Origin of the sequence: Amycolatopsis pigmentata (genome assembly GCF_042684065.1) — a bacterium.
Taxonomy (GTDB): Bacteria; Actinomycetota; Actinomycetes; order Mycobacteriales; family Pseudonocardiaceae; genus Amycolatopsis_E; species Amycolatopsis_E pigmentata.
This window is the reverse complement of the sequence record NZ_JBHUKR010000006.1, coordinates 848926-906596: the sequence shown is the minus strand read 5'-3', so window position 1 is coordinate 906596 and position 57671 is coordinate 848926. Positions and strand designations below refer to the sequence as shown.

Here is a 57671-nt window from a genome sequence, read left to right as displayed (position 1 = left end):
ACTGGTACAGGGTCCCGGTGTTCACCACGGGCTGGGCGTCCCGGTCGCCGACCAGGACCACGAGCAGATTGCTGACCATGGCCGCCTTCCGTTCCTCGTCGAGGTCCACCACTTCGCGTTCGGCGAGCCGGTCCAGCGCCATCTCGACCATGCCGACCGCACCCTCCACGATCCGCTGCCGGGCGGCCACCACCGCACCGGCCTGCTGGCGCCGCAACATCGCCTGCGCGATCTCCGGAGCGTAGGCGAGGTGCGTCAGCCGTGATTCGATCACCTTCACCCCGGCCGCGGCCACCCGCGCGCCGATCTCCTGGGACAGCTTTTCGGTGATCTCGTCGGCGTTGTCCCGTAAGGAAAGTTTCCCGTCCTCGTGCCGGTCGTAGGGGTAGGCGTTGGCGATGTGGCGCACCGCCGTCTCGGTCTGGATCCCGACGAACTCCACGAAATCGTCGACCTCGAACAAGGCCTGCGCGGTGTCGCGGACCTGCCACACCACCACGGCCGCCAGTTCGATGGGGTTGCCGTCGGCGTCGTTGACCTTCGTGACAGCCGTTTCGTGGTTCCGGATCCGGGTGGACACCGGCCGTCGCACGGTGAAGGGGTTGACCCACCGGAGGCCGTCGGTGCGCAACGTGCCGGTGTAACGGCCGAGAAGTTGCACGACCCTGGCCTCACCGGGAGCGACCGGCGTGAGCCCGCGCAGGAGCACCAAGCCCACGATGACCACCAGAATTCCCGCCACAGCGGGAACAGGCCTGCTCGCGTGCGCCTCGATCGCGACAAGCGCGGCGCCACCCAGGACCATCACCACCGAAAGGAGCAACATCAAAAATCCCGGCGCGGCGCGGACGGGTCGTTCGACCACCCGTGGATCCGGCATGTCCGGTGCGTTTTCGGTCATCTTCGCCAACCTCCCCAGCTAGACTTGCTCTCGGGACGAAACGGTAGCATAGTGATATCACATTTTCGGACTGGGGAGGGAACCTTTGACAGACCAACGGCTGGAGATCGACGCGATCTCCAAGCGGTACGGCGATGTGGTGGCCCTGCGTGAGATGAGTTTCGATGTCCGCGCCGGGGAACTGTTCGGCTTCGTCGGCAGCAACGGGGCCGGCAAGACGACGGCGATGCGCATCGCGCTGGGGGTGCTCGCGGCCGATTCCGGCGAGGTTCGCTGGGACGGCAGGCCGATCACGCTGGAGACCCGGCGGCGGATCGGGTACATGCCCGAGGAACGCGGCCTGTATCCGAGGATGAAGGTCGCCGAACAGCTGGTCTATCTGGCCCGTCTGCACGGCATGGGTGCCGCGGAGGCACAGCGGTCGGTGAAGTGGTGGACCGAGCGCCTCGACGTGGCCACACGACGGGACGACGAGGTCCAGAAGCTGAGTCTCGGCAACCAGCAACGGGTCCAGCTCGCGGCCGCGCTGGTGCACGACCCGGACATCCTGGTGCTCGACGAGCCGTTCTCCGGACTCGACCCGGTGGCGGTGGACGTGATGAGCAATGTGTTGCGGGACAAGGCCGCCCACGGTGTCCCGGTGGTCTTCTCCAGTCACCAGCTCGATCTCGTCGAGCGGCTGTGCGACCGGGTCGGCATCGTCCGGAAAGGACAGATGGTGGCCTGCGGCACGGTCGACGAACTGCGGGCGGGCGGAGCACCGAGGCTCGTCGTGGACGCGCCGCGGGCTTCCGCTGACTGGGCCGCCACGCTGCCGGGCGTGAAGGTCCTGGAGCACAAGGGAACCCGCACCGAACTCGAACTCGGCGAAGGAGCCGACGACCAGGAGGTCCTGCGCGCCGCGCTGGCCACCGGGCCCGTCCGCGAGTTCGCCCCACGCCGGCCTTCGCTGACCGAGCTGTTCCGCACGGTCGTCACCCAGGGGGGAGTCCGATGAACGTGAACATGGCGCCGTGGCAAGGAATCCGGCTGGTCGCCGGGCGTGAGATCCGGACCAGGCTGCGCTCGAAGGCGTATCGCATCAGCACGCTCGTGCTCCTGATCGTGATCGTCGCCCTTGCCGTCGTGATGAAATTCATCGGCGGAACCGTCTCGCAGACCACGGTCGGCTACACCCCGTCGAACGCGCAGCTCGCCGCGTCGGTGCAAGCGGGCGCGAAAGCGCTCGGGCAGAACGTGACCACCACACCGGTCCCCGACGAGACGGCCGGGCAGGCCAAGGTCGGCGACGGCTCGCTCGACGCCTTGCTCACCGGTGACGGCAAAGCCGTGCGGGTGGTCGTCAAGAAGGACCTCGATCAGAAGCTCCGCAACGTGCTCACCGTCGCGGCCGGGCAACTCGCGCTGAATCAGCAGATCACCGCGCTGGGCGGCGACCCGGCGCGGGTCGGCGCGGCGGTCGCCGCCGCCGGAGTCGACGTGCGGGCGCTGCAGAAGCCCTACGACTACAACGGCCAGCAACTCGTGCTCGGCATCATCGCGGGCATCCTGATCTACCTCTCGCTGATGATGAACGGCCAGGCCGTCGCTCAGGGTGTGGTGGAGGAGAAGACCAGCCGCGTCGTCGAACTGCTGCTCGCGGCCATCCGGCCCTGGCAGCTGATGACCGGCAAGGTGCTCGGGATCGGCGCGGTCGGGCTGCTCCAGATGGCGGTGATCGGTGTGGTCGGCGTCGCCGCCGGCCTGGCCACCGGAGTGCTGACGATCTCGGCCTCCGCCGCGGTGGGCACGGTGATCTGGCTGATCGTGTGGTACCTGCTGGGATTCCTGATGTACTCGATCGTCTTCGCCGGCCTGGGCGCGCTCGTCTCCCGGCAGGAGGACGTCGGCGGCGCGGTCTCCCCCGCGCTGGTCTTCGTCATCGCCGGCTACGTCATCGGGATCTCGATCCTGCCGTCGAACCCGGGCAGCCCGCTGGCCGAGGTGCTTTCGATCATCCCGGTGTTCGCGCCGACCATGATGCCGATGCGCCTGGCGATGGGCGGCGTGCCGCTGTGGGAGGCCGGTTTGTCGGTCGTGCTGGTCGCCGCGCTCATCCCGGTGCTGATCTGGGCCTCCGCCCGGATCTACCGCAACGCCGTGCTGCGCACGGGCGCCAAGGTCAAGCTCGGCGAAGCCCTCCGAGCCTGAGCGCCCAAGGCCCGGGAGGCGGTGACAACGGACAACGTCACCGCCTCCCGGCCCGGCATCAGAACCGGGTGCCGCACCAGGCGGCGATTTCGGTGCGGAACAACCGATCCGCCCGCGCGGCGGCGCCCGGTTCGACCTCTTCGATCCATCCGGCGGCCGCCAGCGCCGAGGCGGACCAGGTGCCCAGATAGAGCATCGCCAGCGCGCTTACGTCGAGCCTGAGCCCCGCCGGTTCGGTGGTCACGGCGACACGGTCCGGCGAGACGAGATAGCGGCCGGAGTTGGCCTCCAGCACCGGATCGGCCACGTCGAGGACGACCGGCTCGCCGTCGTACTCGCGCGCCGCCAGCGCCGCGGGAACGTCGACGAGGCGCAACCAGAGCCGGCCGGCGAGGGCCTCCGTCGAAACGAACGCACCGGGATCGGTGAACAGTAACTCGGCGGGCTCGTCGAGCGGACGGTCGAAGGCTTCGACGGCGCCGACCAGGTCCACACCGGCGAGAAACCGCCACAGTCCGGCGAAGGCCGCGCTGTTCGCGACGTGCTGCGTCGTCACCTCGAGCGCACTCCTGTCTTCGCGCACGGTGTAGACCACAAAGCCGTCAGGCCCGTCCGGTCCGTGATGAATCGCCGCCAGGCAGGGCTGGGGCGAAGTCCGCGCGGCCCGCTCGAAACCCGGCCACCAGTACTCGGGACGGGTCATCATCCCGGGCCGGGTGTGCGGCAGCTCCGCGAAGATCCCGGGCAGCCGCTCGAACATCTCGTCCACCCCGACCACTTCGATTTCCCCGTTCGCGGGGATTCCGGGCCGCAGCCGCGCGCGCCGCAGGTCCACCGTGTGCTTCTGGACCCGGGTGGCCACGCCATACCCGAAACGGCCGTAAATGCCCGGCTCGCTCGCGTACAACGCGGCCAGCGGGACACCACGCGTGACGAAGTCCTCGAACTGCCTGCGCATCAGGGCCGTGAGCACACCACGCCGGGTCCGGTCCGCCCGCACCCCGACGGCGGTGACCGCCGCGACCGCCGGCCGTTTGCCGCCGGGCACGGTCATTTCCGCGTCGAACGACCGTGCCGTGCCGATCATCTTCGTGTCGTCGAAGGCGCCCAGCACCCGCCCTGGCTGGTACGCACGCTCGGCATACCGCCAGTCGTCTCCCACCGGCGGCACGTGAATGGACGACCGGAACAGGTTGTTGGCGGCTCGGTGCTCGTCGGGTCGCAGTACTCGCAGGCTGTAGTCGCTCACAGGACCCGATCGTGGCGCAGAACCGTCGCACCGGCCAAACCATTTCCGGTGCGGCGGACCCTAGCGCGGCTGGCCGACCTCGTAGTTGCCGTCGGAGTCCTTCACCGTGACGGTGACGGTCTTCTTCTGGCCGTCCACGACCGCCGTGCAGTCGAACGTCGCGCCCGCCTTGACCTCCTGCTTGGCCGGGCAGGACACGCTGCTCACCGGCTGTCCGTATCCCTTGGGCGGTCCGGCGGACAGGACCGTCTTGACCCCGTTCTGCACCGCGTTCTGGTCCAGCACGGTCGTCACGAAGAACCCGGGCTTGAAGAAGCCGAGCACACACACCACGGCGACCACCACGACCACCGCGGCGACCACCATCAGGACGACCTTCCCGCCCTTCTTCGGCTCACCGGTGCCGGGCGGCTGGCCGAAGGACTGGCCACCGTAAGGCTGCTGCGGGAACTGCGGTCCGCCCGGCTGCGCACCGGGCTGTCCGTAAGGATACTGCCCGTACGGCTGCTGCGGTTGCTGTCCGTACTGCGGATACTGCTGCGGGTACGCCTGGCCGTACTGGGGCTGATGATTCCCCGGCTGGTGGGCGTAACTCTGTTCCGGAAACCCCCCCGATGACGGAGAAGGTGTGCCGCCCTGCCCCCACTGCTGCGGGTCGTTGCCCCCAAAGGGCGTGCTCATCGATACTCCAATCCGCGCCTGCCTCGCTGAGCGCGATCCAACCACAGCATCCGCTTCGCCGGAAAGCCTCTCACCAGTCCGTGCTAATGGGCGCGCCGGGTTATGCCGCGCCCGCGGCAACCACGCCCCTGCGCAGCGCCTTCACCGCCTTGGCCGCCGCCTGCCCGACCGGCTCCTCGGTGCCCAGCACCGTGCGGATCTGGTCGAGCAGGTCGATCACCTGGCGGGCCCAGCGGACGAAGTCACCCGCTGAAAGTTCCTGTCCGTTCGCCTCGGCGGAGGTGAGCACCTTCTCCAGCGATTCCCCCCGCGCCCAGCGGTAGACCGGCCACGCGAAGCCGGCTTCGGGCTCGCGCGTCCGGTCCAGCCGGTGCCGGCGCTCGTCCTCGGCCAGTTCCGACCACAGGCGCGCGGTGTCCCGCCAGGCGCGCGGCACGCCGCCGCCCGAGGGCAGACGAGGCTCCCCCGCCGAGTCCCGGCGGGCCTCGAACACCAGCGTCGAAACCACCGCGGCGAGTTCGGCCGGGTCGAGCCCTTCCCACACGCCGTGCCGGATGCATTCGGCCGCGAGCAGGTCCGACTCGCTGTAGAGCCGGGCGAGCTGGGTGCCGTGCCCGGTCACCCGGTCGCCGCCGTCTCCCAGGTAGCCACGCTCACGCAGCAACGCGCAGATCCGGTCGAAAGCGCGAGCCAATGAGTGCGTGGTGGCCGCCACCCGGCGTTCCAGCTGCTCGGTTTCGGCCTCCAGACGCTGGTGGCGCTCGATCCAGCGCATGTTCGCCTCGCGCTCGGCCAGCCCGTGGCACGGGTGCGCGCGCAAGGCACGGCGCAACGCCAGCAGTTCACCGTCGTCGGCCGCCCCGGACCGGCGTTTGTGCCGCGCAGGCAAGGAAATTCCGGCGTTGCGCAGGGTGGCCGCGATGTCCCGCCGGGTCTTGGGCGAGCGCAGCTCGACGTGCTTGGGCAGCCGGATGTGCCCCAGCGGTTCCACCGGTGCGGAGAAGTCGGACAGCGACAACGGGCCCGACCAGCGGTCCTCGGTGACCACCACCGGACGCGGTTCCCGGATCGGATCCAGGCCCGGGTCCACCACCACGGCCAGTCCCGCGCGGCGCCCGGCGGGCACCGCGATCACATCGCCCTTGCGCAGCCGCTCCAGCGACTCCGCCGTGCTGGCCCTTCGGGCCGTGGTGTTCTGCTTGGCCAGCAGCTTCTCCCGGTCGGAGATCTTCTTGCGGAGCGAGACGTAGTCGAGCATCTCCTTGAAGTCGCCGGTGATCGCCTCGGCGTAGCCGCTCAGCGCCTCCCGGTTCCGCTCGATCCGGCGCGCGAGTCCGACCACCGACCGGTCGGCCTGGAACTGCGCGAAGGAAAGCTCCAGGATCTCCCGCGCTTCCTCACGCCCGAGCTGGCTGACGAGGTTGATCGCCATGTTGTAGCCGGGGCGAAAGGACGAGCGCAGCGGGTAGGTCCGGGTGGAGGCCAGCCCGGCCACCTGCTTGGGATCGACGCCCGGCTGCCAGATCACCACGCCGTGGCCCTCCACGTCGATGCCACGCCGCCCGGCACGCCCGGTGAGCTGCGTGTACTCCCCCGGTGTCAGGTCCACGTGCGCTTCGCCGTTGTACTTGACCAGCCGTTCCAGGACCACGGTGCGGGCAGGCATGTTGATGCCCAGCGCCAGGGTCTCGGTCGCGAACACCACCTTCACCAGACCGCGGACGAACAGCTCCTCGACGGTCTCCTTGAAGGCCGGGAGCAGCCCGGCGTGATGCGCCGCGACGCCGTTTTCCAGCGCTTCGCGCCACTCCCAGTAGCCGAGCACCGCGAGATCGCCCTCAGGCAGGTCGCCGGTGCGCTGCGCGATCACCCGGCGGACCTCCGCGCTTTCTTCCGGGGTGTTCAGCCGCGTCCCGGCCCGCACGACCTGACCGACCGCGGCGTCACATCCGGCGCGGGAGAAGATGAACACGATGGCCGGGAGCAGGCCGGCGTGGTCGAGGCGGTTGACGACGTCGACCCGCGACGGCGGCCGGAACCGCGGCCCGCGGTGGCGCTGCTGCCGTCCGCCCCGGGCACGTGGCCCGCGCAGCGCGGGCGCGTGCATGCGGCCGACTTCCTCCACCCGCCGCACCAGCCCCGGGTTGATCCGCGCCTCGCCTGCGGGGCCCTCCCCGGCGAACAGGTCGAGCAGCCGGTTGGACACCAGCATGTGCTGCCACAACGGCACCGGCCGGTGCTCCTCGACCACCACCGTGGTGTTCCCGCGCACGGTGACCAGCCATTCGCCGAACTCCTCGGCGTTGCTCACCGTGGCCGACAGCCCGGCCAGCCGGACGTGCTCGGGCAGGTGCAGGATGACCTCTTCCCAGACCGCGCCGCGGAACCGGTCGGCGAGGTAGTGGATCTCGTCCATCACCACGTAGGACAGCTCGTCCAGCGTGGAGGAGCCCGCGTAGAGCATGTTCCGCAGCACTTCGGTGGTCATCACGACGACCTGCGCGTTGCCGTTGATCGCGGAGTCACCGGTGAGCAGCCCGACCGCGCGGTTGCCGTAACGCTGCACGAGATCGTTGTACTTCTGGTTGGACAACGCCTTGATCGGCGTGGTGTAGAAGCATTTCCGGCCCTCGGCGAGCGCGAGGTGCACCGCGAACTCTCCGACCACGGTCTTTCCCGCGCCCGTCGGCGCGCACACCAGGACGCCGTGGCCGTCTTCGAGGGCTTCGCAACCGCGAAGCTGGAAATCGTCGAACTCGAACGACGCCTCCGCCTCGAACGCGGTCAGCCGGGGGTATCTTCCGCGTCGCTTCGAAGCCTGATAGGCCTCGGCCGGGGATGGGGAAGGGCGAGGGGCCACGTCACCAGATTGTCATATGGCCACCCCGGCTCGCATACGGGAGCGGTCTCCGCCTAGTGCGTGTCTCACAAGTTCGTGTGAGTGCACGGGGCGAGGTGGTGCGCGCGGGTGCCGAAGGCCTCGGATTTTCTCCAGGCGGGCCGCCCGCCTGGCCAGAGGAGGCCGACAGCGAGAGTCACGGCCTGTCTACGCAAATTCGATCGCGCGCCTTTGAAGCACAGCCTCAGCCGAGCAGGGTCAGCGCCCCGGGAACACAGCGCGCCACGACGGGCAGCGACCCCAGCGGCTCGCCGTCGGCGGCGGCCAGGAAATCCCCGGAGAGCGCGATCTCGCGGGCACGGAAGGTCCGCACCCCAGGCCTGCCGACGTGGGCCCCACCGCGCAGGTGGGGCAGCATCCGGAGCAATTCGGCCCGGCCCACCCGGCCGACCAGGGTGACGTCGAACAGGCCGTCCGCGGCCAGCGCGCCGGGACAGATCGGGATTCCCCCGCCGTAGAACGGCGTGTTGCCTGCGGCGATCATGGTCGCCTCCAACTCGAAGGTCTCCGTCTCGGTGCGGACGCAGAGCGATTTCGCGCGCCACGAGCGCAGTTCGGCGAGAGTGGCCAGGTCGTAGCGGTGCGTGCCGCCCGGCCACGTCATCGTCCGGGCGCGCTCGCTGACACCCGCGTCGAACCCGGCGCAGAGCACGGTGGCGAACCACCTTCCGTCCGCCCGGCCGAGGTCGGCGCGCCGGCGCAAGCCCGTCCGGAGCGCGCTCACCACCGTGTCGAGGGCGCACAGCGGGTCCAGCGACAGCCCCAGCCCGCGCGCGAGGTCGTTGCCGCTGCCCACCGGCACGAGTCCCAGCGCCGTCGATGTGCCCGCGCAGAACTGCACCGCCTCGTGCGCCGTGCCGTCACCGCCCAGGACGATCAGCGCGTCCAGTTCCCCGGCGCGGGCGGACATCGCCTCCCGGAACTCGGCGACTCCCGGCGCCACGACCAGGTCAAGCCGGTCCACGCTGTCACGCAACCGCGTCGCGACGGTCCCGGCGATCCTGGCTCCCGCGCCCCGGCCGGCACCGGCATGCACGACCAGTGCGGCACGCACGGACTCAGGTGATGTCGTCGGTGCCCGCCGAAGACGCGGTGGTGGGCGGCGCGGGTTCGTCGTCCGCGGTGCTCGGGGTGTAGTCGAACGGGGCGGCCTCGTCGTCGCTCAGGCCTTCCCAGCCCTCTTCCTTGCGCCGCAAGGCCTTACGGCGGTCGTGCACGCGGGCGATCTGGACCGCGATTTCGAACAGGACCGTCAACGCGATCGCCAGGCCCAGCATGGAGAACGGGTCCTGGCCGGGCGTCACGAACGCGGCGAAGACCCACAGCACGAAGATGATCCCGCGGCGCCACTTCTTCAGCTTGTCGTAGTGGAGCACGCCCGCGAAGTTGAGCATGACCACCAGCAGGGGCAGTTCGAAACTGACCCCGAAGATCACCAGCAGCGACAACACGAAACTGATGTACTTGTCGGCGGTGAGCCCGGTGACGAAGAACTCGCTGCCGAAGCTCGTGACCAGCGCGAGCGCGCGGGGAATCAGCAGGTAGGCCAGCACGGCGCCGCAGGCGAAGAGCACGCTGGCGAAACCGACGAAGGTGAGCGCGTACTTGCGTTCCTTGGAATACAGGCCAGGCGCGATGAAGGCCCAGACCTGGTAGAGCCACAGTGGCGAAGTCAGCACCGCGCCGGCCGCGAGGCTGATCTTCAGCCGGATCATGACCCCTTCGAAGGGCACCGTCTGCAGCAGGTAGCAGCCCTTGTCACCGTCGAGCCGCTGCCCCTGCGGGATCGCGCAGTACGGGTCGGTCGCCAGGTTGCCCAGCGAAGGGATCGGGCCGATCTTGGTCCCGAACCAGATGAAACCGAAGATCCCGCCGACGACGATGGCCAGGAGTGCCCAGCCCAGCCTGCGGCGGAACTCGTAAATGTGCTCGATGAGCGTCATCGTGCCGTCGGGGTTGTGCCGGCGGCTGCGCTTGCGCCGCCGGGCCCGGCGGCCTTCCGGGTCGGCCACTACACCAGTCCTGTCCGGATCAGCTCACGTGCTTCTGCGGATGGTCTCCCGTGGCCTGCTGCTTCTTCAGCTCGTCCAGCTGCCGCTGCAGGTCGGCGACCTGCGACTCGGTGCCCATCGGCTGCACGGTCGACGAGGAAATCTGCTTGGTCTCCGGCTCGGTCGCGCCGTCGGCGGAGTCGTCCATGGACTTGGTCTCGGCCTTGAAGATCTTCATGGACTTGCCGATCGAGCGGGCCGCGTCCGGAAGACGCTTGGCGCCGAACAACAGCACCACGAGCAGCAGAATGATGATCAGGTGATACGGCTGCAGTCCGTTCAGCATGAGGGGGCTCCCATCTTGTCCACGCCTACTCCGCGCCTCAAAATCCGTGGTGCCACGCGAGGCGCGCTGGGGCCGCCTTTCGAGACACAGCCTAATGCTACTGGTTCGCCTGCCCGCGTCGCCTCTGCCTGAGCGCGACCCGTACCCCGGCGGCCCGCGCCCTGACCAGTCCGGCGCGGTCACCGGTGCTCGTCACCGCCGCGTTCCTGACGGCGGAGAAGCGGCGGAGGGCCCGGAAGGTCCGCGTCACCAGGAAACCCAGGAGCAGCAGCCCGGCAACGGCGAGCACGATCGACGGCAGGTACGGCACGTGATCACCCTAGGCGATCCAGTGTGGAAGCCAGGTGTGCCGCCCGTGCCAGCGCGTCGGAGGCCCGTTGCCGGACGGCGTCGGCGAGCGAGGCGGGCCGCTCGACCCACGCGTCGCCGCCGAGGCCGAGCACCAGGCGGACCATCCACGACTCGTCGCCGTAACGCATCCGCACCCGGAGCCTGCCCCCGTCGAGTTCGGCCAGCTCCTCGCACGGGTAGTACTCGGCCACCCAGCGGGCGTCCGGCTCCAGGACCAGCTCGGCCTCCGGCTGCTCCGGCCGGGCCTGGAAGACACCGCCGGAGATCTCGGTGGGCCGGGCTTCCGGGGGCGGTACCGCGGCCTCGTCGAGCATCACCACGGCGTCGATCCGGTCGAGCCGGAACAGACGTACCCCTTCCGCCCGGCGGCACCAGGCCTCCAGGTAGCCCACGGCCTGCACGATCAGCAGCCGCATCGGGTCGACCGTCCGCTCGGTGATCTCGTCCCGCGAGGCGGTGTAGTAACGGATGCGCAGCGCCTTCCGCTCGTGCAGCGCCTGCTGCACCGCCGCCCGCGTGCGCGCGGTCCGTTCGCCCTCCCGCACGGCGAGACCGACCACCACGCCGGAGGGCTGGGCCTGCCCCGCGGCGGCCTCGATCTTGGCGATGGCCCGCAGCACCGCGTCGGTGTCCGCCACGCCCGGGGTTTCGGCGAGCGCGCGCAGGGCCACCAGGAGCGCGGTCGCCTCGGCGCCGGTGAGCCTCAGCGGCCGGTTCATGCCGGCGTCGAAGGTGACGGTCACGGTGTCGCCCTCGAAAGAGAGGTCGATCAGGTCGCCGGGACCGTAGCCGGGCAGACCGCACATCCACAGCAGTTCGAGATCCCGCCGTAGTTGCCGGGGGGTCACGTCGAAGTCCCGTGCCGCCTCGTCGATGGCGATGCCGGGCCGGGCCAGCAGGTAGGGCACCAGGGCGAGCAGGCGTGGCATGCGGCCCGCGGTGGAGGCGCTCACCGCCCGGCCTCCCGGGACGCGCCGGCAACGCCACGGGCGAGCCCGTGGAGCCGCTCACGCACCGCCTTCGCGAGCACGTCCGGCTCCAGGACCAGCACGTCGGGCCCGTGCCCGGCGATCCAGTTCGCCGCGCTCTCCGGGTGGTAGAGCTCGACCTCGGCCAGATCGCCCTCGACCCCGTCCACGGTCAGCCTCCCGACGAGCTTGGCGTGCCTGCGGATCCGGGCCGCGCGATGCTCGGCGATCCAGAGCCGGGCGGTGGCCACCGGAGCGGGCTCGGGGCGGTCGCTTCCCGCGACGAACTCCAGCAGGTTGACGTTCTCCGGCCGCCGCACCTCGCCCGGTGGGCCTGCTGTGGAGACCTCGCCGAGGATGCGGGAAAGGCGGAAACAGCGAGGCGCCCCGCGGTCGCGATCGTGCCCGACGACGTACCAGCGGGCACGCCACGACACCACGCCCCACGGCTCCAGCGTGCGGGTCATTCGCTCGGCGGAACCGGACCGCCGGTAGCCGAAGCGCACCGCCTGTCGGTTCTGCACCGCCGCCAGCAACGGCGAGAACGCGGACTCGGTCCGCACCCGGGACTCGACCACGCCGGGCGCGGTGTGGTCGACCTCGACGCCGGCCGCGCGCAGCTTCACCAGTGCGCCCTGCGCCTGGCCGGTGAGCTCCGGGGAGTCCCAGAGCCGGACCGCCAGGCCGACCGCGGCCGCCTCGTCGGGCGCGAGCTCGATGTCACCCAGCTCGTAGTCCCGGCGGGCGATCCGGTAGCCGTCGGCCACGTCGAACGCGGAATTCCGCCCGATTTCCAGCGGAATCCCCAGCTCCCTCAGCTCGGTCTTGTCGCGTTCGAACATGCGCGAGAAGGCCTCGTCACCGCTGGCCTCGGCGTATCCGGGCACGATTCCGCGAATCCGGTCAGCGGTAAGGTACTGCCGGGTGGACAGCAGAGCGAGCACCAGATTGACCAGGCGCTCGGCACGCGCGGTGGACACGCGACAACCCTAGCTCCCCCGGCCGTCCCGGGTGGGTAAGACCACCGAGGAACACGCGGCACATTCGAACCCTTGACCGATCGTGTTGCCGATAACGGCGACACGCCCGCATTCCGTCGCCCTCCGGTCACTCACCGCGCACGGTTGGGTCCCCATGAGCCACTCAGGTGGCGCCTTCCGGACCCCCTGCCCGGGGTTCGCGCCTCCTCGTCACGCGGAGGCGCGGCCCACCCGGACGGATTGCGGGAAGCCTCGCGACACCAGTGGTCGTCAGAGGGAACTGATCAGGCGGTCGACCCGCTCGTCGACCGCCCGGAACGGGTCCTTGCACAGCACGGTCCGCTGGGCCTGGTCGTTGAGCTTGAGATGCACCCAGTCCACGGTGAAGTCACGCCCCGCGGCCTGGGCCGCGGCGATGAAGTCACCGCGCAGCTTGGCCCGGGTGGTCTGCGGTGGCGTGTCCTTGGCCAGCTCGATCTCACCGTCGTCGGTGATCCGCCGCACCAGCCCCTTGCGCTGGAGGAGGTCGAAGATGCCGCGGCCCCGCCGGATGTCGTGGTAGGCGAGGTCGAGCTGGGCCACCCGCGGGCTGGACAGGTCCAGGTTGTGTTTGGCGCGGTACCGCTCGACCAGCCGGTGCTTGATCGCCCAGTCGATCTCGGTGTCGATCTTGCCGAAGTCCTGCTGCTCCACCGCGTCCAGCGCGCGGCCCCACAGTTCGATCACACGCTGCGCGGTCGGGCCGGAGTCGTTCGCCCGCACGTGCTGCACCGCCCGCCCGTAGTACTCGCGCTGGATGTCCAGTGCCGACGCTTCACGGCCGCCCGCCAGCCGCACCGGCCGGCGTCCGCTCAGGTCGTGGCTGATCTCGCGGATCGCCCGGATCGGGTTGTCCAGCGTGAAGTCCCGGAACTGCACGCCCTGTTCGATCATCTCCAGCACCAGGTTCGCGGTGCCGATCTTGAGCAACGTGGTCGGCTCGGCCATGTTCGAGTCGCCCACGATGACGTGCAGGCGCCGGTACCGTTCGGCGTCGGCGTGCGGTTCGTCACGGGTGTTGATGATCGGCCGGGACCGCGTCGTCGCGCTCGAGACGCCCTCCCAGATGTGCTCGGCGCGCTGGGACAGGCAGTACACCGCACCACGCGGCGTCTGGAGCACCTTGCCGGCACCGCAGATCAGCTGGCGGGTGACCAGGAACGGCAGCAGCACGTCGGCGATCCGGGAGAACTCGCCCGCCCTGGTGACGAGATAGTTCTCGTGACAGCCGTAGGAGTTGCCCGCCGAGTCGGTGTTGTTCTTGAACAGGAAGATGTCCCCGCCGATGCCCTCGTCGGCAAGCCTGCGCTCGGCGTCGACGAGCAGGTCTTCCAGGATCCGCTCGCCCGCCTTGTCGTGCGTGACGAGCTGGATCAGGTCGTCACACTCCGCGGTCGCGTATTCGGGATGGGACCCGACGTCCAGGTAAAGCCTGGAGCCGTTGGACAGGAACACGTTCGACGACCGTCCCCACGACACCACCCGCCGGAACAGGTACCTCGCCACCTCGTCCGGCGAGAGCCGCCGCTGCCCGTGAAAGGTGCACGTGACGCCGAACTCGGTCTCGATGCCAAAAATCCGCCGCTGCATTACTCAATGCTAGGCGCTTCCGGCCCGGATGAGGTGGGCCGATCGGGCGGCGGGTGAAGGCGGTTCGCACGTCAAGGGTCCTTGGGACTGTCATGACCATGTCTTGGTCGTGTTTGATGGCGTGCCAGGAGGTGTGATGCGAACCCGGACGATGCCCCGATCGGCACAGGTCGTGGCCCCCACGTGCACTCCGCGCGTCCCCGCGCAACCGGCGGTGCGCGGCGGCGTCTCCTCCACTGTGATCGATCCGATGACGGGACTTCCCACCGCCACGCACCGGCCGGACCGAAGAACGGGACGCCGGTGAATCTCAATCTCAGGACCGACCCGGTGATTCCGGACGAGGTGGCCCGGCAGGCACGTGACCTCGGTCCGTTGGAGTCTCCCCTGATCTGGTGGACCTTCGCCGCGTGGACGGTCGTCCTGGTGACGGTCGTGGTGTGTTTCTGGCGGCGCAGGACGGTCCGGCGACGGGCCTCGATCGCCGCTTTGTGCTGTTTCCTGCTCGCCGCGGTCACCGCCGTGAACACCTATGTGGGCTACGTCAGGACCTTCCACGATCTCGGCCGGATGCTCGAACGCAGCAGCAGTCCGCTGAGCGCCGTGGGCACGGTCCTCGACGACGGCCGGAGCGGCACGGGCCGGTCGAGGTCGTCCGGCGAACCGTCACTGGCCGCCGGCCCCGCGCCCAAGATCGGCGACCCCGGCACGCACGTCGAGCAGATCGACATCGCCGATCCGGCCAACGGTGTGCCCGCCAGCAAGAGCTATGTGATCCTGCCGCCCGGCTACTCGGATCCCGGCAACGCCGCCGAACGTTACCCCGTCGTGTACCTGATCCACGGGTATCCCTACGGCGGCGCCGAGGACTGGCTCACCTCCGGTGACGCCCAGCACACGCTGCAGCTGATGTTCGACGCCAAGGCGATTTCCCCGGCGATCGTGGTCAGCGTGGACATGACCGCGGGCGAACCGAGCCGTGACTGGGAGGCGGTCAACGTGCCCGGCGGGCCCCAGCTGGAGACGTTTCTCACCAGGACCGTGGTGCCGCGGGTCGACCAGCGCTACCGCACGGTGGCCGACCGGAGCGGCCGCGCGCTCGGCGGGATGTCGGGCGGCGGTTACGGCGCGCTCAACATCGGCCTGCATCACGTCGACGAGTTCGGCAGCCTGCTCGTCGCCCTGCCCTACGACACGCTCGGCGACGACGCGCGCCTGTTCCACGGCGACAGGAACCTCGTCGAGGCGAACACGCCCCGCGACTACCTGCCCACCATGAAGTTCGGCGCGCCGGTCTCGATCATGCTCGCCGTCGGCAGCGGCGCCACCACCGACGTGGCCACCGCCAAGCGCATCGCGGCCGCGTTCACCGCGCGCGGCCAGGAGGCCGTGGTGCACATCGAACACGGCTTCAACCACACCTGGCACACCGCGCGCGCGACGCTGCCCTACCTGCTGGTCTTCGCCGACCAGCATTTCCACATGCGGTCACGGCTGACCGCCGCGACCCATTGACCGGCTCGCCGGTCAATGGGAACCGCTCGCCCGCGTCAGCACGGACGAGCGGTTCCCGGTGTCGCGATGTGGCGCCTCAGCTGTCGCCTTCGGCAGGCTTGCTCTCGTCCTCGGCGGGCTTGTCGCCGTCGCCCTCGGACTTGTCCGGCGACGGCAGGAGCGCATCGAGCGCCGCGCCGGTGATCCGGCGGAAGGCCCGGCGCGGACGCTCCCGGTCCAGCACCGCGACCTCGAGCTTGACCGGCTCGGTCTCCCCGTTGTTGCCCGACGATGTCGCGCGCAACGCCTCGACGGCCACCGTCAGTGCCCGCTGGAGCTCGAAGCCCTCTTCGAAGCTCTCCTTGAGCTTGTTGACCACCGGCTCGGTCTGCCCGCCCATCACCACGAACTGCGGCTCGTCGAAGATCGACCCGTCGTAGGTGAGGCGGAAGAGCTGGTCCTCGGCCGGGCCGGAGCCGACCTCGGCCACGCAGATCTCCACCTCGTAGGGCTTGAGCTGCTCGGTGAAGATGCTGCCCAGCGTGGCGGCGTAGGCGTTGGCCAGCGCCCTCGCGCTGACATCGCGCCGGTCGTACTGGTAGCCCTTGAGATCCGCGTGGCGGATACCGGCCACCCGCAGGTTCTCGTACTCGCTGTAGCGGCCGACGCCGGCGAAGGCGATCCTGTCGTAGATCTCGGAGAACTTGCGCAGCGTGGTGGACGGGTTCTCGGCCACGAACAGCACACCGTTGCGGTACTTCAACCCCACCACACTGCGTCCGCGCGCGATGCCCTTCCGGGCGAGCTCGGAGCGCTCACGCATCAACTGCTCGGGAGAGGCGTACAGCGGCATGGTCACGGCATTACCTCCGCAAGTTTGCGCGCCACAGGGGGTGTCACGGTTTCCTCCGCAAGCTCGCGCGCCACCGCGATCGTGTCGACAGGGCGCTCCTTCCCAGCACACGCCACTTCAAGCGATTGGGCGCCCTGCCGCCCCGCTAGCGGGAAAAAAGGGCGCGCGCTGCGGTCACCTTGGCAGCCGCGCGTTGCCACAGGGGGTGTCACGGTGGTGTGCTCCAAAAATGCTCGGTGGGACAAGGGACTGATCAGCTCCGGCCCTGCGCGACCCGCTCGGCGCGACCGGCGACGACCGCCTCGGCCACGGCCGCGGCCTGATCGGAAGGCAGCGGTTCGGCACCCCGCTCGGCGGTGATCGTCACCACGGTGGGGAAGATCCGCCGGACCACGTCTGGACCGCCGGTGGCGGTGTCGTCGTCCGCGGCGTCGTAGAGCGCCTCGACGGCGGTCCGGACGGCGGCCTCTTCGTCGGCGTCGGGGTCGTAGAGCTTCTTCAACGAGGACTTCGCGAACAGCGAACCCGATCCGATCGCGTGGTATCCGGCCCGCTCCTCGTAGCGGCCGCCCGCGACGTCGAAGGAGACGATGCGCCCGGCCCGTTTCGGGTCGTCGGCTTCGATGTCGTACCCGACGAACAGGGGCAGCACCGCCAGCCCGGCCATCGCCATCTCCAGGTTGCCCTTGACCATGGCGGCGAGCTTGTTCGTCTTGCCGTCCAGCGACAGCGAGACGTGCTCGATCTTTTCGTAGTGCGCGAGCTCGACGCCGTAGAGCCGCACCAGCTCCAGCGCGATGCCCGCGGTGCCGGCGACACCGACCGCCGAATACTCGTCGGTGACGTAGACCTTGTCCATGTCCCGCGTGGCGATCAGGTTGCCCGATGTCGCCCGGCGGTCACCGGCGATCAGCACCCCGCCGGCGAAGTCGACCGCGACGATGGTCGTGCCGTGCGGCGCGTCGAGCTCCCTCGGGGACGCTCCTGGCGCGGTCCGGCGGCCGGGAAGCAGATCCGGCGCCTGAACCCGGAGGAACTCGGCGAAGGACGAGGTCGTGGACGAGAAATAGGCTGCGGGCAGAGAAGAACCCGAAGAGCCCGGCGTGTTTTCCATACGTGCTCGTAGTTCCCATCAACGAAGGCTGGCTTGTCCGGGCGACCCGGCGCGCTTGCGGCCGGGTCGCCCGGGCGTGCCCTAGGTTAACGTCTGCTCGTGCCCCCCGTCGGCGCCCCCGCCACCCATGATCGTCTCATCCGCGGAGAAGGGCACGGGGCGGCTCAGGGACCGTCACACCACTTCGTCACGACCACTACTGGCCGCCCTTTTGCACGTACGCGCGCACGAAGTCCTCGGCGTTTTCTTCCAGTACGTCGTCGATTTCGTCCAGGATGGTGTCGACGTCCTCGCCGAGCTTCTCCCGGCGTTCCTGCCCGGCCGGCGCGGCGCCTTCCAGTTCTTCGTCGGAGTCACCGCCACCGTGCTTCTCGATCTTTTCCTGAGCCATCTCGCCTCCCGGTGAGCCGTTGCTCCTAGCCTACCCAGTAGATACGACATTCGGCGCTACGCTGTTCGTGCCCGGAGCGCTCGTTCTCGTTCATTCTGAACCGGTCAAGGCCTCCACGAGCTCCTCGGCCGTCGCGGCCTCGTCGAGCAGCACACCGACGTGTGCCTTGGTGCCCCGCAGCGGTTCCAGCGTCGGAATCCGCACCAGTGACTCCTTACCCACGTCGAAGATCACCGAATCCCACGAGGCCGCCGCGATCGAGGTGGCGTACTTCTCCAGCGTGCGACCGCGGAAGTAGGCGCGGGTGTCCAGCGGCGGCTGGGTGATGGCGGCCTGCACCTCCTCCTCGCTGACCAGCCGTTTCATCGAGCCGCGCGTCACCAGCCGGTTGTAGAGCCCCTTGTCCAGCCGCACGTCGGAGTACTGCAGGTCGACCAGGTGCAGCCGGGGCGCGGCCCAGGCGAGGTTGTCCCGGGCGCGGTAGCCCTCGAGCAGGCGCAGTTTGGCCGGCCAGTCGAGCCGGTCGGCGCACTCGGCCGGGTCGCGGGCCAGCGCGTCCAGGATCTCGCCCCAGACCCGGAGCACTTCCTTCGACTGGGCGTCGCCGCCCGTCCGCTCCAGGTGCGCGGCCGCCATCTCGTGATAGGCGAACTGGATGTCCAGGCCGGTGTACTTGCGCCCGTTGGACAGCGAAACCTTGGTCTTCAACGTGGGATCGTGGCTGATCTGGTGCACGGCGCGCACCGGCTCGTCGAGCTTGAGGTCGTCGAACCGCTCCCCGGCCTCGATCATGTCCAGCACCAGCGCGGTGCTGCCGAGCTTGAGGTAGGTCGAGTACTCGGCGAGGTTCGCGTCACCGATGATGACGTGCAGCCGCCGGTACTTGTCCGCGTCCGCGTGCGGTTCGTCCCGGGTGTTGATGATGCCGCGCTTGAGCGTGGTCTCCAGGCCGACCTCGACCTCGATGTAGTCCGAGCGCTGGGAAAGCTGGAAACCGGCTTCCTCGCCCTGCGGGCCGATGCCCACCCGGCCGGATCCGGTCATCACCTGCCGCGAGACGAAGAACGGCGTCAGTCCCGCGATCACCGCGGTGAACGGCGTGGACCGGGACATCAGGTAGTTCTCGTGGGTGCCGTAGCTGGCGCCCTTGCCGTCGACGTTGTTCTTGTAGAGCTGCAACGGTGGCTGTCCGGGCACGGTGGCCGCCTTCATCGCGGCCTGCTCCATGACGCGCTCGCCCGCCTTGTCCCAGATCACCGCGTCACGGGCGTTGGTCACCTCGGGCGCCGAGTACTCCGGGTGCGCGTGGTCGACGTACAGCCGCGCGCCGTTGGTGAGGATGACGTTGGCCGCGCCGAGGTCCTCGACATCCGGATCGTGCCCGGGGCCGCCGGGGCCCGCCAGGTCGAACCCGCGCGCGTCGCGCAACGGGGACTCCACCTCGTAGTCCCAGCGCGCCCGGCGCGCCCGCGGGATGTCGGCGGCCGCCGCGTACGCCAGCACCACCTGTGTCGAGGTGAGCACCGGGTTCGCGGTCGCGTCCCCCGGCACCGCGATGCCGTATTCGACCTCGGTTCCCATGATCCTCCGCATATCCCAAGCCTACGGGTCTTCGGGCCTCACGGTGATCCGGCCACGGGTTGCGACCGGGTAAACCCCCGGATGTGGCGCGCGACCGGGTCACGGCGGCCCACCCGCCCCTAGGGTGGTGGCCATGGCCGCTGACGAACTGGTCGCCGTGTACGACGCCGGCGGGGCCGTGGCGGGGCGAGCGACGCGAGGCGAGGTCCGGGCGAAGGGGCTCTGGCACGCGGCCGGCGTGGTTCTGGTCCGGTCACCGGACGGGGAAAGCGCTTACGTCCACCGGCGATCACCGGACAAGGACGTCTTCCCGGGCAGCTACGACTGCTGGGCGGGCGGCATCGTCGCGGCGGGCGAAACACCGTACGAATGCGCGGTCCGGGAACTGGCCGAGGAACTCGGCATCCGGGGCGTGCCGCTCGAGCCCCTGTTCACCCACGTGTTCCACGAACCACCGCTTCGGTGCCACAACTTCGCCTACGAAGTCCGCTGGGACGGCCCGATCATCCACCAGCCCGAAGAGATCGTCGAGGGCGGCTGGATGCCGCTGCGGGAGTTGGCGGTCTGGGCTGCCGACGAGGCAGGCCCGCTGATCCCCGACGGGCGCCTCGGCATCCTCGAATGGTTCCGCCGCTACGGATTCCCCGGCCGGAGCGAGACCGGGGACTCTCGTCCGGCCCCAGGGTGATCACCATCCCGGTCCACTGTGGACACTCAGTGGACCGGCCGGATCAGGCCTAGTTCGAAGGGAGCTTGCCCGCCGCGATGGGGGCGAGAGCCTTGACCGCGTCGGCGGCGCGGGACGACGAGGTGGCGTTGACCTGGAGCCCGGAGAGCACATGGCCGGTCGCGAGCAGCACCGTGCAGGTGCTGTTCTGGCACCAGCCGCGCTCGGCTGTCGCCCCCTGCGGCAGCGTCAGGGTGAGCTTCTGCCCCTCGCACTGCACCTGGCCGAGCACATCGGTGGCCAGCTTGTCGAGGTATCCGGTGACCTGCTGGGTCAACGTCGAACCACTGCTGTACCGCCAGCTCGCGCCACGCGGATCTCCGGCGGGCACGGCGTTGAAACACGCGCCGTTGGCCGCCCGGTCCGTCGCCGGGCGTACGCCCTCGCGCGCCAGATCGCTCTGCGTCAGCACGGCGTCGGTCACCTGCTGCGCGACGGCGTCCGCCTGAGCCGGCACGGACGCCTGGACCCGGGCCGGCGGTGACGCGGGCGCCGGCGCGGACGCCGAAGCCGTGGGAGAGCTCTCCGGCTTCTGGTAGTAGGTCTCGAGGTTGTTGGGGCGGTTCGCGCACCCGGTCACACCGGCCAGCACAACCGCGGCCACGAACACCACCCGACCGTGCCGCACCTGCTCGTCCCTCCGCCGATCCGTCGTGCGCGCTGAGACTAGTGCAAGCGGTTACAGCCAGTGCAGCGAGGATCGCCGTGCCCAGTATTCGGCGGGCGGCTCGGCCAGCCTGGCCAGCGCGCGCAGCTCGGCCTCCGAAAGCCTGAGCCTCGTGGCGGCCAGGTTGGACGCCAGTTGCGACGGGCCCGCAGGCCCGATCAGCACGACGTCCGCCCACGACCGCGCCAGCACGGCGGCCACCGCGACGGCGTCGGGTCCCACGCCGTGCCGGTGCGCGATGTGGGCGACGAGTTCCGGCGGGCGCACCACCAGCCGGCCGTTGGCGAGGGTTTCCTTCACCAGTACCAGATTCCCGGCCGCGTGCGCTTCGGCCAGTGCCCTCCCCGCCGACGGTTCGAGCAGATTCCACGTCGACTGCACGGCCGTGAAGACGGGGCGGCCCGCCACTTCGAGGTCGAAGGCCCGGCGGATCGTGCTGCCCTGCCGCGGCCCCGAAGTGGAGAATCCCACCCGGACACCGTCATCGGTCAACGCCGCCAGCGCGCGCTGCAACGCTTCGTCGGTGAACAGTGGACTGTCCACAGTGAGCGAGTGCACCTGGTAAAGATTTATCGCCGACCCGAGGAGTTCCCGGCTTTCCGTCCACTGGCGGGAAAACACGCTCGCGGAATGTTCCTTGACCTCGTGCATCGTGGCGTCGAGACGCCAACCGCCCACATAGGTGTAACCCCACTTGCTCGACACCGTGACGTCGGTGTGCCCGCGCTCGGCCAGCCAGCCGGCCAGGAACTCCTCGGCGAGCCCATAGGAGCGGGCCACGTCGACCCAGCGGACACCGGCGCGGTAGGCGGCGTCGAGCACCGAGCAGGTCGCTTGGCGCATCGCCGCGACGCCGCGGTTAACGGGAAGCGCCTGGACCCGGCCGAGATTGATATAGGCGGGCCTGCCCAGCGCGGCGAGGCCGACTCCGATGCGCAGCGGTTCTCCCCTTTCGAATCAGGCATTCGCCCGGGCACGCAGGATTTCCAGCCACTGGGCGGAATCGAGCGCTTGGCGGTGCAGCTTCTCCAGCCGCGCGGCTGGTGCCCGCACGTAGCCCTTGCCGAACACCGGGGCGATCTGACGCAGGCTCGCGCCCTCCTCCCGCGCCGCGAGCAAGGCCCAGTCCGAGGCGTCCGCACAGGCCGCCGACGCGCGCCGGAGTTCACCCAGCAACGCGATCAGCTCGTCGGCACTCACCGCTCCGGACCGCACCGATTCCGCGGTCTCCTCCAGCCACTGCAGCACCGCGGCTTCCGTGATGGGAGCGCGGGGGCGGGTCGATTCCGGATCAGTCACAACCGGCAGTATAGGTCGTTATACAGGGGGAAGGGCAAGACCGCGCGCCTCTGCCGTGTCCGCGTCACCCGTGTCCGGGCACGGGAAACGCCCCCGCCGGGGCGGGGGCGTTTCCGTGGCCGACGGCGCCTTCTACAGGTACTGGCCGGTGTTGGTCGCCGTGTCGATGACCCGGCCGGAATCCTGGTTCTTCCCGGTGACCAGCGTGCGGATGTAGACGATCCGCTCGCCCTTCTTCCCGGAGATCCGGGCCCAGTCGTCGGGGTTGGTGGTGTTGGGCAGGTCCTCGTTCTCGGCGAACTCGTCGACGATCGCGTCCAGCAGGTGCTGCACGCGAAGACCGGGCTGCTTGGTCTCCAGCACGGACTTGATGGCCGACTTCTTCGCCCGGTCCACGATGTTCTGGATCATGGCGCCGGAGTTGAAGTCACGGAAGTACAGGACCTCCTTGTCGCCGTTGGCGTAGGTGACCTCGAGGAAGCGGTTCTCGTCGGTCTCCTCGTACATCCGTTCCACGGTGTGCTGGATCATCGCGTCGATCGTGGCCTTGGTGTCTCCGCCGAACTCGGCGAGGTCGTCGGCGTGGATCGGGAGCCCGGAGGTCAGGTACTTGGAGAAGATGTCCTTCGCACCCTCGGCGTCCGGCCGCTCGATCTTGATCTTCACGTCCAGCCGGCCCGGCCGCAGGATCGCCGGGTCGATCATGTCCTCCCGGTTGGAGGCGCCGATCACGATGACGTTCTCCAGCCCCTCGACACCGTCGATCTCCGACAGCAGCTGCGGCACGATCGTGGTCTCCACATCGGAGGACACGCCGCTGCCACGGGTACGGAAGATCGACTCCATCTCGTCGAAGAACACGATGACCGGGGTGCCGTCGGAGGCCTTCTCCCTGGCCCGCTGGAAGATCAGGCGGATGTGCCGCTCGGTCTCCCCGACGAACTTGTTCAGCAGCTCGGGGCCCTTGATGTTGAGGAAGAAGGACTTGGCCTCGGCGTCGTCCCCGTTCTCTCCCCTGGCCTCGGCGACCTTCTTCGCCAGCGAGTTCGCCACCGCCTTGGCGATGAGCGTCTTCCCGCAGCCGGGCGGGCCGTAGAGCAGCACGCCCTTGGGCGGGCGCAACTCGTACTCGCGGTAGAGGTCGGCGTGCAGGAACGGCAGCTCCACGGCGTCACGGATTTGCTCGATCTGCCTGCCGAGACCACCGATGTCCTCGTAACGGACGTCCGGCACCTCTTCGAGGACCAGGTCCTCCACCTCGGCCTTGGGCACCCGCTCGTAGGCGTAACCGGCCTTGGAGTCGACCAGCAGCGAGTCGCCCGGCTTGAGCGGCTGCTCCGCGAGCGGGTCGGAGAGCCAGACCACGCGCTCTTCGTCGGCATGGCCGACCACCAGCGCCCGCGCGCAGCCGCCGTCCGAGTCCGGCGCGAGGACCTCACGCAACGCGCACACCTCACCGGTGCGCTCGAAGTCGCCGCCCTCGACCACCGTCAGGGCTTCGTTGAGCCGCAGGGCCTGGCCCCGCTTCAGGGACTCGACCTCAACGGCGGGTGACACGGAGACCCGCATCCGGCGTCCCGCGGTGAACACGTCGACGGTGTTGTCGTCGTAGGCACCGACGAAGACGCCGTACCCGCTGGGAGGCTGTGCCAGCCGGTCGACCTCCTCGCGGAGCGCGAGCAGCTGCCCACGGGCTTCGCGCAGGGTCTCCACCAGTTTGCTGTTGCGCTCGGTCAGCTGGGCCACCCGCTCGGAGGCCTCGGCCAGCCGCTGCTCCAGCACACGGTTCTGACGGGGTGAATCGGTCAGCTTCCTTCGCAGCAGCGCGACTTCCTCCTCGAGGAATCGCAACTGCCGCGCCTGCTCGTCCGGCGTCGTCCCAGCTCCAGTCGTCTCAGTCGGGTCGGCCTCTTCATGCCGACCTCCGGGAAGGTCGTGGTGCATGTCGGCACCTCCTCGGAGTGCTTTTCATCCACGGTACCGGCGATCACCGACAAAAAAAGGCCTATCCGCATCACAGGATCGGCGCGTCGCACCGAAAGCAGGAACGAATCCGTAACGCAAGGGTCCGTCACGGTGGCCGGTGAACCGGAGGGAATACCACGTTCAGTAGAACCAGGGCCACGGAGCGCGACCATCGGGTTCACTCGTCCTTCACCCATGTCACCACCCCCGAACCCAGGCTTTACCGGACGTTCATGACTGCGGCTTCCCTTGGACCACGTGTTCAAACCCCGGCGGGTTCAACCACACCGCGGCTTCCCCGGCCTGCCCAGCGCTACCATGCACCCGGTTCGCCTATCGCCCGTTCGCACCTTTGGGCGAACCCGATGCCGCCCGCGTACGTCCAAGGGCTGGCATCCGATCCGAGCACCGAGGGGGACGATCAGTGACCACACCGCCGAACGGACCCTGGGGACAGCCTGGTCCCCACGGTCCGCGAGGCCGGCCCGGACCATGGGGACAGCCGGGCCCGTACGGACCGGGCGGACCCCGCGCCTATCCACCGCCTCCGGCGTCCCACCCCGCGTACCCAGGCGGCGGGTTCCCGCCTGGTCCGCCGGCGCGGCCCGGCTACCCACCCGGCCCGCCGCAGGGCGATCCCCGGTCACTCCCCGCCCCGCCCGACGCATGGCGACCGGACCCGTGGAGCACGCCACCCCAGCCCGAGCCGGACGAAACACCACGTCCGAAGAAGACCGGACGGATCGTCGGGGCGGTAGCGGCCCTGGCTCTGCTCGCCGGTGGCTGCGTCACGGCGGCTCTCCTTCTCACCGGCAAGGGCGGTGAGAGCCCTCCGGCCCTCGGGCCGGGAGCCGCCCCCGGAACCGGAACGTCACCGGGTGTCACGGCGCCGGGCGGCGCGGCCTCCCGCTCCTACGGTGCCGATCCGGAATCGGTGGCGCGGGCCATGGTGACGTCCATCAACGCCAAGGACATCGGCCAGTACACCAGCCTGTTGTGCGCCGCGCCCGAACAGAAGGTGCTGGAAGACCTGAAGGCAGACTGGGACGGCGACTCGTCACTCCACGCGACGCTGGCCGGCCCCCCTGCCGTGGACGGCGGCAAGGCCACCGCCACCCTGACGCTGACCTACCACGGACAATCCACGAAGCCCGAGCTGAACCTCAAGCGCCAGGGCTCCGGCTGGTGCGCCGACATCCCCTCCTGACCCCGCGAGAAGGCGAACGACCATGACCTACCCGCCGCAACAGCCCGGCCCTTACGGCTCCCCTGACCCCAACCAGGGTCAGTGGGGACAGCAGCCGGGCGGCTACCCGCAGACCGGTCCGCAGCCGGGCTACCCCGGGGCTTACCCGCAGAGCGGCTCGCTGCCCGCCTTTCCGGGAACCGGCTACCCGCAGAGCGGCCCACAGCCACTCCCCGGCTACCCGGGCTCCACGCCGCAGTTCGGCCAGCCCGGTGGCACCCAGCAGTTCGGCCAGCCCGACGGTACGCAGCAGTTCGGTACGCCCGGGGGTAACCAGCAGTTCGGTCAGCCCGGACAGTGGGGAGCACAGCCGGGCTTCTACGGCTACCCCGCTGATCCCGGCGGTCAGGCACCGAAGAAGAAGACCGGCCTGATCGTCGGCGCCGTGATCGCGGCCGTCCTGCTCATCGGTGGCGGTATCACCGCGGTGCTGCTCCTCACCGGCGGCACCGATCCCCACTCCACGCCCGAAGCGCTGCAGAACGCGGTGATCGACGCCTACAACACCAAGAACGCGCAGAAGTTCGTACCGCTCATGTGCGCGCCGCCGCCGGCTTCCGAGTTGCAGACCCTCCAGTCCACCCTGGACAAGATCCCGCCGGGAGTCGTCTACTCGAGCTCGAAGGCACCGGAGGTCAACGGGACGTCCGGAACGCTCACCCTGCAGGCCGCCGCCAACGGCCGTTCCAAGGACTTTCCCCTGAGGATCTCGGGGGCGAACGGAAGCTGGTGCCTGTCCTCCTGACCCGGCGAAGAGGCGTCCGCCCCGCCCGCGTCAAGCGCGGAGCGGGCGGCGCTGGAGCCGGGGCGGTGTGACGCCTTCGGCGAGCCTGCGCGTGGTGAGCAGGAAGGCGGTGTGGGCGACCATGCGGTGTTCGGGCCGCACGGCCAGGCCGACCACGTGCCACGGGCGCATCAGGGTCTCCCAGGACTCGGGTTCGGTCCAGCACTGCTGTTCCCGGATCGCCTCGGTGATCGTCGACAACTGCGTCACGGTCGCCACGTACACCACCAGGACGCCACCGGGAACGAGGCTTTCCGAGACGGTGGGCAGCACCTCCCACGGCGCCAGCATGTCCAGCACCACCCGGTCCACCTCGCCCTGGTGGGTGGCGAGGTCGGCGATCCGCAGCGTCCAGTTGCCGGGCGTGTGACGGAAGAACCGCTCGACGTTGCGTTCCGCGTGCTCGGCGTGGTCCTCGCGGACCTCGTAGGAGGTCACGCTGCCTTCGGGACCGACCGCACGCAGCAGCGAGCAGGTCAGCGCGCCGGAACCCGCGCCGGCCTCCAGCACGCGCGCGCCCGGGTAGATGTCTCCCCACATCACGATCTGCGCGGCGTCCTTGGGATAGATCACCTGCGCGCCGCGGGGCATGGAGAGCACGTAGTCGGCCAACCGCGGGCGCATCGCGAGATACGACGTGCCTCCGGCCGAGGTGACCACGGTCCCTTCCGGGAGCCCGATGAGATCGTCGTGCGCCAGCGCGCCACGGTGCGTGTGGTACTCCTCACCCTCGGACAGAACCACGGTGTAGTTCCGGCCCTTCGGATCGGTCAGCCGCACTCGGTCCCCGGCGCGGAACGTCCCACTCCCTGACACTTCACCCTCCGTGTTCGCGAATCCGCCGATCTTCGCAGACCGCTAATGACTGCGGCGGGCCAGGGCTGCGCGCAGGTCCTCGCGGCGCAGCACACCCGCCGGGCGGCCCTCGTCGTCGACCACGAGGAACTGCCAGGCCGGGGTTTCCCGCACCCGTTCGGCGATCTCCTCGCCGGACTCGGACGACAGCAGCACCGTCTCCGCGCGGATCGGCTCGGCCGCGCGCTCGGCGGGCGTCTGCGGTGAGACGCCCGCGAGCCGCTGCGCCTCCGACTCGTCGAGCAGCCCCGCCGCGACCCCGTCGGCTCGTACCAGCACCACGCCCCGGCCCGCGGAGGCGGCCAGCGCGTCGGAGACCGGGCTCTCCGCCGGCAGTTGCAGCACCGGGCGGACCAGGTCGGTGATCACCAGGCCGTCGGGCCACGACCGGTTGCCCTCGGCGGAAAGCTCTCCGCCCGCGCCCACCACGACGAACCAGGCGGTGACCACGCACACGCCCAGCCGGAGCCAGCGATCGTCGCTGCCCGACACCAGGCCCGCCACCGCCCAGATCATCAGCCCCGCCGCGACGATCCCGCCGCCCGCCACCGCCGCCATCGTGCCGCGGGCCCGGGTGCCGCTCAGTGCCCACACTCCGGCGCGCAGCATCCGCCCGCCATCCAGCGGCAGGCCGGGCAGGAGATTGAACACGCCGACCGCGAGGTTCGCCACGGCACACTCGACGACCAGGAGCCACGCCACTCCCCCGGCGGGCACGGCCAGCAGCAGCACCCCGCAGAACGCGGCCAGGATCATGGACACGACCGGGCCCGCCGCGGCGACCAGTCCCTCCTGCCGGGGCTCGCGCGGGGTCCGCGCGACCTCGGACAACCCGCCGAGCAGGAAGAGCCGCAGGCGGCGGACGGGAAGGCCCAGCCGCAGCGCGACCACGCAGTGGCCGAGTTCGTGCGCGAGCACCGAAAGCCCGAGCAGCACGGCCGAAACGACCGACAGGATCCACGACGTCAGCACGCCCGCGTCGGGCAGCAGGCGGGTCACCATCGGTTCGTAGAGCACGATCACGATCAGTGACCCGACCGCCCACGAGGGTGCCAGCAGCACCGGCACGTCCTGGACCCGGAACAGCAGCAGCCCACCATCCGCCGTGGTCAGCGTCCGCCTCGCGCGCCGCGCGCCGGTCGTGGTCATGTCGCACAGCGTAGAACGCCCCCCGTGGGACGCGGGTGACGACCGGGGCACCGGGTGGCGGCCGTCCTGGCATGTCCCGGCCGGAACTGTCGGTGGGCTGCCATAGAGTGCGGGGCCATGGCACAGATGGCACCGGCCGAGCCGGCCCTCGGCGTCCGCCGCCCGGCACTGTCCCCGTCGCGGGCGAGCGATTTCAAACAGTGCCCGCTGCTGTACCGGTTCCGCGCGGTGGACCGGTTGCCCGAACTGCCCACCAAGGCGCAGTTGCGCGGCACGCTGGTGCATTCGGTGCTCGAGCGCCTGTTCGCCCTGCCCCAGCCGGAGCGGCTGCCCGAGCGCGCGAAGGCGCTGCTGGAGCCGGCCTGGAGCGAGTTGTCCGCCGACCGCCCGGACTGGACCGCCCTGTTCGACGCCGAAGAGCCCGCTGACGTCCGGGAATGGCTCACCGGCGCGGAAAAACTGCTCGACGCCTACTTCTCGCTGGAGGATCCGCGCCGGCTGGATCCGGAGGCCTGCGAGCTCCACGTGGAGATCGAGCTCGATTCCGGTGTGCGGCTGCGCGGGTACGTGGACCGGCTCGATGTGGCGCCGACGGGTGAACTGCGCGTGGTCGACTACAAGACCGGTACCGCGCCGAGGGAGATCGGCGAGGCGAAGGCCTTGTTCCAGATGAAGTTCTACGCCGTGGTGCTGTGGCGGCTGCGGGGCGCCGTTCCCCGGCAGCTCAAGCTGATGTACCTCACCGACGGGCAGTCTCTGGCCTACACCCCCGACGAGCCGGAACTGCGCCGGTTCGAGCGCACCCTGGAGGCCATCTGGCAGGCGATCATGCGCGCGGGCCGGACCGGTGACTTCCGCCCCAGCCCGAGCAGGCTGTGCGACTGGTGCGCGCATCAGGCGCTGTGCCCGTCGTTCGGGGGCACGCCGCCGGAGTATCCGGGCTGGCCGGATCCGGACCCCGGCGCCGAGACCCCGCTGGACCGGGCGGACTGAGCCATGCCCAGCACGGCAGAAAGCGCTTTCTATCTCCCGCGTGGCGAGGACCGGTTTCTCGCCACGGCGCACACCGCCGGGCCGTGGAGCTCCGACGCCCAGCATTTCGGGCCACCGTCGGCGTTGCTCGTGCGCGCGCTGGAGCGTCTCGGTGCCGGGCGTGAGAGCAGACTTGCCCGGGTGACCGTGGAAATCCTCGGTCCCGCCCCGATCACCGAGATGGCGGTGTTCGCGAAGGTGGAACGCCCGGGCCGCTCGGTCGAGTTGCTCAGTGGCGAACTCGTCGCGGGCGGCAAGGCGGTGGCGCGGGCTTCGGCTTGGCGGATCACGGTTTCGGACACCTCCGGCGTGGCCACGCCCGTGCCGGAGAGCTGGCCCGCGCCCGCGGAATGCCCGCCGTCGTACTGGCCGGAAGGATGGCACGAGGGCTACCTGACGGCGATGGAATGGCGGTCGGTCGCGGGAGACGCGGCCGCCCCGGGGCCGGCCGCGGTGTGGGTGAGACAGCGGTTCCCGTTGGTGGAAGGCGAGGAGCCGAGCCCGTTGCAGCGGCTGTTCACCGTCGCCGACTCCGGAAGCGGCGTGTCCGGGCGTCTGGACCTGCGGCACTGGTGGTTCATCAACAGCGAGCTGACCGTGCACGTCCACCGGGACCCGGAGGGCGAATGGATCGGCCTGGACGCGTCCACGACCGTCGGCCCGCACGGCGTGGGCACCGCGCGCAGTACGCTGCGCGACGAGAAAGGCCCGGTCGCGCTGGGTTCTCAGGCGTTGATGGTCCGGCCAAGGTAGCCGATCGCTGGCACCAGGAGGTGCATGTGATCCACAATGGCAGAATCGGCGATTCCGCGAGCCGTTGGGCGCGGGTGTCCCGCGGGGAGGGCCGGATCCACTAACCTTGCCCGCAACGACGATCCTGGGAGCGCTGGAGTGCAGATCACCTCGGTGGTCAACCAGAAAGGCGGCGTCGGCAAGACCGCGCTGAGCGTCGGCGCGGCCGCCGCGCTCGCGGAACGCGGGTGCCGGGTGCTGCTCATCGACCTCGACCCGCAGGGACACGCCACCACCGAGATGCTGGGGCTTCCCGAACCGCCGCCCCAGGAGCCGAGCCTGGCCAAGGCCCTCACCAAACTGTGGAAGGGGCCGGTGGAAGACCTGGTGGTTCCCCACCCACGGAGCAAGATCGGCCCCGGCGGCGCGTTCGACGTGATCCCGACCTCGCCCGGCATGTTCGACCTGATCCGCCGCCTCGACACCTTCCGCGTGCCGGGGTGGCAGCTGGCCAGGGTGATCCAGTTCGCGAACTACGATCACATCGTCATCGACACCCCGCCGGCGCTCGACGTCCTCACCAACAACGCGCTGGCCGCGACCCACGGCATCCTCGTGCCCGTGCAACCGGATCGCACCAGCATCCGCGCCCTGCGGCTGCTCAACGACCAGCTCGTCTACGTCCAGGAGACGGTCAACCGCCCGCCGATTCCCTACTACGGCGTGGTGCCGGGTCTCTACCGCAGGCCGATGTCCACCTACGCCACCGCCGCGCTCAACGAGCTTCAGGGCTTCGGGTATCCGCTGCTGCCCCACGTTCCGCTCGGGGTGGTGATGAACGAGGCCGCCGCGCACGGGATGCCGGTGACCACGTTCGCGCCCGAGACCACGCAGGCCGTGGCGTTCCGGCAGATCGCCGAAATCCTCGACACCTACCGCCTGGAGCACCCCGCTCCCGCGCCGCTGCCGATCCCGGACGAGTTCGTCTTCGAGGACTTCATCTCCGACGTGGCCCGCACGCGCGCCGCCAACGACGCGGGAGCCCGCAAGAACCTCTACGACCTGCTGCCCAAGCGACCTCGCGCCTGAGAGCGTCGGGTAGTTTGGCCCGGGGAGCGCCCACCTCCCGACGCTTCGAAAGGCGCTCTCATGTCTGCTTTCGCTTCCGTGGACCCGGATTCGGTCGTCTCCCGGCTGCGCGCCGCCGGCTGTGTCTTCGCCGAGGACGAGGCGCGGCTGCTGCTGTCCGAGTCAGGCACCCCGGCCGAACTCGAAACGATGCTCCGGCAACGGACGGCGGGCGTGCCGTTGGAGTACGTGCTCGGCTGGGCCGAGTTCGACGGCCTCCGGATCGCGGTGGCTCCCGGGGTCTTCGTCCCCCGCCGTCGCACCGAGTTCCTCGTCCGGCAGGCGGTTTCGACCGCACGGGCCGGTGCGGTGGTGGTCGACCTGTGCTGCGGGTCGGGCGCGCTCGGCGCCGCCGTCGCCGCCGCGCTGGGACAGGTCGAGCTCCACGCCGCCGACATCGACCCGGTCGCCGTGGGCTGCGCCCGGCGCAATGTCGCGGCCGCCGGCGGACGAACCTACGTGGGCGACCTTTACCAGGCACTGCCCGCGCGCCTGTCGAACCGCGTCGACATCCTGCTCGCGAACGCCCCGTACGTGCCGAGTGACGCGCTCGCGCTGATGCCACCGGAGGCCCGCGACCACGAACCGAAGACGGCGCTCGACGGCGGGCCGGACGGGCTCGACGTGCTTCGCCGGGTGATCGCCGGGGCACCGGCGTGGCTCGCCCCCGGAGGCAGGCTGCTGGTCGAGTCCAACGAGCGCCAGGCACCGGACCTCGCGGACGTGATCGCGAGGGCCGGTCTCGTGCCACGGGTGGTCGCGTCCGACGAACTGGACACCACGGTCGTCATCGCGACCCGGCCGGGGGAATCCGGCCGTCCGCGCTGAGCCCACAGGCGCTCGGTCAGGCGTTCAGGGCGATGTACTTCTCCTCGAGAAACTCCAGGATGCCGTCGGAGGCTCCTTCCCGGCCGAGCCCGCTCTGCTTCACCCCGCCGAACGGCGCCGCGGGATCGCTCACGACCCCGCGGTTGACCGCGACCATTCCCGCTTCCAGGCGCCGGGCGACGGCCATGGCTTCGTGTTCCTCGCCGAAGACGTAGGCCATCAGGCCGTAGATGGTGTCGTTGGCCATGCGCACCGCCTCGTCGACGTCGTCGTAGGACACGACGGCCACGACAGGACCGAAGATTTCCGTCGCATTGATGCGCGAACCGTGCCGCACGTCCGTCAGCAGCGTCGCGTCGTAGAAAGCGCCCTGCTCGGAGGACTTGCCGCCGTGGACGAGGGTCGCTCCGTCAGCGACCGCGCCGTCCACGAGAGCGGCGACCTTGTCGCGCTCGGCGATCGATACCAGCGCGCCGATCTGCCGCGAACGGTCCAGCCCGGGGCCGACCGAAAGCGCGGCCAGTGCGGCGGTCATCCTCTCGACGAATTCGTCGTGCCGTGAACGGTGGACGTAGATGCGGTTGGCGGCGGTGCACGCCGCACCGCCGTTGCGCATCTTCGCCACCATCGTCCCCTCGATGGCCACGTCCATGTCCGCGCCGGGCAGCACGACGACCGGCGCGTTCCCGCCGAGTTCCATCGAGGCGCTCACCACGCTGTCGGCGCACGCGTGCAGCAGGTCGCGACCCACCTCGGTCGACCCGGTGAAGGAGAGCTTCCGCACCTCCGGCCGGTTGATCATCTCGGCTACGAGCGGACCCGTCGGCACCGGCGTCACCAGGTTCACCACGCCGTTCGGGACCCCGACGCGCCGCAACACCTCGACCATGTACGCCGCGGTGAGCGGCGTTTCCCTGGCGGGCTTGAGGATCGTCGTGCAACCGGCCGCCAGGGCGGGACCGATCTTCCGCGTCGCCATGGCGGCGGGGAAGTTCCAGGGAGTGATCAGCAACGAGACGCCGATCGGCTGCCGGTCGACGACGATGCGCTTGTCCCCGGCCGGGGACAGCCGGTAGTCCCCGGGAATCCGCACCGCCTCCTCGGCGAACCAGCGGAAGAACTCCTTGGCGTAGTTGGCTTCCCCGATCGCGTCGGACCAGGACTTCCCGTTCTCACGGACGATGATCTCCGCGAAATCCTCGACCTCCGCGGTGAGCACTTCGTAGGCGGACCGGAGCAGTTCGCTCCGCTCGCGCGGCGCGGTGGCCGCCCAGCTCTCCTGCGCGTTCGCGGCCGCGTCGACGGCGGCCGTACAGTCATCGGAAGTGGCGGCGGCGAAGCGGGCGATCACGGTTTCGTCCGACGGGTCGATCACGTCGAAGCGATCACCGGCACCGCCTGACCGCCACTCACCGTCGATGAACAGGTCAGCGATGTAGCTCATGAGCCGCTCGATTCTGTGAGGTGGCCGGCATAGGCGTGTTCGAGGATGCCGAGCAGGGCCGATGGTGGCGCCGGAATGGGCGCGATCGCGATCAGCCGGGCGGACCGGGACGCCAGCTCGGCGAGTTGCGGAAGTTGTTCCCGGGTGATTCCGATCTCCCGCAGGGACGCCGGCACCCCGATCGCGCGGTTGATCGCGACGATCGCCGAGATGGCGTCCCGGGCCTTGTCGTCCGCGGTGTGCGCGGTCGACCCCAGTGCGCCGCCGACGGCGGCGATCCGCTCTACGACCCCGGGATCGCCGAGGCACGCTTGCAGCACGTACGGCAGGAGCAGCCCGGTGCCGAGTCCGTGTGGTGTCTTGGTGTATGCGCCGATCGGGTACTGAAGGGCGTGCGACAGGTGTGTTCCGGTGGCCCCGAACGAGACGCCGGCGAGCAGGCTCGCGAAGGCGACCTCTTCCCGCGCCTGGCGATTCCCCGGTTCGCCGACCGCCACCGTCAACGAGGTGCCGAGATGTTCCACCGCGCGCAACGCCATGCTGTCGGAAAACGCGTTCCTGCCGGTGAAGACGGGAAGCACGGCGTTCCAGGATGGTTCGAGCCGGGCCGCGGTGAACGATTCGACCGCGTGCACGAGCGCGTCGATGCCGGAGAAGGCGGTCACGGTGCGCGGAGCGCCGAGGGTGAATTCCGGATCGACGATCGCGGCGGCGGGAATCAGGTACGGGCTCGAGATCCCCACCTTCATCTCGCGCTCCGGATCGGACACCACGGCGACCGGCGTCACCTCCGACCCGGTGCCGGCCGTCGTGGGTACCGCGACGATGGGCAGGGAAGGTCCTGGAACCAGGTTTTCCCCGTAGTACCGGCTCAGTGGCCCTTCATGCGTGACGAGGAGGCTGACCGCCTTCGCGGCGTCCAGCGCGCTTCCCCCGCCGACCGCGAGGATGACCTCGGGTCCGTACTCCCGGGCGAAAGACGCCGCGGCGTCCAGAGACGCGATCGGCAGTTCCGGTGTGATGTCGGCGTAAACGGCGACCTCGAATCCATCGGCCTTCAGTCGGGTGACCGTCTCGGCGAAGATCGGCGCCTCGATCAGGAACGGATCGACGATCGCGAGTACGCGGCGGCCGGACAGGCTCAGCACCTCGTTCAGTTGAGCGCGTGATCCGTAGCCGAAGTGAACGCGCGCCGGAAGCCGGAGTGTCCCGGACATCGCACCGGCTAGTTCCCCCTCGGCGGGCCCGTCATACGTCGGCAACTCGTCTCCTCTCTTGGCCGCCGGATTCGGCGCCGAGCGGGCCGGCAGCACGCATTTTCTCGTGATCGCCGCCCAATTCGGCGCTGAGCGCGACGGCGGTGTGCAGAAGCTGGGTGAGCGCGGGCGACCCGTACGAGAGATCGGCCATCTGGTCCGCGCCGAGCAGCGCGACGGTGGCGCAGATCCCGTATTCGTCGAACACCGGCGCCGCCGCGCTGAAGAGGCCGTCGGAGTGACTCGCGATGCTGTAACCGTTGCGCCGGGCCATGTAGACCCCGGCTTCGATCTCGGCCCGCTTGGTGTCCGAGACGCCTTCGGTGGCCCGTTCGAACGCGTGCTCGTCCTGGCAGGCCAGGAAGACCTTCATCTGGGCGAAGTCCAGGTCGAGCTGCGATCCAGTGTGGACGGTCACCATGACCGTCCGGCTGATGTCCTCGTTGACCAGCGCCACGATGGGTCCGCGTGCGCCCCAGACCGCGAGGACGGTGGTCATGCGGACGGCGTTGGTCAACTCCGCCATGAACGGCGGCGCGATCTTGATGACGCGCCGCCGTCCCAGGGCGTGCATCCCGAGCTGCAGCATCAGCCCGCCCAGGACGAAGGTGCCGCGACTGTGCCCACGCTCGAGTATTCCGGCCGTGACGAGCGACGCGCAGTAGCGGTACGCCGTCGTCCGGTTCAGGCCCAGGCGTTCGGCTATTTCGGCGGCCGTCAGTTCGGTCGTGTGCGGACCGAACAGCGAGCAGATCTGACCGACCCGCTGGACCGACTGGATTTCGCCGCCGGACGCCTCGCCGCTCTCAATGTTCTCCATGACAGAACTCTAGTTCACATGGCGAACGTAGCGGCGACACGGTGCGAGCGTGGGAGTCAACTCAGCCCACCAGCCAGTTGTTCAGCTTCTTGGTGACCTCGTCGAAGTGCTGCGCGTACCAGTCGATGTCCTGAACCACGGTCTTTCCGGTGTTCGACGGACCGTAGACCTGCACGAGCTTACCGTTGTCGGTGAGACTCGGTTTCGCCGTGAGGTTGACCGGGGCGGTGGCGAGCAGTTCGGTGATCTTCGCCGACTGCTCGGGCTTCACTACCGTCGCCAGGAAGTCCTCGGCCGTCGCCTTGTGTTTCGAACCGATCGGCACGGCGAGCGCGTTGACCGACACCACGGTGGTGTCCCAGACCATCTTGACGTTCTTCTTGTCGTTCAGCAGCGCGATCATCCGCGAGTCGGCGAGGAGGAACATGTCGACCTGGCCGGAACTGGCCGCCTGCTGCAGCGCGCCGACGTTCGGGGCGAAGATCGTGTCCTTGCGAATGGTCGCCCACTTGTTCAGGGCACGGTCGACATCGAGCGGATACAGCTTGTCGGGCGCGACGCCTTCGGCGAGGAGCGGGTACTCCATGATGCCGTTCTGCAGGTTGGTGATCACACCTCGCTTACCCGGGAACTTCGTGGTGTCGAAGAAGTCCTTGAGGGACTTGGGCGCCTTCGACGGGTCCGGGTACTTGTCGGCGTTGTAGCCGAACAGCGTCGCGTTCGAAAAGTTGCCGACGTAGCAGTCGCCGATCACCTTGGGCGCGAGGTCGGCGGTGTTCACGTTCGGCAGGTTCAGCTTTTCGAACAGGGTTCCGCAGTTCTGCTGCGCCGCGGCGGGGGCGACCGAGACGAGGTCCCAGTTGACGACGCCGGCCTGCACCTGAGCCTTCACCTGCGCGACGTCGGCGGGCGAGGTGTTGGCGAAGGTCACGTTGGGGTGCGCGGCGGTGTAGGGCTTCTGGAACGCGTCGGCCTGAGCGTCCTGTCCGGAACCGCCATAGGAGACGTAGGTGAGCTTTTCCGGATCTCCTGGTTTCGAACTCGAATCGTTGCTCGTGCCACAGGCGGCGAGCAGGCTGACCACCGCCGCGATGCCGGCGGCGGTCAGCGTGGCTCTTGATCGAGACACCTTTGTCCCACCTTTCATGAAAAGATGTTTCCGGGGATTAGCCGACAGCTTGTTCACTATGCAAACAAGTTGTCTCGTGATGTGCACACGCTACCGAAATGTCCTCTTTGGAACAATGCCGGTTCCGCGGTCAGGCCGCGACAATGCGCTGCGCCGGCGGCCACCACCAAGCCACGACTTGGTCTCCGATGGCGTAATCGCCTTGGAGCGCGCTCACACGGGTGCGGCCGGCCAGCTCGCGTTGGCCAAGGGCGAGCAACAGTGTGCGGTGACTGCCCATGTATTCGATGTCGCGGATCGCCGCTCGTACCGCATTGGCGCCGGCCGGAACTTCTTCGTCGTTCCTTGCCACCTCGACATCCTCGGGCCGCACCACGATCGCGCTGCTCTCCCGGACACCGGGATGAGGTGAGACGGTGCCGGGCGCGATGGCCCAGCGCTCGCCCTCCCATCCGACGTCCTCGCGCAGCGGGGTTGCGCCGAGTTCGAACACATTGGAATCACCGAGAAACCTTGCCGTGAAAAGCGTTTCGGGCTCGGCATACAGTTGCTGGGGGGTACCGATCTGCTCGATGCGCCCGTTGTTGAACAGCGCGATGCGGTCGGAGAGGTTCATGGCTTCTTCCTGATCGTGCGTCACGAAGACGAACGTGGACCCCACCTCGCGATGGATCCGCCGGATCTCCGTCTGCAACGCCGCCCGCAGGTTGCGGTCGAGCGCGCCGAGCGGTTCGTCCAGCAGGAGCGCCTTGGGTTCGAAGACGATCGCGCGGGCCAGCGCGACGCGTTGTTGCTGCCCGCCGGAAAGCTTCGACGGATGGTCGCCGTCGCGGCCGGTCAACTGCACGAGGTCGAGGACCTCCGCGACCTTCCGGGCGATCTCCGCCTTCGCGACCTTGCGCTCGCGGAGCGGATACGCGACGTTCTGCGCGACCGTCATGTGCGGGAACAGCGCGTAGTTCTGGAACAGCATGCCGAGATTGCGCCGGTGTGGCGGAACGTCGCCCACATCGGCCCCGTTGAGCGAAATCGAGCCCGCGGTGAGCGTCTCGAAACCGGCGATCAGGTTCAGGGTCGTCGTCTTTCCCGAGCCGCTCGGCCCCAGGAACGTCATGAACTCGCCGGGCCTGATCGTCAGCGAAACGCCGTCCACCGCGGGTGTGGCGAGCCCGTAGTCCTTGGTGACGTGCTCCAGCTTGATCTCGGTGCCACGCCTGGTCCCGGAGGACGATCCGGCGCTCTCCGCCGTGCTCGCATGTGTCGTCGTCATGGTTCTCCTATCTGCGGCCGCCCCCGCGGCGAAGTAACTGGGGCAGTACGAAGATGATGGTCACGGCGACGACCATCAGGCTGGAAGCCGCCGAAATCGTCGGATCGATCTCGACGGTGACGCTGTTGTACATCTGCACGGGCATGGTCTGGAAATCGGGCGATCGCAGGAACAACGCGATGACGACCTCGTCGAACGAGACCATGAACGAGAAGATCGCGCCGGTCAGGATGCCGCGGCTGATCAGCGGCACGGTCACGCGGAAGAACGAACGCAACGGTGAGGCACCGAGCGAAGCGGAGGCCTTCAGCAGTTGCTGGTCGAAACCGCTGAGCGCGCCCGTTACGGAGACGAGCACGTACGGAACGGCGATCGCGGTGTGGGCGAGCACATAACCCGCCGGCGTCCCGGTGAGGTGCCAGCCGAGGAAGGCGATGTAGACCGCGACCGCGACAACGATCGCCGGAGCGACGATCGGCACCATGAGCACCGTGCGAACCAACCGGGCCAACCGGCCCTGAAGCCGGGAGAGCGCCACGGCGGCCGCGGTGCCCACCGTGGTGGCCAGCAGGGACGTGAGTATGGCGACCAGGAACGAGTTGCCCAGCGAGTCGAGCCAGACCGGGTTGGTGAAGAAGTTCTCGTACAACCGCCACGAGAAGCCCGTTGGCGGGAACTGGAACGTCGTCGCGTCGCTGAAGCTCATCGGGATGACGAACAGCGTCGGCAGGATGAAGAAGAGGACCACCAGCCCGCCGATGACCTTGAGCCACCAGGGGATCGAATCGACCTTCGGGTAGCGCCGGCGGCCGGCGGACCGGGCGGCGCCGGCGGGGCCGGTCTGGCTGGGGGTGGTCGCTGGGCTTGTCACGGACGGTCCTTCGTTCGGTTCGACGCGACCACACCGATCGCGGACATGGTGCCGCCCACCCGGTTCGCCCAGGCGACGAGCGCGAGCGTGACCACCAGCACGACCATGCCGAGCGCGCCCGCGGCGGCGAAGTCGAGCAGGACAGTGGTGCGCTGTGCGAGCAACTGGGCGACGAGCGACTGCTGCGGTGATCCGAGCAACGCCGGCGTCACGTAGAACCCGAGACTGAGGGTGAACACCAAAATCACGCCGGCGACCACCCCGCCGCGGGACAGCGGCCAGAAGATCTTCCAGAACGCCGCGGTGGGAGAGGAGCCGAGCCCCCGCGCGGCGAGCAGCAGTTTCCGGTCTATGCCACCGAGCGTGCTGAACAGCGGCAGCACCATGAACGGAAGCATCACCTGCGTCATCGCGATCGTCACGCCCGCGGTCTTTCCGTACAGGACGAAGTCGTCGATCCCGATGAACTGGAACATCCGCTGCACCGGCCCGCCGTTCTGCAGGATGACGATCCAGGCGAAGTTGCGGGCCATCACCGACGTCCAAAAAGGAATCAGCACCATCACCAGGAGGATGCCGCGCGCGCGAGGGCCGACCCGGGTCATCAGGTACGCGTAGGGATAGCCGATCAGCAGGGCGGCGATCGTCACCATCGCCGCGGTGAGGGCCGTGCGTCCCAGCACCGTCATGGTCACGCCGTCGGTGAAGATGTCGGCGTAGTTCTGCCAGGTGAAGGTGGAATCCCTGAAGCCGCGGGTGACGCTGCGGATGAACGTCTTGACCAGCGGCACCAGCAGGATTCCGGCCAGCAGCGCGAGCGCGGGCAGCAGTGGGAGCCAGCTTGCCCATCTGCTCTTGATCGAGGACACCGTGTCCCCTTCCAGGTTGTTCGACTCGACTGGCCCGAATGGCGGGTCCCGGGGCGCCCTAGTAAAACAAGATGCTGTTCATATGGCAAGACTGCGACTGCACGATGCGAACATCAACTACCCGAGCGCTGCGGGCGCACCCACAGACAGGCAGGAGAACACGGCCGCTGACCTGGTCGTGTGATCGCTCAACAGCAACGCGCGGCATGACACCCTTCGGTCGTCATGCCGCGCGTGTACGGAATACGAGTCTGATGTTCACCATACGGATCGTCAATCCCGGCGCCACGATCCCGGCGCCACGATCCCGGCGCCACGATCCCGGCGCCACGATCCCGGCGCTACGATCCCCGGCGGCCGTCCGGCCCCTGCCGGACGGCCCGGAATACCCGGAGCAGGCCTGCTCGGACGCTGGTCAGAGCCGGCAGGAGCGGATATCGGAGGCGAGTATCGCCTTGGTTCCGGCCTCCGCCAGCTCGTCCATGATCCGGTTGACCTGCTTGCGCGGCACCATCGCGCGCACCGCGACCCAGTCCGGGTCCGCCAGCGGCGCGACCGTGGGCGACTCCACGCCCGGGGTGATCGCGACCGCCCGCTCGAGCAGCGTGCGAGGGCAGTCGTAGTCGAGCATCATGTACTGCTGCGCGAAGACGACGCCCTGGAGCCGGGCGGCGAGCTGTGATTTCGCCTTCGAAGCCGGACCACCGGCCCGCTGCACGAGCACGGCCTCGGAAACGCAGATCGGATCGCCGAACGCGACCAGGTTGTGCTGCCGCAACGACTGGCCGGTCTCCACCACGTCGGCGACGGCGTCGGCGACGCCGAGCTGCACGGAGATCTCGACGGCCCCGTCGAGCCGGATGACCTCGGCCGTCACCCCGTGACCGGCCAGGTTGTCGCGGACCAGGTTGGGAAAGGACGTGGCGATCCGCTTGCCGTCCAGATCCGCGGGCTTCCAGTCCCGGCCCATGGGCGCGGCGTAACGGAACGTGGAGGCGCCGAAGCCCAGCGCGAGCGTCTCCTCGACCGGAGCGCGCGAGTCGACGGCGAGGTCACGCCCGGTGATGCCGAGGTCGAGCTCACCGGAACCGACGTAGATCGGGATGTCCTTCGGGCGCAGGAAGAAGAACTCGACCTCGTTGGCATGGTCGAGCACGGTCAGGTCACGGTCGTGGCGCCGGCGGTAGCCCGCCTCGCCGAGCATCTCCGTGGCCGGCCCGGCCAGCGCTCCCTTGTTCGGCACCGCAACCCGCAGCATCGCCTCACTCCGTCCTCTCGATCAGGCAGCTCACCGGCCTGCCCGTCACAGATAGCGGTAGACATCCTCGGCCGTGAGGCCACGACCGAGCATGAGCACCTGGACCCGGTAGAGCAACTGGGAGATCTCCTCGGCCACCCGCTCGTCCGACTCGTGCTCGGCCGCGATCCACACCTCGCCCGCTTCTTCGAGCACCTTCTTGCCCTGCGCGTGGACCCCGGCCTCCAGCGCCGCGACGGTGGCCGAACCGGCGGGCCGGGTCCGTGCGCGCTCGGTCAGCTCGGCGAACAGCTCATCGAAGGTCTTCACGGTCTGTAGATCCTTCCATCCGCCCTCCGGGCCTGCCGATCCGGGCCGTCGCGTTTGGATCGGAAGGTCACATCACATCCGTGCACCCGGTGAGCGGTTGACTTTTCCGATCCATTGCCGTTGCCTGGAATTGCATCTCGTTCAGCCGGTGCGAAACGACACGAAAAGGAAGTGAAATGGTCGGCAAAGAGTCACATGTCGAATACGATGACCTCACTCCCGCGCGCGATGGCTCGCTGCGGATCAGACTCCCCCGGCCTTCCGACCGCCTCGATCAGGACGCGGAACACTGTTCAGTGCTCGTCGACGGCGAATGGCAGGACATTCGTTTCCACGACTACGACCGGATCTACCGGATCCCCGGGCTGTACGAGCAACTCTTCCACGACATCCTCGACTGCTCCTCGCCCGACGTGATCGCGAAGCTGCTCAAAGAGGAGCTCCAGCAGGACGGCTACGAGCCGGATAGCCTGCGGGTGCTGGACCTTGGCGCCGGCAACGGCCTGGTCGGCGAGCAGTTGCGCAACATCGGCGTCGGCGCCCTGGTTGGTGTGGACATCATCCCCGAGGCACGCGAGGCGGCCCTGCGGGACCGGCCGGACGTCTACCAGGCCTACCACGTCGCCGACATGACCGCGCTTTCCCCCGCGCTGCGCGGGGAACTGGCGTCCTACCGGTTCAACACACTGTCCTGTGTGGCCGCGCTGGGGTACGCGGACATCCCGCCCGCCGCGTTCCGCGCCGCGTTCAACCTGATCAGCGACAACGGTTGGATAGCGTTCAACATCAAGGACCGGTTTCTGTCCGAAGAGGACACTTCCGGCTTCGCCACGCTCATCCGCCGCCTGCGGGACGAGAAGGTCATGACGCTGCTGACCTCGGAGCGGTATCAGCACCGCCGCAATGTGAGCGGGGAACCCCTTCACTATTTCGCGCTGATCGGCACGAAGAACAGTGATATCCCGGAGGATTTCTTGCCCTGATATTTGTGGCCGGCCCACAATCGGGTTTGTGGTCCGGCCACAAAATTGACACCGGAGAATAGACGGGAAAAGGGTTTCCGGTAACAGATCGGTAGCATGCCGGCCCTTTTCCCGTAACACCGGCACCGATCACGGCCGGTAGCCGGCCGGGGGTCGGCGGCCGTGCGCGAGAAGCTCCGCGAAAGTCCGCGCGGTCACCCCGATCAACGAGGTGCGGAAGAAGCGGCGCTCGCCGGCGGGGACCGCGACATCGTGCGGCACGACGAGCACGGTGCAGCCCGCGGCGACCGCGGACTCGGTGCCCGGTTTCGAGTCCTCCACCGCCACACAGCGCGCGGGGTCGACGCCGAGCATCCGCGTGGCGCGCAGATAGGGCTCCGGGTGGGGTTTGTTGAGGCCGTCCACCTCGTCGCCGCACACGACGACGTCGAAGAACTCCCGGCCGATCGTGTCGAGCGCGAGTTCGGTGAGCGCCCGGTCGGTCGAGGTGACCAGCGCCGCCGCGAGCCCGCCGGCGCGCACCGCGGCCAGCGCCTCGCGGGCGCCGGGCCGCCACGGCAGCGGGCCGGCGAACAGCCCGGACATGCGGACGCGGATCCACTCCCCCGTGTCCGCCATCGCTTCGTCCGTGACGGGCCTGCCCGTCACCTCGAGGAGATAGCGCGAGGTCGCGGCCATGTTGGAGCCGACGAGGGTGAGCCGCTGCGGCTCGGTGAGCGTGCCACCGAGCCATTCCGCCGCCTCGTAGAGCGCGACGTCCCACAGCTTCTCGGAGTCGACCAGCGTGCCGTCCAGGTCCCAGAGCACGGCGGCGGGGCCGTCCGCGGGGGACGGTCGTGTCAAGACGTTCTCCTCGTTACGTGTTGAAGTACTTGGCCTCGGGGTGGTGGCAGACGATCGCGTCGGTCGACTGCTCGGGGTGCAACTGGAACTCCTCCGAGAGCTTGACGCCGATGCGCTCGGGCTCCAGCAGGTCGACGATCTTGGCGCGGTCCTCGAGGTTCGGGCAAGCGCCATAACCGAGCGAGAAGCGGGCGCCGCGGTAGCCGAGCTTGAAGAACTCCTCGACGGCTTCGGGATCTTCGTCCGAGACCGCCGCACCACTGCCGAAGCGCAGCTCCTGGCGGACCCGGCGATGCCAGTACTCGGCCAGCGCCTCGGTGAGCTGCACGCTCAGCCCGTGCACCTCGAGGTAGTCGCGGTAGGCATTGGCGGCGAACAGTTCGGCGGCGTACCCGGCGATCGGCTCGCCCATGGTGACCAGGGTCAGCGGCAGGACATCGACTTCGCCCGCCTCGCGCGGCCGGTAGAAGTCGGCCAGGCACAGGTGCCGGTCGCGCTTCTGCCGGGGGAAGGTGAACCGGCACCGCTCCGGCGCGCCCGGCTCGGCTTCGGTCAGCACGACGAGGTCGTCTCCCTCGGCCACCACCGGGAAGTACCCGTAGACGACCGCCGCGTGCGCGAGAACCCCTTCGGTGGCGAGCTTGTCCAACCAGTAGCGCAAGCGCGGCCTGCCCTCGGTCTCGACCAGCTCCTCGTAGCTCGGGCCTTCCCCGCCCTTGGTGCCGCGCAGGCCCCATTGGCCGAGGAAGGTGGCCCGCTCGTCGAGGTAGGCGGAGTAGTCGGCGATCCGGATCCCCTTGATCACCCGGCTACCCCAGAACGGCGGGGTGGGCAGGGGCACGTCGGTGGCCACGTCCGACCGCGCGGGCATGGGCTCGTCGGGCTCCTGAGCGGCCTTGCGTGCTTCGGCGATGCGGAGCGACCGCTCCCGGCGGGCCTTACGTTCGGCGCGCCTGGCTTCTTCCTCCGGGTCGGACGCGGGCGCCTCGCCGCGCTTGACCGCCATGATGGTGTCCATCAGACGCAGCCCCTCGAAGGCGTCCCGGGCGTAGCGCACCGAGCCGTGATAGAGGTCGGTGAGGTCGTTCTCCACGTAGGAACGGGTCAGCGCGGCCCCGCCGAGGAGCACCGGCCAGCGGTCGGCGACACCCCGGGAGTTCATCTCCTCGAGGTTCTCCTTCATGATCACCGTCGACTTGACCAGCAGCCCGGACATGCCGATCGCGTCGACCCGGTGTTCGTCGGCGGCGTCGAGGATCGTGGTGATCGGCTGTTTGATGCCGAGGTTGACCACGTCGTAGCCGTTGTTGGACAGGATGATGTCCACCAGGTTCTTGCCGATGTCGTGCACGTCGCCCTTGACCGTGGCGAGCACGATCCGGCCCTTGCCGCCGGAGTCGTCCTTTTCCATGTGGGGTTCGAGGTAGGCCACGGCGGCCTTCATGACCTCGGCCGACTGCAGGACGAACGGCAGCTGCATCTGGCCGGACCCGAACAGCTCGCCGACGGTCTTCATGCCCGACAGCAGCGTCTCGTTGATGATCTCCAGCGGTGGCTTGGAGCGCATGGCGTCGTCGAGGTCGGCCTCGAGCCCGCTGCGCTCGCCGTCCACGATCCGCCGCTCCAGGCGCTCGAACAACGGCATCGCGGCCAGTTCCTCGGCCCTCGATTCCCGCCGGGAGGCCGCCGAAACGCCCTCGAAGAGCCGCATCAGCTCCTGAAGCGGGTCGTAACCCTCCCGGCGCCGGTCGTAGACCATGTCCAGCGCGACTTGCCGCTGCTGTTCCGGGATTCGCGCCATCGGCAGGATCTTCGACGCGTGCACGATCGCGGTGTCCAGCCCGGCCTGCACGCTCTCGTGCAGGAAGACGGAGTTGAGCACCTGCCGCGCGGCCGCGTTGAGCCCGAAGGAGACGTTGGAGACGCCGAGTGTGGTCTGGACCTCCGGGTAGCGGCGCTTCAGCTCGCGGATGGCCTCGATCGTCTCCAGCGCGTCACGGCGGGTCTCCTCCTGCCCGGTGGTGATCGGGAAGGTGAGGCAGTCGACGATGATGTCACTGGCCCGCATGCCCCAGTTGGTCACGAGGTCTTCGATGGTCCTGACGGCGACGGCGACCTTCCGGTCGGCGGTACGGGCCTGGCCTTCCTCGTCGATGCACATCACCACGACCGCGGCGCCGTGCTCGGCGACCAGGCGCATCGTCTTCTGGAACCGGGAGTCCGGTCCGGCGCCGTCCTCGTAGTTCACCGAGTTGACCACGCACCGCCCGCCGAGCCGTTCCAGGCCGGCCCGCAGGACGGCGGACTCCGTCGAGTCCAGCATGATCGGCAGCGTCGAGGCGGTGGCGAGCCTGCCCGCCAGCTCGGCCATGTCGACCGCGCCGTCACGGCCCACGTAGTCCACGCAGAGGTCCACCAGGTGTGCTCCGTCACGGGTCTGCTCGCGCGCGATCTCCACGCAGTCCTCGTAGCGGCCTTCGAGCATGGCCTCGCGGAACTTCTTCGAACCGTTGGCGTTGGTCCGCTCGCCCACCATCAGCACCGAAGCGTCCTGCTTGAACGGCACCGCCTGGTACAGCGAGGACACCCCCGGCTCGGGACGCGGGTTCCGGCGGGCTCGCTCGGCACCGGCCACCGCCTCGGCGAGCTGCCGGATGTGTTCGCCGGTGGTCCCGCAACAGCCGCCCACCAGTCCCACGCCGAACTCCCGCACGAAGCCCGACAACGACTGGGCCAGGCCCTCCGGCCCCAGCGGGTAGACGGCCCCGTCCGGGCCGAGTTCGGGCAGGCCGGCGTTGGGCATCACGGACAACGGCAGCGTGGTGGACTTCGACAGCGTCCGCAGGTGCTCGCTCATCTCCGCCGGGCCGGTCGCGCAGTTCAGCCCGATGATGTCGATCCCCAGTGGTTCGAGGGCGGCCAGCGCGGCACCGACCTCGGTGCCCAGCAACATCGTGCCGGTGGTCTCGACGGTGATCGACGCGATGATCGGGACCCGCCTGCCCTCGGCCGCCATCGCCCGCCGCGCGGCCACGATCGCCGCCTTGGTCTGGAGGACGTCCTGAGTGGTCTCGACGATGACCGCGTCCACGCCCCCCGCGAGCAGGCCCCGGACCTCCTCGACGTAGGCGTCACGCAGCGTGGTGTACGGGGCGTGCCCGAGTGTGGGCAGCTTGGTGCCGGGGCCGACCGAGCCGAGCACGAAGCGGGGCCGCCCGGGCGAGGCGAACTCGTCCGCGGCCTCTCTGGCCAGCCGGGCCCCGGCCTCGGAAAGCTCGAAGATCCGGTCCTCGATGCCGTACTCGGCCAGGTTGGCCAGGTTCGCACCGAAGGTGTTCGTCTCCACGGCGTCCGCCCCGGCCACCAGGTAGCCGCGGTGGATGCCCTGGACCACGTCCGGCCGCGTGACGTTGAGGATTTCGTTGCAGCCCTCGAGGCCGCCGAAGTCGTCGAGAGTGAGGTCGTGGGCCTGGAGAGCGGTGCCCATCGCCCCGTCGGCGACCACGACTCGGGAGACCAGCGCGTCCAGCAACGGCGAAGAGAGAGGTTCCGGCATGTCCACCAGGCTACGGTCTCCCGCGCGGGCTGTGGGTCGTAGTCTGGGCGGGTGAGCGACCCAGCCGATTCGACCCAGGTTTCCGACGACTCCCGCCCGGTGATGGTAGTCGCGTTCGAGGGATGGAATGACGCAGGTGACGCGGCCAGTACGGCCGTCGAGCACCTTCAGCTGAGCTGGGATGCCAAGCCACTCGCCGAACTCGCGCCCGACGACTATTACGACTTTCAGGTGAGCCGCCCCACTGTCCGGATGGTGGACGGGGTTACGCGGCGCGTCGAATGGCCCACCACCCGGCTGTCGGTGTGCCGCCCGCCCGGCTACGACCGTGACGTCCTCCTGGTGCAGGGCCCGGAGCCGAACATGCGGTGGCGCGCGTTCTGCCAGGAACTGCTGGAGCACATCGAACAGTACGAGGTCTCCACCGTCGTGACCCTCGGCGCGCTGCTCGCCGACACCGCGCACACCCGGCCGGTCCCGGTGACCGGGACGGCCTACGACGCGGAGGCGGCGGCCAGGTTCGGCCTCGAGCGCAGCCGCTACCAGGGCCCCACCGGCATCGTCGGGATCCTCCAGGACTTCTGTGTGCAGGCGGGCATCCCGGCCATCTCCATCTGGGCCGCGGTGCCCCACTACGTCTCCCATCCGCCCTCGCCCAAGGCCACCCTGGCCCTGCTGCACAAGCTCGAAGACGTGCTCGACGTCGAGGTCCCGCTCGGCGCCCTGCCCGAACAGGCCGAGGAGTGGCAGCAGACGGTGAGCGAGATGGCCGAAGAGGACGAGGAGATCAGCGACTACGTCCGCTCGCTGGAAGAGCGCGGTGACGCCGAGGTCCAGATCTCGCTCGAAGAATCCAGCGGTGACAAGATCGCCGCCGAGTTCGAGCGCTATCTCCGGCGCCGCAGGCCGGGTCAGGAGGGCCCGGGGCCGGCAGCGCGGTGATCGGGCGCGCGCCCCTCTACCTCGGCGGGATGCTCGGGCCGTTCGGCGCGGGCGTCGTCGCGGCGATGCTGCCGGAACTGAGCCGGAGCTTCGACGTGTCCACGACGGCCGCGGCGACCTCGCTGACCGCCTACCTGCTGCCGTTCGCGCTGGTCATGCTGGTGTCCGGCACCTTCGGCGAGCGGTGGGGGCCGAGCCGCACCATCCGGTGCGCCTATGCCGGGTATCTCGTCGTCGCGCTCGCCGCCGCCGTGGCGCCGTGGTTCTGGCTGTTCCAGGTCAGCCGCGGACTGCAGGGGGTGGCCAACGCCTTCACCACGCCGCTGCTGCTCACCAAGCTCGCCGCCACGACGTCCAAGGAGCGTCTCGGCCGCACGCTCGGCACCTACGGGGCGTTGCAGTCGATCGGGCAGACGTCGGCGCCGCTGATCGGCGGGCTGGCCGCGGAGGGCTCGTGGCGCTGGGCGTTCGCGGGCATCGCCGCCCTGTCCGCGGTGCTCGTCCTCAGCCCGCTGCCACCCGACGCTCCGACGCCGAGCGAACCGGCGCGGCTCCGGGACGCATGGCAGCCGGGAGTGCTCTCGGCCGGTGTGGTGATCTTCGTCGCCTCGGCGTGCATGATCGGGCTCACGTTCCTGGTCGCGTTCCGCCTGGACGACCTGTTCCGGTTCGCGCCCGGCATCCGCGGACTGGCGCTGACCGCCTGCGGGGTGGCCGGGTTCGTCGCCGCGCGCCCGGCGGGGGCCGTCTCGGACCGGTTCGGCCCGCGGGTGGCGGTCCGCGCCGGCATGCTCGTCGGTGCGATCGCGGTGGCCGTGATCGGCGTGTCACGGTCGTCGCCGGTCCTGATCGCGGCCTGGGCCCTGGCCGGGGTGTGCGGCCAGCTGGTCCTGGTGGGGACCAACGCCTCCGTGCTGACCGGTGGGGCCGGCGGGCGCGGCGGGGCCATTTCCGTGGTGACCGCGCTGCGGTTCCTCGGAATGGCCGTCGCGCCCGCGGCCTTCACCGGGCTTTACCGGCACGACCCCGTCCTGGGTTTCCTCGTGCCCGCCGTGATCCTCGCGCTGACCGTGCCGCTCGCCGCCCTGTCCCGCCGGACCGGCCGGGCCCGGGAGCCCACTGGGGCCGGGCGGTCCGGATAGGTCAGCCGAAGTCCGCGTTGAGCTGCGCCAGCCGCAGGTGGTTACCGGACGGGTCGCGGAACCCCACGTCGATCCCGTAGGGGCGCTCCTCGGGCTCGTCCTCGACGAACTCGACGCCACGGGCCTTCATTTCGGCGAAGGCCTTTCGGCAGTCGTCCGTGGTCAGGAAGACGGTACCGGCGAAGCCCTTCCCCATGAGTTCGCTGACCTGCTTGGCGGTCTCGTCGTCCATCACCGGCGGACCGGGGATGGCCATCAGCACGATCGAGACGTCCTGCTGGCCGGGCGGGCCCACGGTGAGCCACCGGAAGTCGCCCATCTCCGGCATCGTGACGTCGCTACGGACCTCCATGCCGACCTTGTCCCGGTAGAACCGGAGCGCCTCTTCCTGGTCGTGCACCCACAGCTGGGTGTTGGCAATCGCGATCATCGAGTCTTTCCCTTTCCCTGATCTCGTTGCCGGCAACGCTAATCAAGGCGCCCCGCTGCGGTCTTCTCGAAACGTCCGGTGTTGCGGACGGCTGTAGGCCCGCAGCACACAGGACGGCACCTGCGCGAAGGTGGACGCCGGCGGGAAGGCCCGGCGGTACTCCGTCGGCGACATGCCGTACATCCGCCGGAAGCTGGTGGTGAACGAACCGACGCTCTGCAGCCCGACGGCGACACAGATATCGGCGACCGAATGGTCGGTGTGCCGCAACAGCGCCGCCGCCCGCTCCAGCCGCCGGGTGAGCAGGTACGCGTGGGGCGACTCGCCGAACGCGCGCCGGAACTCCTGGCTGAAATGGGCCCGCGAGAGGCCGGCCGCGTGAGCCATGTCGTCCACGGTCAGCGGCTCGCGGTAACGCGCGTCGGCGAGATCCCTCGCCCGGAGGAGGTGCCGGGCGGGCGGAACGGAGGTCATGCCGCCAGTATCCCCGGCCGTCTCGTCTCGACGAGCCGGAACAGCGGGAATGCGGGCAGGTCAAAGGATCTTGCGGAGCGGGACGGGTCCCCGGGCGCGCTTGCGCCACTCGCGGGGGTAGCCGAGCGAGACCTCCTCGAAGCGGACGCCGTCGGCCTGGGTGGTACGCGGGATGTGCAGGTGACCGAAGACGGCGACCTCGGCGCGGTACCGGAGATGCCAGTCGGCGGTCCGCTCGGTGCCGCACCACAGCGCGAACTCCGGCCAGTACAGCGGCGCCGTGGGATGGCGGTGCAGCGGCCAGTGCGACATGAGCACGGTGCCGTGGTCTTCGGGAATCGAGGCCAGCCGTTCCTCGGTGATCTTCACCCGCTGCGCGCACCATTCCTGACGACTCGGATACGGGTCGGGGTGCAGGAAGTATTCGTCGGTGCACACGACGCCGGCCTCGCGCGCCTGGCCGAGCGCCTCGTCCAGGGAGACGTCCTCGGCCTGCGGCGTTCGCCAGCTGTAGTCGTAGAGCAGGAACATCGGGGCGATGGTCAGCGGACGCTCACCGTGCCGCCAGACCGGGAACTCGTCCTCGGGAGTCAGCACGCCAGCGTCACGGCAGCGCTCCACCAGGTACCGGTAGCGCGCCTCGCCGCGCAACTGAACCTCGTCCCGCGTGGTCGTCCACAGCTCGTGGTTGCCCGGCACCCACACCACCGTGGCGAACCGTTCCCTCAGCGTCGCCAAGGTGGACACGACCGCCTCGGTCTGCTCGGCCACATCCCCGGCGACCAGGAGCCAGTCGTCGGGAGACTCCGGCCGGATGTCCTCGACGATCGGGCCGTTGCCTTCGTGGGTGACGTGGAGGTCGCTGGTGGCGAAGAGACTGGGCACGGTTCAACGGTAACCAGTCCGCGCCCGAAGGCCGAACAGGATGATGAGCCCGCCGGCGACCCCGAACACGGCCTGGGCGTTGAGCAGCACGGCCGGTCCGGTGTAGGCGGCCACGGCGCCGGCGCCGACCATGCCCGCGACCTGGAACACCGCCTCGCCGGCGAACAGGCCGGCCATCGCCCGCCCGGTGCGTTCCGGCGGGATGGCGAGCTGGACCACCGACATCAGCCCGGCGTTGAGGACCACGATCGGCGCGCCTACGACGACGAACAAGACGACGTACAGGCCGAACGACGTGGTGACGAGCGGGGAGTTCCAGATGACCGCGGCCAGCACGCCGAAGGCGAGCGCGCCCCAGCCGAACAGCTTTCCCGGCGAGGCCCGGCGCGCGAGCCACGCCAGGCCGAGCCCGGCGGCCATCCCGCCGACGGCCTGCACGCCCCGCAACAACCCGACCTCGGCGTCGCCGCCGCCGAGGGTCCGGGTCACGAAGACCACGAACAACACCACGAACATGCCCTGCCCCACCGACATCGGCATCAGCGCCGACCACACCACCCGCAGGCGGCGGTCCCGGCGGATGTCGGCGAAGCCGTCCAGCCAGCCGCGCCAGGGCGAATCGGAAAGCGCTTTCCCGCCGGCTTTCCCGGCACTGTCACCAAGCCGCGCCACCAGCAACATGCCCGCCACCGCGAGCAGCACCAGATAGAGCACGACCAGCTCGCCCAGTCCCCCGAACCCGAGTACCGCGCCCCCGAGCGAGCTTCCGGCGAGCCGCGCCACGCTGCTGTTCATGCCCATCAACCCGTTGGCCGCGGTGAGCCTGTCCTCACCCGCCAGCGAGGGCACCAGCGCGTTACGCACCGGCTCGTACAGGGAGGCGAGTGCGGCCTGGGCCACCATCACGACGTAGACCACCGCCAGCGGGCCGGTCTTGCCGACGGCGAGCAACGGCAGCGAGACCAGTGCCTGCCCGAACGCCACGCCGCACAGCAGTTTGCGGCGATCCCACCGGTCGGCCAGGACGCCCGTGAGCGGGCTGAAGACGACCATCGGCACCAGTCCGGCGACCATGGTGAAGGCCGTGGAGGCCGCCGAACCGGTCACCTGGAAGATGAACACCGGCAGCGCCACCTGCAGCATCCACTCCGCCGTTTCGGCGAGCAGGCTCGCCGTCCACAGCCGGGCGAAAGCCCGCTCCCGCAACAGGTTCACGAGGCCGGCTTCCCGTGCGCCTCGATACGGGGGAAGGCGCGCCAGTTCGCGTGCACCGTCTTCGCGTCCTCCGGCGCGTCCTCGCGGATCGTGGCGACGTAAGGCCGGCTCATCGCGTCGATCGCCTCGTTCAACTCGGCGAGTTCCGCAGCCGTCACGCGAAGTGAATAGCTGTTCAGGGTGGACGCTGACTGCCACTCGTCCGGGAGCTCCGCCAGGGTGTCGACGAAACGCTGGGTCAGGACGTCGTCCTCACGGATGCTCACCGAAAGCGCGGCGAGCTGGGCCGCCCGGACCGCCGGATCCCGGTCGATGTCCCCGAAGTCGAGGCCGACCGGGACGGCCCGCCACGGCCGCTCCCGCGCGTCCGTCGCCTCGACCCGTTCCACGAGGCCCCACTGGGCAAGCTGGCGAAGGTGCCAGCTGCAGTTCGACGCGGAGGAGTCGACCGCCTCGGCGCACTCGCTGGCCGTTCGCGGGCCTCCCGACAGCAGGTAGCTGAGCAGCGAAGACCGCAACGGATGAGCCAGGGCACGCATCAGCTCGGCGTCACGGATCCGCCTGCGCGGCGGCAGTTCCGGCATCGGCTCCCCCAATCCTGAAAGGTTTCTTTCAAAAGAACTCTTTCAGGATTGCCCGCGTGCTGTCAATACGACCGCGGTGCGGTATAGGTCGTTATACGACCGGATCAGAGCGTCAGAGCGCGATGCCGAGGAGAGCGTCGACCGCGTCGCGGATCAACTCGGGCGCGGCGGGGTCATCGCCGTCACGGCGCAGGGCGTCGCCGACCCAGGCGTCCAGCGCGGCCAAGGCGTTGGGCGTGTCCAGGTCGTCGGTGAGGTGGTCACGCAGGCGCGCGATGGTCGGTTCCGCCGGTGGGGCGGCGGACAGCGAAACCGCCTCACGCCACCGGGAAAGCCGTGCCTGTGCCTGCTCCAACAGGGCCGGGCTCCACTCGCGATCCGCCCGGTAGTGACCGGCGAACAGGGCGAGCCGGATCGCTCCCGGGTCGACGCCGTCGGCGCGCAAGCGCGAGACGAACACGAGATTTCCGCGCGACTTCGACATCTTCTCGCCTTCGAGCCCGATCATCCCGGCGTGCACGTAGTGCCGGGCGAACGGGTGCGTGGCGGTCAGGGCCTCCGCGTGCGCGGCACTGAACTCGTGATGCGGGAAGATCAGGTCCGAGCCGCCGCCCTGCACGTCGAACTGCATGCCGAGCCGGTTGACCGCGATGGCGCTGCACTCGATGTGCCACCCTGGCCTGCCGGGTCCCAGCTCGGAATCCCAGGACGGCTCTCCGGGTCGCGCGCAGCGCCACAGCAACGCGTCGAGGGGGTCCCGTTTGGCCGCCCGGTCAGGGTCGCCGCCACGCTCTCCGAACAACCGCAGCATCACGTCGCGGTCGAAGCCGGACTCGTAGCCGAACCGGCCGGTCACCGCGTGGTCGAAGTAGATGTCCGGGTACTCGGGGTCGTCCGCACGGTAGGCGGCGCCATCGGCGAGCAGCTTCGCGATCACCTCGACGATCTCGGGGATGCTCTCCACCGCACCGACGAAGTGCCGCGGCGGCAGCACCCGCAGTGCCTCCATGTCCTCCCGGAACAGCGCGGTTTCCCGCAGCCCCAGCACGATCCAGTCGTCGTGGTCGCGTTCGGCGCGCTCGAGCAACGGCTCGTCGATGTCGGTCACGTTCTGCACGTAGTGCACGTCGTGCCCGGAGTCGCGCCACAGCCGGTTCACCAGGTCGAAGGCCAGATACGTCGCGGCGTGGCCGAGGTGAGTCGCGTCATAGGGCGTGATGCCGCAGACGTACATCCGAGCCGTCTCCCCCGGTGCGCTCGGCCGGACCCGGGCGGTGGCGGTGTCGAACAGCCGCAGGGGCCGCGGTGTGCCGGGCAGACGGGGCAGGGTGACCGAGGACCATGTGCGCATGGTCCCCACCCTAAGCGCCCGATCACCGTGCCATCCCGGTTGGTGGGATCGAGCGGGGGCCTATCCGGTCGTGGTGAAGGCGCGGAGTTGCGCGAGGGAGCCGTAGAACGAGTCCTGGTCGCCGGGCAGCGGGCCGGTGGTCCCTGACTGCCAGAAGGATGCCTGCCACCCTCGCGGAGTCTCGCCGATGCTCCGGGCGTACCGGGCCAGCCACAGCGGGTGATCCGCGGCGAAGGCGGTGCTTTCCGCCGTGCAGGAGCGCCACCACAGGGTCGTCGTGTAGATGATCGGCTCGTGCCCGGTCAGGCTCTTGAGTTCGGTGCTGAAGTCCCGGATCCACGCGACCATCGCCGTGGGGGTCATGCCGTAGCAGTGTGGCAAACCGTCGGTGTCCTCGAGGTCCACCGTGGGGGGAAGGGTCGCGCCGTCGACGTACCACTTGCCGTAGTTCGCGTGGAGGAAGTCCGCCTGCGCCGCGCCGCTGGAACGGTCCGGGCGGGCGTAGTGGTAGGCACCCCGCACCAGGCCGGCCGCCTTCACCGCCCGGAACTGCTGGAGGAAGACCGGGTTCACGTAGCCGGTCCCGAGGGTCGCCTCGACGAAGGCGAAGGCCGCTCCGTTCGCCTTCGCGGCGGCGAAGTCCGGGAGCTTCTGCCAGGCACTGATGTCGAACCCGGTCAGCGTCTGCATGGCGCTCGCGCCGGGCAGCACCGCGAACACCGAACTTGTCATCAGGGTGAGCACGACCAGAATTCGCCGCACGATCGTCATGGCACCGACGCTAGGTCACGCCGGCCGCGTTGCTCCCCGGTCCACAAAGGAACCGACCGATCGGGCGACCGTTGAACGGGTAACCGCTTTCTGGAGTCCACAAACGACTGTCGTGATCGGACCGGGAGTCAAGGCTTCGGTCCACAATAGACCGGAAGGCGTGACCAGGCGGGCCCCGGCGTCACCGTGGTTCGGGCAGGGAAGCCGTCCACATGGCCGACAGCCCGGCGCTCAGCTCCGCGGAGGTCGGCGCGCCGTCGGGGTCGAGCAGCCACTGGACGGACAACCCGTCACAGATCGCGATCACGAAGCTGGCCACCGCCTTGCAGCGCGGGTCGCCGGGAGCCGAACCGTCACCGAGCGACTCGGCCACCAGCGCGGCGACCTTCTCCCGGCATCGCCGGTACTGCTCGGCGAACTGTTCCCGCAGCGACACCGTCCGCTCGGCCTGCGCCAGCGCTTCGACATAGGACAGCAGGAGGTTCCTCGTGGCAGGCAGGCTGTCGAGCATCGCCGCCCAGGCCCGCCGCCCGCGCTCCACCGGAGTGGCCGCGGGATCGGCCATCGCGATCGCGGCGAGCTTGTCGGTCCACTCCTCGAACACCTCGCCGATGGCGGCATTGAGCAGTCCCGCCTTGGACCCGAAGTGGTAGCCGATCGAGTGCAGGTTGGTGCCCGACGCCGCGACGAGGTCGCGGGTCGTGATGTGCGCGTAGCCCTTCTCCTCGAGCAGCCTCCGCGCGGCCGCGAGCAACTCTTCCCGATGGCTCACAAGGCAAACCCTACTGGACAGGCGGTCTTACACGCGCGTATAAAAAGGGGGTCGCATCTCGCGAGGAGGTTGGCTTGACCACCAGCGCACCGTCCCGCACCACGACCGCTCCGCTCCCGCCCGGCCCTCGTGCACCGATGGCGGTCCAGACGTGGCTGTTCGGCAACTACCGGCAGAGGTTGATGCCCTTGCTGCGCCGCCGGTACGGGGACGTCATCCGGTTGTGGCTCTATCCCGACCGGCACGTCGTCCAACTCGCCGACGTCGAGCACATCCGCGCCGTCTTCGCCGGCCCCGCGAAGGTCTTCCACGCCGGTGAGGGCAACTTGGTCCTCAAACCGGTGATGGGCGAGCACTCGGTCCTCATCACCGACGAGGACGTCCACCTGCGCGCCCGCAAACTGCTCATGCCCGCCTTCCACGGCGCGCCGCTGCGGGGCTACCGCGACATGATCACCGAGCTGACCGAGCAGGAGGTCTCCCGGTGGCCCGCCGGGCGGGTGTTCCGCTCGCACGAGCGGATGCGGGTGCTCACGCTGGAGATCATTCTGCGCGTGGTCTTCGGGGTGGCCGAAGGCCCGCGGCTCGACGAGCTACGGCAGCGCCTCGCCCGTGTCGTGGATGTCGGCATTCTCGACCTTTTCGGCTGGCACAACGAAAAGCTCCGCCGGTACGGGCCTTGGCGCCGCGCGGCGGACAACCAGCTACGAGTGGATCAACTCGTCTACGCCGAGATCGCGGAACGCCGGCGCGCTGACGATCTCGCGGACCGCACCGACGTGCTCTCCCGCCTGCTGAGCGTGTCCGCCGATGCCGACGGCCTCACCGACGCGGAGCTGCGCGACCAGCTCGTCACCCTGCTGCTCGCCGGACACGAGACCACCGCGACCACCCTGGCCTGGTCCTTCCACGAACTGGCCCGTGACCCCCGCCGGCTCGCGGCCGCCACCGAGGCGGCCGACGCCGGGGACGAGAAGTACCTCGAAGCCGTGGTCAAGGAAGCCATGCGGCTGCACCCGGTGATCTCCGAAGTGTCGCGGAAACTCACCGAGGACATCGAGATCGGCGGGTACCGGATCCCGGCCGGGTTCACCGTGATGCCCTCGATCGCAATGGTGCATTTCGACGACGAACGGCATCCCGATCCTCAGCGCTTCCGGCCCGAGCGCTTTCTCGACGGCGGGCCGGACACAGGCTCGTGGTTCCCGTTCGGCGGCGGGGTCCGGCGTTGCCTCGGCGCGGGATTCTCCTTGCTCGAAGCCACGATCGTGCTCCGCGCGGTGCTCTCCCGCTACCACCTCTCTCCCGGCCGTCACCGGCCGGAGCGGGGACGGGCGCGCAACATCACCACCGTTCCCGCGCACGGCGCCCGCATCTCGGTGACCCCACGAGAAAACCGCTAGCCCGCCCGGACCCGCCCGGTGTTCGATCGCCGGATGACGATCGTGTCGCGTACCCCGGCCGTCGACGGGCTGGGCGAGGCCGTTGGTGCGCTGAGGGAATGGCAGTACGACGGGGCACCGATGCAACTGCATCCGGGAGATCTCGGCTGGTTCTGGCGGTTCGGCGCGGAGGCGACCGCCGCGGCGGTCCGGACCTGGAGCCGGGACGGACGGATTCTCGCCGTAGGACTGCTGGACAGCCCCGGGCTGTTACGGCTGACGACCGCGCCGGACGCCCTGCGGGACGAGGAGCTGGCGCACCAGCTGGTCGAGGACGTGACCGAGCCCGAGCGCGGAGTACTGGCCGAGAGAAAGGCATCCGTCGAGGCGCCCACGGTCGCACTCATCCAAGATCTGCTGTCCGCAAACGGCTGGAGCGCCGACGAGCTGTGGACGCCGCTGCGCCGCGACCTCACCGAACCGGTGCCAGACCCCGGTGTCCGGATCGAGGTCGTCGGCCCGGAGCACGCGCGGGTGCGGGCCACCGTGCAGCGGGCATCGTTCGACGGGTCGACGTTCACGGACGATCGCTGGCACGCGATGGCGGCCGGACCGGCGTACGCGGACGCCCGGTGTCTGGTCGCGTACGACGACCAGGCCACCGCGGTGGCGGCGGTGACGGTGTGGTCGGCCGGTCCGGGGAAGCCCGGATTGCTCGAGCCCATGGGCGTGCACCGGGACCACCGCGGTCACGGCTACGGCAAGGCGATCACCGTCGCCGCGGCGGCCGCGCTCAGGGAGCTGGGCTCGTCGAGCGCGATCGTCTGCACCCCGAGCGCCAATGCCGGTGCCGTCGCGACCTACGAGTCGGCCGGTTTCCAGCGGCTCCCGGAAGTCCGGGATCTGTCTCGGGACTCCTAGCGGCGGGTCCGGAGGTAGTCGCCGACCACGGCGGCCCCGAGGCCGTCGAGGTCCGGTGCGACGACCCGGCCACCGGACCGGCGCGCGATCAGGTCCACGAAGTCGGCCAGCCGCGGGTCGTCGCCGAGGCGGAACACCGTCACGGACGCGCCCAGCTTCGCGAT

General features: G+C 69.5%; 56 protein-coding genes (2 of these 56 only partly in view). 15 read left to right on the top strand and 41 right to left on the bottom strand.

The features are described from left to right. Positions 1–901 carry the 5' portion of an SPFH domain-containing protein gene (locus tag ACFSXZ_RS12080; protein ID WP_378264414.1) on the bottom strand. It extends 2 nt beyond the left edge of the window, so the window shows 901 of its 903 coding nt (coding positions 1–901); the start codon lies at positions 899–901; only part of the stop codon is in view: it crosses the left edge, with 1 base visible at position 1. An 85-nt stretch (positions 902–986) separates the two neighbouring features. Between ACFSXZ_RS12080 and ACFSXZ_RS12075 the strand changes: the two genes are divergently transcribed. Both ACFSXZ_RS12075 and ACFSXZ_RS12070 read left to right on the top strand, forming a co-directional pair. Further along, on the top strand, positions 987–1898 hold the full coding sequence (locus ACFSXZ_RS12075; protein ID WP_449224274.1) for an ABC transporter ATP-binding protein: 912 nt from the start codon (positions 987–989) through the stop codon (positions 1896–1898). Then, complete coding sequence (locus ACFSXZ_RS12070; RefSeq protein ID WP_378264412.1) at positions 1895–3091, top strand: ABC transporter permease; 1197 nt, start codon at positions 1895–1897, stop codon at positions 3089–3091. Before ACFSXZ_RS12075 ends, ACFSXZ_RS12070 begins: the two co-directional genes overlap by 4 nt. 58 nt (positions 3092–3149) lie before the next feature. On the opposite strand, the gene ACFSXZ_RS12065 is transcribed toward ACFSXZ_RS12070, so the two are convergent. The 10 genes from ACFSXZ_RS12065 to pafA form a co-directional block, all read right to left on the bottom strand. Beyond that, the gene (locus ACFSXZ_RS12065; protein ID WP_378264410.1) at positions 3150–4340 is read right to left on the bottom strand and encodes a GNAT family N-acetyltransferase; all 1191 of its coding nucleotides are present in this window, start codon (positions 4338–4340) and stop codon (positions 3150–3152) included. Between the two features lie 60 nt (positions 4341–4400). Next, a complete protein-coding gene (locus ACFSXZ_RS12060; protein WP_378264408.1) occupies positions 4401–5021 on the bottom strand; it encodes a DUF4333 domain-containing protein in 621 nt (206 codons plus the stop codon). Positions 5022–5121: 100 nt separating this feature from the next. Next, positions 5122–7881, bottom strand: coding sequence for a DEAD/DEAH box helicase (locus ACFSXZ_RS12055; RefSeq protein WP_378264407.1), 2760 nt, complete (start codon positions 7879–7881; stop codon positions 5122–5124). Positions 7882–8104: 223 nt separating this feature from the next. Continuing rightward, positions 8105–8974, bottom strand: coding sequence for a diacylglycerol/lipid kinase family protein (locus ACFSXZ_RS12050; RefSeq protein ID WP_378264405.1), 870 nt, complete (start codon positions 8972–8974; stop codon positions 8105–8107). Positions 8975–8978: 4 nt separating this feature from the next. Continuing rightward, positions 8979–9932, bottom strand: coding sequence for a twin-arginine translocase subunit TatC (tatC, locus tag ACFSXZ_RS12045; RefSeq protein ID WP_378264403.1), 954 nt, complete (start codon positions 9930–9932; stop codon positions 8979–8981). Positions 9933–9951: 19 nt separating this feature from the next. After that, positions 9952–10257, bottom strand: a complete 306-nt coding sequence (gene tatA, locus ACFSXZ_RS12040; RefSeq protein ID WP_378264401.1) for a Sec-independent protein translocase subunit TatA — start codon at positions 10255–10257, stop codon at positions 9952–9954. Positions 10258–10354: 97 nt separating this feature from the next. Then, positions 10355–10567: a bacteriophage holin gene (locus ACFSXZ_RS12035; protein ID WP_378264399.1), complete on the bottom strand. Its 213-nt coding sequence runs from the start codon at positions 10565–10567 to the stop codon at positions 10355–10357. A 4-nt stretch (positions 10568–10571) separates the two neighbouring features. Beyond that, complete coding sequence (locus ACFSXZ_RS12030) at positions 10572–11537, bottom strand: helix-turn-helix transcriptional regulator (RefSeq protein WP_378264792.1); 966 nt, start codon at positions 11535–11537, stop codon at positions 10572–10574. A 20-nt stretch (positions 11538–11557) separates the two neighbouring features. Next, positions 11558–12556, bottom strand: a complete 999-nt coding sequence (locus ACFSXZ_RS12025) for a helix-turn-helix transcriptional regulator (RefSeq protein WP_378264397.1) — start codon at positions 12554–12556, stop codon at positions 11558–11560. 270 nt (positions 12557–12826) lie between these two features. Further along, positions 12827–14185, bottom strand: a complete 1359-nt coding sequence (gene pafA / locus ACFSXZ_RS12020; protein WP_378264395.1) for a Pup--protein ligase — start codon at positions 14183–14185, stop codon at positions 12827–12829. A gap of 303 nt (positions 14186–14488) precedes the next feature. Here pafA and ACFSXZ_RS12015 point away from each other — a divergent pair, with 303 nt between their 5' ends. Then, a complete protein-coding gene (locus ACFSXZ_RS12015; RefSeq protein WP_378264393.1) occupies positions 14489–15700 on the top strand; it encodes an alpha/beta hydrolase in 1212 nt (403 codons plus the stop codon). Between the two features lie 76 nt (positions 15701–15776). On the opposite strand, the gene prcA is transcribed toward ACFSXZ_RS12015, so the two are convergent. The 4 genes from prcA to dop form a co-directional block, all read right to left on the bottom strand. Further along, a complete protein-coding gene (gene prcA, locus ACFSXZ_RS12010; protein ID WP_378264391.1) occupies positions 15777–16538 on the bottom strand; it encodes a proteasome subunit alpha in 762 nt (253 codons plus the stop codon). Positions 16539–16785: 247 nt separating this feature from the next. Further along, positions 16786–17646: a proteasome subunit beta gene (gene prcB, locus ACFSXZ_RS12005; RefSeq protein ID WP_378264389.1), complete on the bottom strand. Its 861-nt coding sequence runs from the start codon at positions 17644–17646 to the stop codon at positions 16786–16788. 196 nt (positions 17647–17842) lie between these two features. Then, positions 17843–18037 carry a ubiquitin-like protein Pup gene (locus ACFSXZ_RS12000; protein WP_378264387.1) on the bottom strand — a complete coding sequence of 65 codons (195 nt, stop codon included), beginning with the start codon at positions 18035–18037 and terminating at the stop codon, positions 17843–17845. Positions 18038–18127: 90 nt separating this feature from the next. Further along, the gene (gene dop, locus ACFSXZ_RS11995) at positions 18128–19630 is read right to left on the bottom strand and encodes a depupylase/deamidase Dop (RefSeq protein ID WP_378264385.1); all 1503 of its coding nucleotides are present in this window, start codon (positions 19628–19630) and stop codon (positions 18128–18130) included. Between the two features lie 121 nt (positions 19631–19751). On the opposite strand from dop, the gene ACFSXZ_RS11990 reads away from it, so the two are divergent. Further along, on the top strand, positions 19752–20306 hold the full coding sequence (locus tag ACFSXZ_RS11990) for an NUDIX hydrolase (protein ID WP_378264383.1): 555 nt from the start codon (positions 19752–19754) through the stop codon (positions 20304–20306). A gap of 49 nt (positions 20307–20355) precedes the next feature. Here ACFSXZ_RS11990 and ACFSXZ_RS11985 read toward each other — a convergent pair whose 3' ends face one another. The 4 genes from ACFSXZ_RS11985 to arc all read right to left on the bottom strand — a co-directional run bounded on the left by ACFSXZ_RS11985 (position 20356) and on the right by arc (position 24255). Then, a complete protein-coding gene (locus ACFSXZ_RS11985; protein WP_378264381.1) occupies positions 20356–20973 on the bottom strand; it encodes a hypothetical protein in 618 nt (205 codons plus the stop codon). 51 nt (positions 20974–21024) lie between these two features. Next, entirely contained in the window at positions 21025–21855 is an 831-nt protein-coding gene (locus ACFSXZ_RS11980; RefSeq protein WP_378264379.1) for an aldo/keto reductase, read from the bottom strand. 114 nt (positions 21856–21969) lie between these two features. Beyond that, complete coding sequence (locus ACFSXZ_RS11975) at positions 21970–22311, bottom strand: hypothetical protein (protein WP_378264377.1); 342 nt, start codon at positions 22309–22311, stop codon at positions 21970–21972. Positions 22312–22443: 132 nt separating this feature from the next. Further along, positions 22444–24255 carry a proteasome ATPase gene (gene arc, locus ACFSXZ_RS11970; RefSeq protein WP_378264375.1) on the bottom strand — a complete coding sequence of 604 codons (1812 nt, stop codon included), beginning with the start codon at positions 24253–24255 and terminating at the stop codon, positions 22444–22446. A gap of 445 nt (positions 24256–24700) precedes the next feature. On the opposite strand from arc, the gene ACFSXZ_RS11965 reads away from it, so the two are divergent. Further along, entirely contained in the window at positions 24701–25483 is a 783-nt protein-coding gene (locus tag ACFSXZ_RS11965) for a hypothetical protein (protein ID WP_378264373.1), read from the top strand. Positions 25484–25505: 22 nt separating this feature from the next. Next, positions 25506–26267: a hypothetical protein gene (locus ACFSXZ_RS11960; protein WP_378264371.1), complete on the top strand. Its 762-nt coding sequence runs from the start codon at positions 25506–25508 to the stop codon at positions 26265–26267. A 30-nt stretch (positions 26268–26297) separates the two neighbouring features. Here the strand turns inward: ACFSXZ_RS11960 and ACFSXZ_RS11955 are convergent, their stop codons facing one another. Further along, on the bottom strand, positions 26298–27122 hold the full coding sequence (locus ACFSXZ_RS11955; RefSeq protein ID WP_378264369.1) for a tRNA (adenine-N1)-methyltransferase: 825 nt from the start codon (positions 27120–27122) through the stop codon (positions 26298–26300). A 42-nt stretch (positions 27123–27164) separates the two neighbouring features. Continuing rightward, positions 27165–28310 carry a site-2 protease family protein gene (locus tag ACFSXZ_RS11950; RefSeq protein WP_378264367.1) on the bottom strand — a complete coding sequence of 382 codons (1146 nt, stop codon included), beginning with the start codon at positions 28308–28310 and terminating at the stop codon, positions 27165–27167. Between the two features lie 117 nt (positions 28311–28427). On the opposite strand from ACFSXZ_RS11950, the gene ACFSXZ_RS11945 reads away from it, so the two are divergent. The 4 genes from ACFSXZ_RS11945 to ACFSXZ_RS11930 all read left to right on the top strand — a co-directional run bounded on the left by ACFSXZ_RS11945 (position 28428) and on the right by ACFSXZ_RS11930 (position 32030). Further along, positions 28428–29303, top strand: coding sequence for a RecB family exonuclease (locus ACFSXZ_RS11945; RefSeq protein ID WP_378264365.1), 876 nt, complete (start codon positions 28428–28430; stop codon positions 29301–29303). A 3-nt stretch (positions 29304–29306) separates the two neighbouring features. Beyond that, positions 29307–30095: a thioesterase family protein gene (locus ACFSXZ_RS11940; RefSeq protein ID WP_378264363.1), complete on the top strand. Its 789-nt coding sequence runs from the start codon at positions 29307–29309 to the stop codon at positions 30093–30095. Between the two features lie 138 nt (positions 30096–30233). Then, on the top strand, positions 30234–31163 hold the full coding sequence (locus ACFSXZ_RS11935) for a ParA family protein (RefSeq protein WP_378264361.1): 930 nt from the start codon (positions 30234–30236) through the stop codon (positions 31161–31163). Positions 31164–31223: 60 nt separating this feature from the next. Next, positions 31224–32030, top strand: a complete 807-nt coding sequence (locus tag ACFSXZ_RS11930; protein WP_378264359.1) for a putative protein N(5)-glutamine methyltransferase — start codon at positions 31224–31226, stop codon at positions 32028–32030. 16 nt (positions 32031–32046) lie between these two features. Here ACFSXZ_RS11930 and ACFSXZ_RS11925 read toward each other — a convergent pair whose 3' ends face one another. The 9 genes from ACFSXZ_RS11925 to ACFSXZ_RS11885 all read right to left on the bottom strand — a co-directional run bounded on the left by ACFSXZ_RS11925 (position 32047) and on the right by ACFSXZ_RS11885 (position 41256). Further along, positions 32047–33474, bottom strand: coding sequence for an NAD-dependent succinate-semialdehyde dehydrogenase (locus ACFSXZ_RS11925; RefSeq protein WP_378264357.1), 1428 nt, complete (start codon positions 33472–33474; stop codon positions 32047–32049). Continuing rightward, a complete protein-coding gene (locus ACFSXZ_RS11920; RefSeq protein ID WP_378264355.1) occupies positions 33471–34736 on the bottom strand; it encodes an iron-containing alcohol dehydrogenase in 1266 nt (421 codons plus the stop codon). The genes ACFSXZ_RS11925 and ACFSXZ_RS11920 overlap by 4 nt, the downstream gene beginning before the upstream one ends. Then, complete coding sequence (locus ACFSXZ_RS11915) at positions 34723–35550, bottom strand: IclR family transcriptional regulator (protein WP_378264353.1); 828 nt, start codon at positions 35548–35550, stop codon at positions 34723–34725. The genes ACFSXZ_RS11920 and ACFSXZ_RS11915 overlap by 14 nt, the downstream gene beginning before the upstream one ends. A 61-nt stretch (positions 35551–35611) precedes the next feature. Next, positions 35612–36679: an extracellular solute-binding protein gene (locus tag ACFSXZ_RS11910; protein ID WP_378264351.1), complete on the bottom strand. Its 1068-nt coding sequence runs from the start codon at positions 36677–36679 to the stop codon at positions 35612–35614. A gap of 130 nt (positions 36680–36809) precedes the next feature. Continuing rightward, on the bottom strand, positions 36810–37949 hold the full coding sequence (locus ACFSXZ_RS11905) for an ABC transporter ATP-binding protein (protein ID WP_378264349.1): 1140 nt from the start codon (positions 37947–37949) through the stop codon (positions 36810–36812). 7 nt (positions 37950–37956) lie between these two features. Beyond that, positions 37957–38820 (bottom strand): ABC transporter permease, encoded by an 864-nt coding sequence (locus tag ACFSXZ_RS11900; RefSeq protein ID WP_378264347.1) that lies wholly within the window; start codon positions 38818–38820, stop codon positions 37957–37959. Further along, a complete protein-coding gene (locus ACFSXZ_RS11895) occupies positions 38817–39689 on the bottom strand; it encodes an ABC transporter permease (protein WP_378264344.1) in 873 nt (290 codons plus the stop codon). The genes ACFSXZ_RS11900 and ACFSXZ_RS11895 overlap by 4 nt, the downstream gene beginning before the upstream one ends. Positions 39690–40104: 415 nt before the next feature. Beyond that, the gene (gene hisG, locus ACFSXZ_RS11890) at positions 40105–40947 is read right to left on the bottom strand and encodes an ATP phosphoribosyltransferase (RefSeq protein WP_378264342.1); all 843 of its coding nucleotides are present in this window, start codon (positions 40945–40947) and stop codon (positions 40105–40107) included. A 45-nt stretch (positions 40948–40992) separates the two neighbouring features. Further along, positions 40993–41256: a phosphoribosyl-ATP diphosphatase gene (locus ACFSXZ_RS11885; RefSeq protein ID WP_378264340.1), complete on the bottom strand. Its 264-nt coding sequence runs from the start codon at positions 41254–41256 to the stop codon at positions 40993–40995. A 176-nt stretch (positions 41257–41432) separates the two neighbouring features. Between ACFSXZ_RS11885 and ACFSXZ_RS11880 the strand changes: the two genes are divergently transcribed. Continuing rightward, entirely contained in the window at positions 41433–42239 is an 807-nt protein-coding gene (locus ACFSXZ_RS11880; protein WP_378264338.1) for a class I SAM-dependent DNA methyltransferase, read from the top strand. A 129-nt stretch (positions 42240–42368) separates the two neighbouring features. Here ACFSXZ_RS11880 and ACFSXZ_RS11875 read toward each other — a convergent pair whose 3' ends face one another. Together ACFSXZ_RS11875 and metH are read right to left on the bottom strand one after the other, a co-directional pair. Next, the gene (locus tag ACFSXZ_RS11875) at positions 42369–43082 is read right to left on the bottom strand and encodes an HAD family hydrolase (protein WP_378264336.1); all 714 of its coding nucleotides are present in this window, start codon (positions 43080–43082) and stop codon (positions 42369–42371) included. Positions 43083–43095: 13 nt separating this feature from the next. Beyond that, positions 43096–46638: a methionine synthase gene (gene metH, locus ACFSXZ_RS11870; protein WP_378264334.1), complete on the bottom strand. Its 3543-nt coding sequence runs from the start codon at positions 46636–46638 to the stop codon at positions 43096–43098. A 51-nt stretch (positions 46639–46689) separates the two neighbouring features. Here metH and ACFSXZ_RS11865 point away from each other — a divergent pair, with 51 nt between their 5' ends. Then, positions 46690–47580: a PAC2 family protein gene (locus ACFSXZ_RS11865; RefSeq protein WP_378264332.1), complete on the top strand. Its 891-nt coding sequence runs from the start codon at positions 46690–46692 to the stop codon at positions 47578–47580. Then, entirely contained in the window at positions 47577–48722 is a 1146-nt protein-coding gene (locus ACFSXZ_RS11860) for an MFS transporter (RefSeq protein WP_378264330.1), read from the top strand. The genes ACFSXZ_RS11865 and ACFSXZ_RS11860 overlap by 4 nt, the downstream gene beginning before the upstream one ends. Position 48723: 1 nt before the next feature. Here the strand turns inward: ACFSXZ_RS11860 and ACFSXZ_RS11855 are convergent, their stop codons facing one another. From ACFSXZ_RS11855 to ACFSXZ_RS11820, 8 genes are all read right to left on the bottom strand, one after another. Then, entirely contained in the window at positions 48724–49152 is a 429-nt protein-coding gene (locus tag ACFSXZ_RS11855) for a VOC family protein (RefSeq protein WP_378264328.1), read from the bottom strand. A 42-nt stretch (positions 49153–49194) separates the two neighbouring features. Continuing rightward, the gene (locus ACFSXZ_RS11850) at positions 49195–49626 is read right to left on the bottom strand and encodes a helix-turn-helix domain-containing protein (RefSeq protein ID WP_378264326.1); all 432 of its coding nucleotides are present in this window, start codon (positions 49624–49626) and stop codon (positions 49195–49197) included. A 60-nt stretch (positions 49627–49686) separates the two neighbouring features. Continuing rightward, entirely contained in the window at positions 49687–50511 is an 825-nt protein-coding gene (locus ACFSXZ_RS11845) for a metallophosphoesterase family protein (protein WP_378264324.1), read from the bottom strand. 3 nt (positions 50512–50514) lie between these two features. After that, positions 50515–51726, bottom strand: coding sequence for an MFS transporter (locus ACFSXZ_RS11840; protein ID WP_378264322.1), 1212 nt, complete (start codon positions 51724–51726; stop codon positions 50515–50517). Next, a complete protein-coding gene (locus ACFSXZ_RS11835) occupies positions 51723–52310 on the bottom strand; it encodes a winged helix-turn-helix domain-containing protein (RefSeq protein WP_378264320.1) in 588 nt (195 codons plus the stop codon). The genes ACFSXZ_RS11840 and ACFSXZ_RS11835 overlap by 4 nt, the downstream gene beginning before the upstream one ends. 112 nt (positions 52311–52422) lie before the next feature. Beyond that, positions 52423–53661, bottom strand: coding sequence for a cysteine--1-D-myo-inosityl 2-amino-2-deoxy-alpha-D-glucopyranoside ligase (mshC, locus tag ACFSXZ_RS11830; protein ID WP_378264318.1), 1239 nt, complete (start codon positions 53659–53661; stop codon positions 52423–52425). A gap of 60 nt (positions 53662–53721) precedes the next feature. After that, positions 53722–54432: a GH25 family lysozyme gene (locus ACFSXZ_RS11825; RefSeq protein WP_378264316.1), complete on the bottom strand. Its 711-nt coding sequence runs from the start codon at positions 54430–54432 to the stop codon at positions 53722–53724. Positions 54433–54613: 181 nt separating this feature from the next. Beyond that, positions 54614–55204: a TetR/AcrR family transcriptional regulator gene (locus ACFSXZ_RS11820; protein ID WP_378264314.1), complete on the bottom strand. Its 591-nt coding sequence runs from the start codon at positions 55202–55204 to the stop codon at positions 54614–54616. 74 nt (positions 55205–55278) lie between these two features. On the opposite strand from ACFSXZ_RS11820, the gene ACFSXZ_RS11815 reads away from it, so the two are divergent. Continuing rightward, positions 55279–56607 carry a cytochrome P450 gene (locus tag ACFSXZ_RS11815; RefSeq protein WP_378264312.1) on the top strand — a complete coding sequence of 443 codons (1329 nt, stop codon included), beginning with the start codon at positions 55279–55281 and terminating at the stop codon, positions 56605–56607. Between the two features lie 33 nt (positions 56608–56640). After that, the gene (locus ACFSXZ_RS11810) at positions 56641–57507 is read left to right on the top strand and encodes a GNAT family N-acetyltransferase (RefSeq protein WP_378264309.1); all 867 of its coding nucleotides are present in this window, start codon (positions 56641–56643) and stop codon (positions 57505–57507) included. Here the strand turns inward: ACFSXZ_RS11810 and ACFSXZ_RS11805 are convergent. Further along, a protein-coding gene (locus ACFSXZ_RS11805) for a vWA domain-containing protein (RefSeq protein ID WP_378264307.1) crosses the window boundary here: on the bottom strand, positions 57504–57671 show its 3' portion. The gene runs 1788 nt beyond the window's last position; only the last 168 of its 1956 coding nucleotides appear in the window; its start codon lies beyond the right edge, outside the window; the stop codon is at positions 57504–57506. The two genes, ACFSXZ_RS11810 and ACFSXZ_RS11805, sit on opposite strands and share 4 nt — an antisense overlap.

Coding starts and splice junctions, on each gene's coding strand:
- ACFSXZ_RS11940 (WP_378264363.1), top strand. CDS start 29,307: ATGCCCAGCACGGCAGAAAGCGCTTTCTATCTCCCGCGTGGCGAGGAC.
- ACFSXZ_RS11945 (WP_378264365.1), top strand. CDS start 28,428: ATGGCACAGATGGCACCGGCCGAGCCGGCCCTCGGCGTCCGCCGCCCG.
- pafA (WP_378264395.1), bottom strand. CDS start 14,185: ATGCAGCGGCGGATTTTTGGCATCGAGACCGAGTTCGGCGTCACGTGC.
- ACFSXZ_RS11915 (WP_378264353.1), bottom strand. CDS start 35,550: ATGGAGAACATTGAGAGCGGCGAGGCGTCCGGCGGCGAAATCCAGTCG.
- ACFSXZ_RS11810 (WP_378264309.1), top strand. CDS start 56,641: ATGACGATCGTGTCGCGTACCCCGGCCGTCGACGGGCTGGGCGAGGCC.
- ACFSXZ_RS12030 (WP_378264792.1), bottom strand. CDS start 11,537: ATGCCACGCCTGCTCGCCCTGGTGCCCTACCTGCTGGCCCGGCCCGGC.
- metH (WP_378264334.1), bottom strand. CDS start 46,638: ATGCCGGAACCTCTCTCTTCGCCGTTGCTGGACGCGCTGGTCTCCCGA.
- arc (WP_378264375.1), bottom strand. CDS start 24,255: ATGCACCACGACCTTCCCGGAGGTCGGCATGAAGAGGCCGACCCGACT.
- ACFSXZ_RS11850 (WP_378264326.1), bottom strand. CDS start 49,626: ATGACCTCCGTTCCGCCCGCCCGGCACCTCCTCCGGGCGAGGGATCTC.
- ACFSXZ_RS11960 (WP_378264371.1), top strand. CDS start 25,506: ATGACCTACCCGCCGCAACAGCCCGGCCCTTACGGCTCCCCTGACCCC.
- ACFSXZ_RS11905 (WP_378264349.1), bottom strand. CDS start 37,949: ATGACGACGACACATGCGAGCACGGCGGAGAGCGCCGGATCGTCCTCC.
- ACFSXZ_RS11980 (WP_378264379.1), bottom strand. CDS start 21,855: ATGCGCCAAGCGACCTGCTCGGTGCTCGACGCCGCCTACCGCGCCGGT.
- ACFSXZ_RS12060 (WP_378264408.1), bottom strand. CDS start 5,021: ATGAGCACGCCCTTTGGGGGCAACGACCCGCAGCAGTGGGGGCAGGGC.
- ACFSXZ_RS11990 (WP_378264383.1), top strand. CDS start 19,752: ATGGCCGCTGACGAACTGGTCGCCGTGTACGACGCCGGCGGGGCCGTG.
- tatA (WP_378264401.1), bottom strand. CDS start 10,257: ATGCTGAACGGACTGCAGCCGTATCACCTGATCATCATTCTGCTGCTC.
- ACFSXZ_RS11950 (WP_378264367.1), bottom strand. CDS start 28,310: ATGACCACGACCGGCGCGCGGCGCGCGAGGCGGACGCTGACCACGGCG.
- ACFSXZ_RS11825 (WP_378264316.1), bottom strand. CDS start 54,432: ATGACGATCGTGCGGCGAATTCTGGTCGTGCTCACCCTGATGACAAGT.
- ACFSXZ_RS11925 (WP_378264357.1), bottom strand. CDS start 33,474: ATGAGCTACATCGCTGACCTGTTCATCGACGGTGAGTGGCGGTCAGGC.
- mshC (WP_378264318.1), bottom strand. CDS start 53,661: ATGCGCACATGGTCCTCGGTCACCCTGCCCCGTCTGCCCGGCACACCG.
- ACFSXZ_RS11855 (WP_378264328.1), bottom strand. CDS start 49,152: ATGATCGCGATTGCCAACACCCAGCTGTGGGTGCACGACCAGGAAGAG.
- ACFSXZ_RS12000 (WP_378264387.1), bottom strand. CDS start 18,037: ATGGCTCAGGAAAAGATCGAGAAGCACGGTGGCGGTGACTCCGACGAA.
- dop (WP_378264385.1), bottom strand. CDS start 19,630: ATGCGGAGGATCATGGGAACCGAGGTCGAATACGGCATCGCGGTGCCG.
- ACFSXZ_RS12070 (WP_378264412.1), top strand. CDS start 1,895: ATGAACGTGAACATGGCGCCGTGGCAAGGAATCCGGCTGGTCGCCGGG.
- ACFSXZ_RS11930 (WP_378264359.1), top strand. CDS start 31,224: ATGTCTGCTTTCGCTTCCGTGGACCCGGATTCGGTCGTCTCCCGGCTG.
- prcB (WP_378264389.1), bottom strand. CDS start 17,646: ATGGAAAACACGCCGGGCTCTTCGGGTTCTTCTCTGCCCGCAGCCTAT.
- ACFSXZ_RS11835 (WP_378264320.1), bottom strand. CDS start 52,310: ATGCCGGAACTGCCGCCGCGCAGGCGGATCCGTGACGCCGAGCTGATG.
- ACFSXZ_RS11880 (WP_378264338.1), top strand. CDS start 41,433: ATGGTCGGCAAAGAGTCACATGTCGAATACGATGACCTCACTCCCGCG.
- hisG (WP_378264342.1), bottom strand. CDS start 40,947: ATGCTGCGGGTTGCGGTGCCGAACAAGGGAGCGCTGGCCGGGCCGGCC.